Source organism: Lacinutrix sp. YIN62, assembly GCF_057219185.1.
Genome location: NZ_JBXVVH010000014.1, coordinates 57,672 through 111,236, shown reverse-complemented (window position 1 = coordinate 111,236; position 53,565 = coordinate 57,672). Strand labels below are relative to the sequence as shown.

Genomic DNA, 53,565 nt, shown 5'->3' with positions numbered 1-53,565 from the left:
AGGGATTGACGCTTCAAGGATTTCTGGATTAGGTAAAGGAGAGAATGAACCAGCAGTAGACTGCGGAAGAGCCTGTACCGACGAACAGCACCAGTTAAACCGCCGTTCTGAATTCTTGATTGTAAGCGGTGGACCACAGCAAAACCAATAATTAAAATACTAAGTATTACACAGTATTAAATAAAAACCCAGCTTAATTTTTTTTAAGCTGGGTTTTTATGGGTTAAAATTCATAGTTTACACCAAGACCAAATATTTGTTTGGTTTGAAAACCTTTAAAAGCATTATCATCATAGATGGTCTGAAATGCTAAATTGGCAGATAAAACGTTGTTAATAGACATTACTAAATTCAAACTATAGTCTATATCTATATTTTGTGGGTCTTCTAAATAATTAGAATAGAAGTTTAAAATATTTTCCATAGATACATTTTTCATTAGCTTTAGTTTATAATAAGTGCTAAGAGAAAAACCTAATTCAAAACGGAAGGTTTCATTAGCATCGACTCCAAAGTAGCCTCCACTGTTATTAAAATCAGCTTCAGTTCCAGGTGCAACGGTTGTGAACTCTTTATGCACAAAAATCATTTTGGATGTTACAGGTGCGATATTAACTTTTAGGTTGTCACTTTTTTTCCATAACATCCCTGGTCCAACTTGTAAATATGCCGGTGAAAAAAAATGGGAAGTTTTTTCTTCAATATCAGTCTCATCATCTGTCTCGAAACCAGAATCCATTTGCGTTTTAAAATTTAAAAAGAATGAGTAAAACCAATTTTTACTAGCCTTCTTTCCTGCTAAAGAAGTGAATTCTAGTCGGTCATCTGTTTTTTGCCTTTCTTCATCTTCAATTTTAGTGACACCATACGAAGCAATAAATTTGTTATCCCAAACAAAATCATCTTTAGTATAATTAAAATCATAGTTTAAACCAAAAGTAGCAGAGAGGTTATTCATGCCTCCAGCAGTCCAATTTTCAAAAGAGGATTGATTGAATAGAAATGAGATTTTACCTGTTTTATTCCAGCCTTGTTTCGTTGTATCTATTGTGAAGGCGTGTTGAGCATGTATTGAAGCTATTCCTATAAAAAAAGCAGAAAGTAAAAGAATTTTTTTCATATTCATTAAAGTTAGTTCTTGCAAAAATAGTTTCCTTTCTTCTTTTAAAAAAGAAGAAGAAAAGAATTTTTATTTAAATACTGTATGATTATAAATGTATTATAAGGAAAAGAGAAAATTGAACTAATGGAATAATGTGTTGGTTTATAGTTTTATAAGCAATTGTTTTGAGCGATGGACTTGAAATTAAAACCTGATTTGAAGGGGTATTTGAGGTTAGTTATTTAATGTGGTTATTTGTTTGATATATAGTTTGTTATTGGGTTTTTTTGCTTTTGTATAAAGGGACGAAAGAACAGGCTTCCCCATACATTATAGATTTTGCAATGGGTTTTAGTTTTTTTGAAAGCATTAAATATGCATTTGTAGGAACTGGCTTTTTAGAACAACCTTTAATAATAATAGGTTTGTCTTTAAAAGGTTCAAGATCTAAGGCGTTTATTATATTTTGATATATGGTGGTTTCTAGAGTTTCTAAATCCCCTAATATTGTCTGTTTAGTATAGGATTCTAAATGAATATTAATAAGCATATAGGCCCAGGCAGGAACAATAGCATCCGTGCTACAGTTAATGGCAACATACTGTCCAATATGTTTTGACCAATCATATTGTTTTACGTGTTCTCTAAACTCTTTTTCTCGTAAAACAAAACCTTTATAAAGCCAATTTTTTATGTCGAAAATAATGCGCTTACCTTCAGGGTAATAGTCCTCTAGGTCTAGAGTAATTAATTTACTATTCGCTACGCGATTTATTATTTCGTCTGCCATAATTTTTAATAGCGTGGTTATAGAGTAGTTATAGTTTTTTACTATAACATACCTAATTCTAGTTTCGCTTCTTCACTCATTAAATCTTGCGTCCAAGGTGGGTCGAAAGTAATTTCTACTTCGGCATCTTTAACAGCTTTCAGTGATTTTACTTTTTCTTCAACTTCTAAAGGTAGTGTTTCAGCTACAGGACAATTAGGAGTTGTTAACGTCATTAGAACCTTTACATCGTAATCTTCATTAACGAAAACATCGTAAATTAACCCTAGCTCATATATGTCTACTGGTATTTCAGGGTCATAAATAGTTTTTAAGACTTTTACTATTTTTTCACCTAATTCTGCTGTGTCTATTGTTGTTGTATTGTCCATTTAAAGATTTATTTCTTGATATTATTTAAGCTAAAACGTTTCATTAGGCTTAATCCTATCTTGTCTAGTGTTTGAAAGTTAACTAAGCTGTGTTTGGTATGCAATAGCATACATTTTAAGTTGTTTGATCATACTAACTAAGCCATTTGCTCTTGTTGGAGACAAATGTTCTTTCAATCCGATTTTGTCTATAAAATCGGTATCTGCATTTATAATGTCGTTGGGGTGCTGATTGGAAAATACACGTATTAAAATAGCGATAATTCCTTTAGTTATAATAGCATCACTATCTGCTGTGAAGGTAACTTTATCATTATCCATTTCTGCATGTACCCAAACCTTGCTTTGGCAGCCTTTTATTATGTTATTTTCAGTTTTGTATTGAGTTGCAATCAATGGTAAATCTTTACCGAGATCTATCATGTATTGGTAACGCTCCTCCCAGTCTTCGAACATTGAGAATTCCTCTATGATTTCATCTTGTATATTGTCTATAGTTTGCATTTCAATTGAGTTTAACAATGCAAAAATAAGCATTTCAATTGATGAAGGCTATGATTTGTCCTTTGCAATAGCTAACATTTTGTTAATTAATTCAGCGAGTTTCTTATTAGGGTTTCCTGCATCAAAGGTAGGTACTTTGAAGATTTTACCTTCTTTAGTTATTTGTAATTCTCCAATGGCAGCACCATCATAAAAGCGCGCTTCGCTTGGTGCCTTCATATTTATCATATCTTTTAAATCTATAGTATTCACTATATCTATTAAGGCTTTCCAGCTGTTTGCATCAATATTTGTAATATTAGGTTTGCTTTCTGGGCTGGTTTGTGTGGCTATTTTTTTTCCATTTATTTTTAGTACATAATAGTTACCACGAGTAATTGCAGAATATTCTAAAGTTATCTGTTCTGTGGTTTGGGTTTTAGCTTCTTGAGTTGTATTAGTGGTAGAAGTAACTTCTTTAGCACCTCCACAGGCATTTAGAATAAGGGTTAATAGTATTAAAGTAATTGTTTTCATTGTGATAATGATTATGGTTAATAATATAATAATACAAAAAAGACACCACAAAATTGACGTCTTTAAAGTTTTAATTTAAACGATCTTCTTAATTGAGCATACTCTCTAGGTCAGCTTTCAGCTAAATAGTATACATCCTATTTGTTTATTTGAAATATATAGATAGAACTATCATAAGCATAATCCATTGAGCTGTAATATTAATTTGAGAGGCCTTTTTTTGATTAAAGACGAAGAAAACTTATTTGTAAAGAATAAAAAAAGGGATTATGATAACATCATTTTTGCTTTTTTTATGCCTTCAACTAAAAGGTCAATTTCTGCTTTGGTGTTGTAGAATGCAAAAGAAGCTCTAACCGTACCAGGAATATTATAAAAAGCCATTATTGGCTGTGCGCAGTGATGACCAGTACGAACTGCTATTCCTAATTTATCTAAAATACTACCTATATCATAAGGGTGAATGCCTTCTAAATTAAACGAAATTACAGCCGTTTTTTCTTTAGGTGTTCCGTATATTTTTAAGCCTTCTATTTCAGATAATTTTTTGGTCCCGTAATTTAATAGCTCGGCCTCATAATTTGCTATAGAATCAAAACCAATGGCATTCATATAATCTAAAGCAGCACCAAAAGCAATGCCTCCACAAATATTTGGAGTCCCTGCTTCAAATTTATGGGGAAGCCCTGCGTAAGTTGTTTTCTCAAAGGTCACTTCTGCAATCATTTCTCCTCCTCCTTGATACGGTGGAAGTTTATGTAGCCATTCTTCTGTTCCATATAATATCCCTACTCCTGTAGGGCCACAGATTTTATGAGCAGAAGCAACGTAAAAGTCTGCTTTTAAATTTTGTAAATCCGGTTTTATATGGGGACATGCTTGAGCGCCATCTATTAAAATAGCTGCTTCATATTCATGCGCTTTTTTTATAATATATTCAATAGGGTTTATAACCCCTAGCGCATTAGAGACATGATTTACAAAGACTAATTGGGTCTGTTCAGAAAGTAATGCATCATAAGCTTCCATATTCAACGTTCCATTTTGGTTCATTGGAATAACTTTTAAAACAGCACCTGTACGTTCGCATAGCATTTGCCAAGGGACGATATTACTATGATGTTCTAATGCCGAAACAATAATTTCATCCCCTTTTTTTAATAATGTTGTAAAGCCGTTTGCGACTAAGTTTATACTATGGGTAGTTCCCGATGTGTAGATGATTTCATGAGCATATTTAGCATTGAAGTGCTTTTGAATAGTCTGTCGTGCTTGCTCGTATTTATCTGTCGCCTCTTGGCTTAATGCGTGTACGCCTCGATGTATGTTTGCATTGTAATGGGTGTAGTAATCTACAATAACATCTATAACATGTTGTGGCGTTTGTGACGTAGCAGCATTATCAAAATACACTAGAGGTTTACCGTTTACCGTACGTTGAAGTATGGGAAAGTCTTTTCTTATGTTCTCAATGTCTAGCATAGTTTGTTTTGCCGCTACAGTTTATAATAAATTTGATTAAAAAAATAGTGTTGATTTCTTTACTTCTAAGAAGTGATATTTATAAATCAAAACCAATATTAACACCTAATTTTTTAGCAATTAGCTTTGTAATACGTTGTTTTAGTTCTGGAATTTTTACAGAGCTTAATACATTGTTACTAAAGGCATACATTAAAAGCGCTTTTGCTTCTTTTTTGGGGATTCCTCTAGAGCGCATATAAAACATCGCGCTTTCGTCTAATTGGCCAATAGTACATCCGTGAGAACATTTTACATCATCTGCAAATATTTCCAATTGTGGTTTTGTGTTAATTGTAGCTTTATCACTTATTAATATATTATTATTGGCTTGAAATGCATTTGTTTTCTGCGCTTCTTTTTCCACAACTACTTTACCGTTAAAAACACCAGTAGCACTATCTGCGAATATACCTTTATAGTCTTGATGACTTTCACAATTCGGTTCTATGTGATGTACAAGCGTATTGTGATCTACGTGTTGTTTATCTCCAATAATTGTAATCCCTTTCATGGTAGAATCAATGTGTTCTCCATTTTGATAAAAGTTAAGATTGTTTCGCGTTAACTTTCCACCAAAAGAAAAGGTGTGTACTAAGCAATGGCTTTGACCTTTTTGGTCTACAAAGGTGTTATCTATTAAAGATGCATTAGAGTTGTCATTTTGGATTTTATAATAATCTACAATGGCATTTTTATCTGCAAAAATTTCGGTAACACTATTGGTTAAGACTGGGTTGTCGGTTAAACTTTGGTGACGTTCTATGATTTGAACTTGTGCGTTTTCATCTACAACAACGAGATTACGAGGTTGAAGCATTAATGCGGCTTCATTTCCTGTAGAGAAGTGTATGATCTGAATTGGTTTTTCAGCCAATTTGTTTTTTGAAATATGTATGTAAGCACCTTCATTTGAAAAAGCAGTATTCAAAGAGGTTAAGCTGTCCTTCGCCGCTATTTTGTTAAAGTGTTTCTCAATAACATTGTTATATTTAGGCTTGCTTAAAGCCGAAGACATTAAGCAAACATCTATATTCTCATGTGTTGTTTGCGATAGATGAGAAGAGTACTTACCATCGATGAATATAATTTTATACGTATCTATATCGTGGATAAAGTATTTTTTTATTTCCTTATAATCTAAAGCATTTTCCTGTTTTGGGAATACGCTATAGTCTTCCTTTAAAATACTCTTAAGTGAAGTGTATTTCCAAGCTTCTTCTTTTTTTGAAGGAAACCCTGCCATTTCAAATGCTTTAATAGCTTCGCTTCTAATATCGTGAATGGGAGAATCTATATCAACACGATTTTCAAATGCCAGAAAGGACGATACTAATTTTTCTTTTAAATCCATTTTTTAAGTCTTCAGTTTTCAGTTTGGGCTTACTTTAAAAGTCTGCTTTTTCTGAACCCTTTTAATATTTTTAGGATAATACTACTAAATAATAATTATTTAATAGTACCGCTAATTCTTTAACTTTAAAGTATAAATGTTACTTTTTATTACGTTATTATAAGTAATAAACGGATTAAGCATTAACTTCTTCTTTTATCCAGTCGTAACCTTTTTCTTCTAATTCGTGAGCCAATTCTTTTCCTCCAGATTTTACAATTCTACCATTATACAAAACGTGTACAAAATCTGGAACAATATAATCTAATAAACGTTGGTAATGTGTAATAACCACTACAGCGTTATCTTTAGATTTTAATTTGTTTACGCCGTTTGCTACAATTCTTAAGGCGTCAATATCCAAACCAGAATCAGTTTCATCTAATATGGCTAATTTAGGCTCTAACATAGCCATTTGAAAAATCTCGTTTCGTTTTTTCTCTCCTCCTGAAAAGCCTTCGTTTAAAGAACGTGAAAGAAATTTGCGATCTATTTCTAAAAGTTCAGATTTTTCACGAATCATCTTAAGCATGTCTTTTGCAGGCATGTCTTCTAGGCCTTTTGCTTTACGATTTTCGTTAATCGATGTCTTCATAAAATTGGTTACAGAAACGCCAGGGATTTCCACAGGATACTGAAAAGATAGAAAAATGCCCTTGTGAGCACGTTCTTCTGCGGCCAGTTCACTTAGATCTTCGTTTTCTAGAATAATCTCACCCTTTTCAACTTCATAGTCTTCTTTTCCAGCGATAACAGAAGCTAAGGTGCTTTTTCCAGAACCATTTGGTCCCATTATTGCATGTACTTCACCAGCCTTTACTTCTAGGTTAATTCCCTTTAAAATCGACTTATCTTCAACACTCGCGTGTAAGTTATTTATTTTTAACATTGTCTTATTGTCCTATTTTAATGACTTCGTTTGCTTTTTTATCCAGTGCATTTACACTTATTATTTCTTTGACCTCTACTTTAAATGGCCAACCTTCTTCCCCTTTAGGTTTAGATGTTATTTTTCCACGAATTTGAATAGCTATACCATCTGTAGGTTCTTTTCTAAACGCTTCGCCCATATCGTTTAGTTCTTTTGCTTTTTCGTCTACAACAACTCCATAAACAGTGCTTCCTACCTGCAATACTGCTGCATCTGCATAATATATGAACTCACCTGAGAGTAATGTTAAACCGTCTTTTTGCTTAGCCGTTTTTTCTAAGGTGCTAGGTTCGGTTGTAGATTCTTCAGGCTTAATATCGTTTTTACAACTGCTAAATACGGAAAGCGATAAAAGTAAGATGAAAATTTTCTTCATAATTAATGTAAATATTTAGTGTCTATTGATTTGATTTGTAGCGTATTGTTTTTTATATAAGGTTTTTTTAACCGACAGATCCTTCTAAACTTATTTCTAATAATTTCTGAGCTTCAACCGCAAATTCCATTGGCAATTTGTTTAATACTTCTTTACTAAATCCATTTACAATTAATGCAATAGCTTTTTCAGTATCTATACCTCGTTGATTACAATAAAAAATTTGATCTTCCCCAATTTTACTGGTCGTTGCTTCATGTTCTATTTGAGCGGTTTTATTCTTTGCTTCTATATAAGGAAAGGTATGTGCACCACATTCATTACCCATTAATAGACTATCACATTGCGAGAAATTACGAGCATTATCTGCACGAGAACTTATTTGAACCAATCCGCGATAGCTATTTTGTGATTTTCCTGCTGAAATTCCTTTAGAAATAATAGTTGATTTGGTGTTTTTTCCCAAATGAATCATTTTGGTACCTGTATCTGCCTGTTGAAAGTTGTTTGTTACAGCTATGGAATAAAATTCTCCAACTGAATAATCGCCTTTTAATATGCATGAAGGGTACTTCCAAGTAACAGCACTTCCTGTTTCTACTTGTGTCCAAGAAATTTTCGCGTTTTTTTCGCATAAACCTCTCTTGGTAACAAAATTAAAAACACCACCTTTTCCTTCTGCATTTCCTGGATACCAGTTTTGAACTGTAGAGTATTTGATTTCAGAATCCTCTAAAGCTATTAATTCTACAACAGCAGCGTGTAATTGGTTTTCATCACGGCTTGGTGCTGTACAGCCTTCTAAATAGGAGACATAGCTACCTTCGTCTGCGATGACAAGAGTTCTTTCAAACTGTCCTGTTCCTGCTTGGTTGATTCTAAAATAAGTAGATAATTCCATAGGGCAGCGTACGCCTTTAGGAATATAACAAAAAGAACCATCACTAAATACAGCAGAGTTTAATGCTGCGTAAAAATTGTCTTTTTGAGGAACCACCGTTCCTATATATTTTCTTACAAGTTCCGGGTGCTCTTTTATCGCCTCAGAAATGCTCATGAAAATTATTCCTTTTTCACCTAAGGTTTTTTTAAAGGTAGTTGCAACAGAAACGGAGTCTACAACAACATCCATAGCTACACCGGATAATTTTTTTTGTTCGTCTAAAGAAATACCTAGTTTTTCGAATGTCGCTAATAATTCTGGGTCTACTTCATCAAGACTTTCGTATTTAGGCTTGCTATTAGGGGCAGAATAATACGATATAGCTTGAAAATCTGGTTTAGGGTAATTAACATTTGCCCATTCAGGTTCTTCCATTTCTTTCCAGATTTTAAAAGCTTCCAGCCTCCATTCTGTCATCCATTCAGGCTCTTCTTTCTTCTTAGAAATGGCACGAACGATATCTTCGTTTAAACCAATAGGGAACGTTTCAGATTCTATGTCTGTATAAAACCCATATTCGTATTCTTTGGTTTTAAGTTCTTCCCTTAAATCGTCTTCAGTATATTTGTTCATTGTCTTAAAATTATAAGGAGAAACTTTCTCCGCAACCGCAAGTTCGGTTCGCATTTGGGTTGTTAAAAACGAATCCTGTTCCGTTTAATCCACCTGAATATTCTAATGTTGTTCCGATAAGATATAGCAAGCTTTTTTTGTCAACTATAATTTTTATGTCGTTGTCTTCAAATATTTTATCTCCTTCTTCTTGTGCTTTGTCAAACTTTAAGTCATAAGACAAACCAGAACAGCCGCCACTCTTAACACCAACACGCACATAGTCTGTATTGGCATTAAAACCGTCATCCTGCATTAGTTCAATGACTTTCTTTTTAGCTGTTTCAGAAACCTTTATCATAGATTTTTAATTAGAATTTAGTCTAAATAGTGTGCAAATATACAATATAAGTCGCTTTTAACCATATAACATAACATTATATTAATAAATGGTTTTATAACAAAAAACTATTGATTTGTGAAGTTGGGGTTGCTTATGAACGAAGGGTCTGATAAAGAAAGTAAGAATGCTTTTAGGTCCGATTTTTCTTGATTAGAAAGTGATACACCACCTTCATTTACTTTTTTCATTAAAGGATCTATTGTGGGAGAGTCTTGTAGACCTTCGCTGTAATGATTTATAACTTCGTCTAAGGTGTTAAAGCGTCCATCGTGCATATACGGCGCTGTGTAGGCTAAATTACGAAGCGATGGGGATTTGAATTTGCCGTTATCGGCAGGGTCACCAGTTACATTACCTAGTCCCAAATCGGTAAACGTTGCATCTAGACCATTATTGTGAAAAATATTGTCTGTCCACAGCGGGTTATTAGGGTTTCCATGACAATGAAAACAATCACCTTTAGCTTCGTCCATAAATACATTAAGGCCGTTTTGTTCTTGTTGTGTTAGTGAGACTTGATTTAGTAAATACTTATCGAATTTTGAGTTTGAAGAAATTAGTGTGCGCTCAAATTGAGCTAAGGCGTTTGCAGTGAGTTCTTTAGTGATGTTTTGCGTTTTAAACGCTTTTTTGAAAAGTTCAGGATACTCTGAGTGAACAGATAGTTTATTAACTACATCGTCCCAATTGCTATGCATTTCTATAGGGTTTTGAACAGGTTCTAAAGCTTGACGCTCTAAACTTAATTGTTTACCATCCCAAGTAAACCGATCATTGTAATTCCAAGCTAGATTAAATAGAGGCATTGCATTTCTTGTTCCAAAATTACCATCTATACCATCACTAAAAGCTCTGTTGTCTGAAAATGCGTTTTGTGGAGCATGACAAGTTGCGCAAGATTGTGTGTTGTTCCCTGATAGAATTTTGTCAAAAAATAATTTTTTTCCTAAAGCAACCCCTTCTTTAGTTTGCGGATTTTTACTGGGAATTATGGGGGCAAGTATATTTTGTTGAAAAAGCAAGGGGATTTCTAGTGGCTGTGGGGTTGGTTCATATTCTTGTATTGTTTGGCTATCTTCGTCTGAGCAAGAAACTAAAGAGGCAAGGAACAAGTATGTAATATAAAAAAACCGCTTTTTCATTGTTTATTGAGTAATAGTAGCTTCTCCTAAACTAAAGACGTTTTGTCCATTTTGATTCATCATTATTTGGGCTGTTGCATTAGGCATTAAAACAGTATTTAATACATTTAAATCCCAGGTATTAGGGTTTTTAAACCATTCTGCGATATTCATTTCTACATTAAAAGTAGTGTCTGTGGTAATTGTGGTTGGACCTAAGTCAACATTTATATAAGTATCTTGGATAGGAAAAGATGGGGCCATTCCTGGTGTTACAGTTACAGCTCTTATATTATGGAAGTTGAAAGGCTGATCTGTATTATATTTTCCATCGAATTGCATATAATGATATCCACCACCAAGCATCGTAGGAACGTTAAAGTTTGCTGAGTTTAAATCTGGATAAATACCATCAGTGTTTTTTTCATTCTTCAGTCCATATGTAAATGAAACATTGGTGTAAGTGCCTGTAGGGATCTCAATTTCTGGAGCGTACATAAGGTCGTTATTGGTAACATCTACTAACTTATGTCCATCAATAATAACGTTTTCTCCATTGGTCTTGGTAAAGGTTACATCCGAAATTATGTAGCGCAACCTAGTAATGGTTAGAATTTCTCCATTTGCAGTTGTGTATTCTGTGTTATCAAAATCGCTGCTAGAAACATTAATGCCATTCCAATTATTTGAAAAATTAAAAATTATTTTGGCAGAAGTATCAGTGTTGTCATCATTGTCTTCTCCACAAGAGATAAGACCTGTGCTAATGAATAAGACTAGTAGGGGTAATATTTTTTTCATCTTTTTATTTTATTTTTATAATTAGCAGGTCGGTGAAGCCTTTGTTTTCTGTTAAATCGCCATCATTACTAGAGGTTTCTCCTACTGCAACAATTGTTTTGTTGTTTAATTCTATGACATCGTATCCAAAGTCAATATTGCTGCCTCCAGCGGTTGTTTGCCACTGTAATTCTCCTGTATTGTCCACTTTTAAAACCCATGCATCATTATGACCATGGTTAGTGGTTAAATCGCCGTTATCACTACGGGAATTACCAGCAAGAAGAAATCCATTATCTTGAGTTTTTGATATGGAACGAGCGACGTCGAAATGACTACCTCCTATGGTTTTTTCCCAAAGTAAGTCTCCTGTTGGAGCTATTTTAATTACCCATAAATCGGCATCTCCAGCATTGTTAGAAATATCTATGTCATTACTTCTTGTGTCTCCTACGATAAGGTAATTCCCGTCATTCGATTTAACGATGCCTCTGGCTTCATCTATTTCAGATCCGCCAAATGATTTTTCCCAAACAAGATTTCCTGTAGAAGAGATCTTAATGACCCAAAAATCGTAAGAGCCTTTATTTCCTGTTATGTCGGTATCCTGACTATCTGATCTCCCAGCAATAATAAAACCATTATCCTCAGTTTGAACAACATCTTCAGGAGTGTCTGTAAAGTTTCCGCCAAAATACTTACTCCATTGTAAATCTCCAGTAGTATTTAGTTTGATAGCCCAGTAATCTCCTCCTGCATGACGCGCTATGTTGTTTTTTTCGGTATTCCCATCTCCTCCTGAAGCGGTAACGTCTAGAATGCCTGTAATTAAATAACCAGAATCATTCGATTGTATGAGTGAAATCCCGGAGTCTGATCCCGAATACCCAAAAGACTTCTGCCAGGAGACGTTTCCAGAAGGGTCTAATTTTGCGATCCAATAATCTTTGGCACCAGAATTCCCTGAGACATCTTGATCGTTACTAGAACTAGTTCCTAAAATTGCATAGCCTCCGTCTTGTGTTTGTATAATGTCATTTCCTCTATCATCATCACTTCCTCCATAGGTTTTATTCCATTGAAGTTCGTCTGAAGCATTAAATTTTAAAAGCCAATAGTCGTAACTTTCATTAAACTTATCTGTAACATCCCCATTCATACTTTGTGTAAATCCTAATATAGCATACCCTCCATCTGTTGTATTGATTACAGATTTTGCACTTTCGTTTTTGGTGCCTCCATAGGTTTTTATGTAATCTATGTTTCCTGTGGCTACTGGAATTGGAGTCGGTACTACAGGGGTGTTTGTAGGATTATCATCCTTAGAGCAGCCAAATGCTAATAGGAACGTAAAAGAATATATTGCGAAAATGTTTTTTTTTAAAGTCATTAATATTTACTGCTTTTTTATGTGCCACTTTTTTTTATAATAAATAAGCCGCCTTCTATATCACTAATAATAATATTCCCGCTAGCAAAAAAAGGATAAAGGCTCCAAACGCCATTAAAGCTTGCGTTATTGTTGCTGGGATAAGTGTCGAAATACCCAGTTTCTGTCATCGGGTTAGATTGTGCTTCTATATTGGTGATGTCCAGAACTCTAATTCCTGCACTATAATTGGATAGAAAGAATTCATTTCCTTTTATATAACCATTGTGATCTATTGCTGGGCTTGTTCCAGTATGAGTGGATGATAATGTAGGGTTGTCCAAATCATTAAAATTAAAGATTAGTGTTTTTGTATTAAAGCCAAACTCTTGTTCATCAATTTCATCTCCAAGGATAAAGTAACGATGGTCTTCTGTAAACCAGCCTTGATGTGCATAAGCTGTTTGTGGGTATGTGAATTCACTAATGGGAATTACATTGTTTTTATCTGTTACATCTAAAACAACTATTTTGTCTGTATTGCCATTGCTTCCAACATAAATTTCCTTACCAATATAATTACTGTCTGGGCCGTTGTAGGTAACTACCTGTGCATCATGAGAGTATCCTCCAATGCTATAGTCGCCTAATAGGACTGGGGCTAATGGATTTGAAATGTCAATAAATATAGGGCCGCCTCCATTGGTAGAGCTGCATCCTACTAGATAGGCAACGGCTTCACTTTCATTAATTACAATATTGTGGCAACTTCCAACGCCTGTGTAAATAGCGTCAGCTGTAAAGTTTTCTGGAGTATTGCTTATACTCCTCAAACGGGTGAGATCAAAAATTTGCATACCATGTTCTCCAACGCCATCTGCAACAATAAATGCATGGTTATTGTATACTTTTACATCTCTCCAGGCGTTGGATCCGGCAGAAGAGTTTAATCGTCCTAAAAAAATAGGAGCTGTAGGGTTTGTTATATTAACAAAAGCAGTACTGTTGCTTAGTGCGACTAATGCATATTCATTTCCGTTAAAAGAATCTGTCCAACCCCAGATGTCGCTACCTTTAGTTTCAGGATGGCCTCCTAAGGTTTCTACATTAATTTGCCCCATTAAATCGTAGCCGTTACAAGGGTATGGTCCAGCGTTACCGTTTTTGCAAACATATAAAGGCGTGTTTTTAATTTCATTTTGAGTATTATTAGAATCGTCTGAGCAACTCAAAAGAATTGAAAATAAAACACAAGAAAATGAAAGTGTCTGTGTTAACTTTATGGTGTTTAGAAAAGGTTGCATTAGAGTTTTATTTTAGCACTAATTTTTTCGTTGTAGTGTTGTTTATTTTTATGAGATAAACTCCTTTAGGGTAATTTTCTAAAGGTAAGGTAAATTCTATTTTGTTAATATTATTTTTAGTAAATATTTTTTGTCCTAGAATATTATGAATACTAATTGTATTTAGTTTTTTGTTAAGAGATTTTATAGTTGCTGTAGAAGTTGTAGGGTTAGGGAATAATGAAAAAGAGTTCTTTTTTTTAAGTTCTGGTGTGCTAAGAGTGTTACTTTCTCTAACAATGATTAAGCCGCTTTCTATATCGCTAATTATTATATTGCCGCTGTCAAAATAAGGGTAAATACTCCAGGCTCCATGAAAGCTAGCTGAGTTGCTACTAGGATAAGTGTCGAAATATCCAATTTCAGAATTCGAGTTGTTGGAAGATATGAGCGAAGGGATGTCTAAGACTCTTAATCCTGCGCTATAATTAGCTAAAAAGAATTTGTTTCCTTTCACATAACCATTGTGGTCGATAGATCGCTCTGGGCCAAAATAAGTTTTTAATAAAGCTGGATTGGAAAAATCGGCATCTAAATCAACAAAATCGAAAATCATGGTTTTAGTATTGAAGCCAGAGCTTTGTTCATCAATTTCATCTCCTAAAATAAAATAGCGCTGATCTTCGGTGAACCAGCCTTGATGTGCATAGGCTATTTGTGGGTATGTAAACTCGTTAATTGGAATAATATTGTTTTTATCTGTAACGTCTAAAATAACAACTTTGTCTGAATTTCCATTGCTTCCTATGTATATTTGTTTTCCTGTATAATCAATATCAGGACCATTATATGTTACAACTTGAGCATCGTGAGTGTATCCTCCAGCGGTATAATCTCCTAATGCTCTAGGGTTAGAGGGATTGCTGATGTCTAAGAAAATAGGGCCGCCTCCATTAGCAGAAACGCAACCTACTAAATAAGCTACACCTTCAGCTTCATTTATTACTATATTGTGGCAGCTTCCAATTACCAAGTCTCCAATGCCTCCGTCTCCAACATATTTTAATACTTGAGCACCATCATAGGTTAAATCTGGGTCTACTCCGTTTCTAAGTATGGTTAAATCAAAAACTTGAACACCATGTGGGCCTGCGCTATCAGCAACAATAAACGCATGGTTATTAAAAACTTTAACGTCTCTCCAGAAGCTTGAGCCAGCAGCTGTTTCTATTCTACCTAAGAAAATAGGGTTTACAGGGTCTGAAACGTCAACAAAGGCAGTGCTATTAGTTAAACAAATAATAGCGTATTCTTTATTGCTTAAAGGGTCAGTCCATCCCCAAATATCACTTCCTTCAGGGTTTCCAACTGTGGTTGCTAGCGTAGAAATAGGGATTTGTCCCATTAAATCATAATTATTACAAGGATATATACCAGCCATTCCTGTTGAGGTGTTGCATGGGGTTTGGGAATAACTCAATTGAAATAATAATGATAGAATAATAATAAAATGGTAATTTTTCAACATTTGATTGAATTTTTATAAGTGGGTTTTTGCAAAATAACGATAAAATACTTGTTTTAGGTGTTAAACTACATATTTGTGATACGTGAAAATAGTAGTGATTGGTTTTTTGTCTAAATCATATTTGTAAATTGTAGTTATGTCTATCTTATGAACAATTAAAAATGTGATTACCCTACTTTTTTAACTTAACTCCTTATTTTTGCATTATGATAGAAGATAAAAATCAACAACGTACTCAGTTAAGTGACCTAGGAGAATTTGGTTTAATAGAGCATTTAACGAAGAATTTAAGTATAAAACATAAATCAACAATTAAAGGTGTTGGTGATGATGCAGCTGTTTTGGAATCTGAAAAAAAGCAAATAGTAGTTACTACAGATTTATTGGTAGAAGGCGTGCATTTCGATCTAAGTTATGTGCCATTAAAACATCTGGGATATAAATCTGTAGTGGTAAACTTATCGGATGTATATGCTATGAATGCAGACGCTAAACAGATAACTGTTTCTATAGCTGTTTCTAATCGGTTTCCTTTGGAGGCTTTAGAAGAATTATATGCGGGTATAGAAACGGCTTCTAAAATATATGATATCGATGTTATTGGGGGAGATACAACTTCTTCAACTTCTGGGTTGTTAATTTCTGTTACTGCAATAGGGGAGGTTAATGCCGATGATGTTGTTTATAGGAGTGGTGCTAAGCCTAATGATTTATTGGTGGTTACTGGTGATTTAGGAGGGGCTTATATGGGGTTGCAAATTTTAGAGCGTGAAAAAGAGGTTTTTAAAGTTAATCCTAACAATCAGCCGGATTTAGATGCGTATACTTATATAATGGAGCGTCAGCTTAAGCCAGAGGCGAGAAAGGATATTGTTAAATTATTAAAGGATTTAGAAGTTAAACCTACAGCAATGATAGATGTTAGTGATGGGTTGTCTTCAGAAATTTTACATATATGTAAATCAAGTGCGGTGGGTTGTGATCTGTATGAAGAAAAGATACCTTTAGATCCTCAAGTAATTTCTACCTGTGAAGAGTTTGATATCGATAGTACTACAATAGCTCTAAATGGAGGCGAAGATTATGAGCTGTTAATGACGATTTCTCAAGAAGATTATCCTAAGATTAAAGCAAATCCAAATCTAACGGTTATTGGTTTTATAACAGAAAAAAGCAGCGGAGCGCATCTAGTGACTCGAGGAGAAACTAAAGTTGCACTACAGGCACAAGGGTGGAAAAACTTTAAGGGTTAAGAGGTTAATTTATATGGTGTTTGCAAATTTTCTTTGTTAAGTTTAGATTGACGTTTAGTGTGAATGTGGGCTAGAATTGAGTTAATCTCTTTGTATTTAGGGGTTAATAAGGTCAAGTTGCCTTGGCCATTAGTGGTTAGTTCTTTACTGCAATGAGAACATTTGTATTCTTTTACATGGTAGGTTACGTGTTTTGATACTTTAAAATTGTGACCAAATAAATTGCATATTAATCGCATAATTTTAAGGGTTTTTATTATGTTTTTGGTTTAAAGGCAGTTAAACATAAATAAAAAAAACAAGCTTTAGATAAAAAGTTGTGTTTATTCGATGAAATGCATTATTTCTTTTAGGTACTCATTTTTGTTTTCAATGTGTGACATATGACCTTCAGATAAAAGAAGTGTTTTAATATTTTGTTTTTGCGTAAATTGAATGATGTTTTTAGTATTTAGAACAGTGTCTTTCTTTCCTAATAGAATGAGTTTTTTAAAGGGAGCTTCAGAAAAAAACACAGAAAAATCTTGACGTAATTTCATGCCTTCTTGACCAGCCATATATCCTTGAAGCGATGTTTTAAGTGCTGTTTGTAGCGCTAATTCGTATTCCTCTTTGTGTGTGGTTTTGCTATGGTTACTAAATAAATTAGAAAAAGATATGCGAACCATATTCTTAAAATTACTTTGTGCCATTTTGTTAGCGCGTGTTCTCTGTAAGATTCTTTCATTGGTATCAGCTTCATAAGTTGAATTTAATAAGCATAATCCTTTTATTTCTTTGCGGTATAATTTAGCATAGGCTAATGATACATAGCCCCCCATTGAATGTCCGATAAGGAAATATGATCTTAATTTTAAGTGATCTATTATAGCTCTTACCGCATAAGCCATTTGTTCCATTGTATGTATGTAACCTATACAGCCTGTTTTTCCGTGGCCTAGTAAATCTATAGTAATCATGCGGTACTTTTTAGATAATACCAAGACGGTGTCATTCCACATTGAATTGTCTTCTAGAAACCCATGTAATAAAATGATGGGATCTCCCGTGCCAACATCATTATAAAAAATATTAATTCCTTTGTATTCTAAAATCATTTTTGAAGTATCTTGGGCAAAGATAATTAAGAGGTAGAATTTTAACCAAAAAGATTGTGAATGAAGTGTCTTTTGAAGAAATAAAAAATACTAATTAGTAATAAATGCAAAAAAGAAAAAAGTTGTTTGTAACAAGTTTTGCCTTGTTTTCTATGTTTTTTGGAGCTGGAAACTTATTGTTGCCGCCCCTTTTAGGGTACAATGCAGGAAAAGATTGGTCTTTGGTAACTGTTGGATTTATGATTACTGCTGTAATAATTCCTATTTTAGGAATATTGGCTCACGCTAAGTTGCAGGGTACTATGTTTGATTTTGGAAAGAAAGTGTCTCCTCTTTTTAGTTCTATATATTGTGTTATTGTCTATATTATTTCAATAGCAATACCATCTCCGCGAACTGCATCTGCAACGCATGAAATGACAATTTATCCAAGCTTTGGTACGGGCTCGCTGTTAACAAGTTTTGTGTATTTCTCTTTGGTGTTGGTGTTCGTTTTGAATCGTTCTAGAATCTTAAATTTAATTGGCAAATTTCTAACGCCATTAATAGTTGTTACACTTTTATTAGTTATAGGAATAGGTTTATTTTCGAGTGATATGCAAGTGGGCGTTTCTGTTTTTGACACTCCGATTGTTAAAGGTGTTTTAGAAGGGTATCAAACTTTTGATGCGATTGGAGCAGTGGTCGTAGGCGCTGTAATTATAGTGTCTTTAAATTTTAAAACCAATGCTTCTTTTGAGGAAAAGAAGGGGCTTCTTAGAAAATCAGGATTTCTGGCTGGTCTTGGATTATTTGTTATTTACGCAGGCTTAATATCTGTAGGTGCATTTTACGGCTCAGAAATTGATGTCGATTTGGATCAGAGTAACGATATGCAAAGAGCAACATTATTAAGAGGTATTAGTTTTGCTGCTTTAGGAGCTTTTGGGAATGCTGTATTGAGTGTTTTGATTTCTATGGCCTGTTTTACAACTGCTGTGGGTATTATAGCGGGAACGGCAGATTATTTTAAAGCCTTGTTTAATAATTCTCAGATAGGCTATGTTGTGACGGCAGTTGTGTCTTGTATTGTAGGAATTGTAGTGGGGCAATTGGATTTTCATTCTATAATAGTAATTGCGTTACCTGTATTAATGTTTATTTATCCAATCACCATTATTTTAATTTTATTGAATGTTCTGCCAGATCTTTATGTTTCAAAAACAGTATTTCGTGGTGTTGTAATTGTAACTTTTTTGTTTAGTGTGCCAGACTTTTTAAGTTTTACTCCTTTAAAAACCGATTTGGATGTTGTAGTAAACTTAATTCCTTTGGCAAAATATCGTTTTGGTTGGGTAATACCAGCTTTGGTTGTATTTTTAATATTAAATTTAAAAAAAATCACGACTAAGGTGGGATCTATTAAATAATAAATTAATGGCAGTTCAAGATATAAAAACGTATGCATTCAAGGATGTTTTCTCTTTAAGTGTTGTGCAGTTTGAAAAGGCGTGTGTGGTTAATAAACCAGAACAAATAGATGCTTATAGTATTTATTGGATTAAAGCAGGAAGCGGGACCTATAATATCGATTTTAAAAGTTATTCTTTTAATGAAAATGTGTTGTTTTTTTTGTCTCCAGGGCAAGTGTTTTCTGTAGACTCTGAGAAAATAAAACAAGCCTATAAAATAACCTTTGTTCGTGATTTTTACTGCATACAAACACACGATAAATCTGTAGCTTGTAACGGGGTCTTATTTAACAATGTTTATGAAACGCCGTTTGTAAAGCCCTGTGAAAATGATACTAAAAAATTAAATTTTATTATCGAAAGCCTCGTCGATGAGTTCAAAAGTTCTGATACAGCACAATATGATATGTTACAGGCTTACTTAAAACAGTTTATTATACATTCTGTTCGTATTAAAAAGGAAAAGCATCCTATAAAGAACGATATGGAGAGTAAATTATTTAAAGATTTTAGCGTGTTGGTTGAGCAAAATTATAAAACATTACACACAGTAACAGACTATGCTAATAGATTGGGGGTTTCTCCAAAGTCATTAACTAAGAATTTTCAAAAAGTTGGTGTACAAACCCCTAGTGACTTTATTAAAAGTAGAATAGTATTAGAAGCAAAGCGTCAATTAATATATACAAGTACATCTGTTAAGCAAATCGCATATGATTTAGGATTTAACGATTCTGCTTATTTTACTCGGTTTTTTACTAAAGCAACTTCTAAATCGCCACTACAGTTTAAAAAGGAGTATTAAATAAGTTTTCCGTTTTTTACATTTCGTTTTTAGATTAAACATATAGGTGTTGTTTTGCTTACTTTTTTATTAAAAAAGTAAGCGTTATTTCTTTCCATCTCTAAAAAAACACCGCTAAAATCAAATAAGTCCAATTATAAGGAACTTTTGTCCATTTTTTAATGCGCTTGTCTGTTGCATCTTTGCAGTGTATTTAAACATAACCATTTAAAACACGACAAAAATGAAAGCAACAGAAAATTATCAATGTCCGAATTGTTGGGGTTATCAAATTTATGGTGAAAAACAATCTCAACAAGAATTGTGTCAATGTGCAGAACAAAACGAACAGCTGTAGTATATAATGTAATATGCTGTTTGTGAATATTTAAACAAGCGCTTAGAAGGCGTGAAAACAAAATCAATAAGGTTCTTAGTTAAACTAAGAGATAAAAAAATAAAATTATGAGTACAAGGATTGAAACTTTAAACCCAGAAACAACAACAGGAAAGTCTAAAGAGTTATTTAACGCTGTGCAAAGCAAATTAGGATTTATTCCAAATTTAATAAAGGTATTTGGTAATTCACCAGCAACTTTACAAACGTATTTAAGTTTGGGGGAATTAACAACAAGTGGTAATTTCTCAAATAAGTACAGAGAACAATTGGCATTAGCTATTGCAGAAACAAATGAATGTAATTATTGTTTATCGGCACATACAGCGATAGGTAAAATGAATGGATTGACTGCTGAGCAAACGGTGCAAAGTAGACAAGGTGTGGCGGACGAAGCGAAAGCTCAAGCTGGTTTAGAATTTGCTCAAGCAGTAACTAAAAATAGAGGTCAAGTTTCTACAGAAGCGATTGAGAAAGTTAAAGCGGCTGGTTTTAATGATGGTGATGTTTTAGAATTGGTGTTAAATGTAGTGTCTAATACATTAACAAACTATGTAAATCACATTGCAGAAACTGAAATAGACTTCCCGTCTGTTGAAGCAGGGAAGTACTAATACATATATTAATTTAAGGAAAATAAAGGCTATGGAAAATCAAATAGAAAAAAACCTGAAACAGGTTCATGAATTATTGGCTCAAGGAAAATTCATCGAGGCTATGGAAACTTACTTACACGATGATGTTGAATTAAGAGAGGCCAATGATGCTCCTAAAAAAGGAAAGAAATTTAATATAGATTTCGAGCATGATTTTATAAATAACCAATTGGAAGAATTTATACGTTATGATGTTAAGGATGTTGCAGTACAAGGTAATACCTCTTTTTATACAGCTGAAATGGAGCTTAAATTAAAAGATGGCAGTGTAATGCTTTCGGAGCAGGCAGTAGCTAGTCAATGGAAAGACGGTAAAATATACAGAGAGCGTTACTATCACGCATAAGAAATATAAGAATATAATAAACAAACAAAAACAATAGATTAAAAGATTATGAAAAATGTATTAGCAGGATTATTTTTAGTAGTATTTACACTAACTGCAACAGCACAAGGGCATAAAAAAGGGAGTCAAGATGTAAAAACGGTGTCTTTAGAGCAAACTGATGGTGAGTTTACGCAAAAGGCGGTTACATTATCTGAGGGCACTTATGTATTCGAAATTGCAAATGTAGGTGTGGATCATGAAGTAGGATTTGTATTAGCTCCAAAAGGAAAAACAGATGCTAAAAATCATATTAAAAACGCTTATGTTACAAAAGCGGTAAAAACTAATACTAAAGGACATTCAAAAGAAGTGACGCTCAAAAAGGGTGAGTACGTTTACTTCTGTCCTTTAAACCCTACGCCACAATATACATTGGTTGTGGAGTAGTCATTTTTGTGTAGTGATTGAAAAGCGAGCTCTTAGTAGTTCGCTTTTTTTGTTTGTATTAATTATATAAATTATGAATAGTTTTTAGTTTAATTTCTTGATTGTTGAAAAGGCCTTGTCTACAATATGATCTTCAACTAAGACTGTGAATTCGTTGGTTGTAGAGATTACTTCATATAAAGAAATGCCTTCCCAAGCAAACCGTTTAAATATCTGATAATAAAGGCCTGCTATTTTAGAGTTGTCCTTGGGAAGACGAATGCTTATTGCGGAAAGGTGTTCTTTTAGTTCAATCATTGATTCGTTTTTAAAATTATCTAATACTTTTTGTTTTTCAGAATTTGAAATAACGATATTACTTTCATATAAGCCTTTTGTAAACCCGTAGAACACTTTGTTGCTTATCTTTTCTAGAATTTTAACATGGCTATTTATTAGTGTTTTTGAATTTTGAAATGTAAAATCTATTAAGTTAGAGCGTACTGTAATATCTCCTAGGTTTTTTAATACAATTTTCAATTGCTTTGAGTGCCTTAAATGTTTAGGGGGATTATAGCGTCGTAAAGCCATTATTATGGCTCCTGTTTTAATAGGTTTTCTTAGCATGGCTGCGATTGGAGTTTGTAACTCTTCGGCTAATGCAGAGAAATTAATGATATTTCTAGATAAGGCTTCTTCTAGGAAAGGTTGGGTTACTAGAATTTCTTCAACGCAAGATGCTATTGTTTTCACAGTGTTAAATATTTAACATTAAGTGTAAAAATAGACTATTTTTTCAATTTTCATTCATAAGAAGACTGTTAAATGTACCTTGGTTTTAATTAAAGGAAAATAAAAATGCAAGTATTAAAGTTTGGAGGAACGTCTGTTGGGTCTATAGAGAATATGACTAATGTTAAAAATATTATTAAAAGTAGTGATAAAAAAGTGGTTGTTTTATCTGCTGTGTCTGGTACAACAAATGCATTAGTTGAAATATCTGAATGTATTCGTTTGGGCAACGTAGCTAAAGCTTTAGTAAGTATAGTGACATTGAATACCACTTACGATTCCATAATTTGTGGTTTGCTTAATCATACTATTTTAAAGGCTGAGGTGCAAAGTTATATAAATTCTGTATTTGCTGTTTTAAGGGATTCTGTAGATATGCCTCATAGTTTGGTTTTGCATAATAAGATTGTTGCGCAAGGGGAATTATTGTCTACTTTTATGTTTAGTCGTTTTTTAATTCAAGAAGGGGTTGATGTGGTACTTTTATCTGCGTTAGATTTTATGCATGTCGATAAAAATAGTGACCCAGATAATATTTACATTAAAAGAAGCTTAAGCCAATTAATAGCTACCGTACCAAAAGCAGATGTTTATTTAACGCAAGGTTTTATTGCTCTTGATAAAAACGGAAATATTGCGAATTTAGGACGTGGCGGTAGTGATTATACGGCAACTATTATTGGGGCGGTATTAAAGGCTAATGAAGTACAAATATGGACGGATATTGATGGTGTTCATAATAACGACCCTAGATTTGTGAGTGACACAGTGGCGATTTCAAACTTATCTTTTAATGAAGCGGCAGAACTGGCTTACTTTGGGGCTAAAGTTTTGCATCCTCAAACTGTTTTGCCTGTTATGGAATTAGGGATTCCTATTCGTTTAAAAAATACAATGTCTCCAAAGTCAAAAGGAACACTCATTACAGATCGTTCTTGTGGGGAAGGTATTAAGGCTATTGCGGCAAAAGATAATATTATTGCTATTAAGATAAAGTCTGTAAGAATGTTATTCGCTTATGGTTTTTTAAAAAAAGTATTTGAGATTTTTGAAAAATATAAGACTGCTATAGATATGGTTACAACATCGGAGATTGCAATATCTTTAACTATAGATGATGATACTTATTTGGAGGCTATATTAAATGAATTAAAAATGTTTGCTAAAGTAGAAGTAGATGGTTTTATGACTATCGTTTGTTTGGTCGGGAATGGGATTATATATCACCCAGATACACCGTGTCTTTTTAAGGTGTTGCAAGATGTAAACGTGCGAATGATTGCTTATGGAGGGAGTAATAACAATATATCATTGTTGGTAAGTACAGATGATAAATTAGAGACGTTGCAAAGACTACATTGTTATGCATTTGAGTCCTGTTTAACCTCTGTATAAAATAGGATGTTTTTTAAGACACGTAACCAAGAATTTTGTTTAGTTTATTCTGTGTTTAAAAATGGAAACAGGAGCTTAAGGCTCCTGTTTTTTTATTTGATTGCTGCTGCTTTTATTGGTTCATCAATGATTCGATTTCATCAGCTTCAATTGGGATGTTTCTCATCAAGTTAAAAGGAGTGCCTTTTTCTTGGATTACAACATCATCTTCTAGTCGGATACCAAACCCTTCTTCTGGGATATAAATTCCTGGTTCTACTGTAAAGACCATGTTAGCTTGCATTGGCTCAGTTAAAATACCATAATCATGCGTGTCTAGCCCCATATGGTGTGAGGTGCCATGCATAAAGTATTTTTTATAGGCTGGCCAATCTGGATTTTCGTTTTGCACATCGGCTTTGTCTATTAATCCTAGATCTAGTAATTCGCTAGTCATTAATTTTCCAACTTCGACGTGGTAATCTGCCCAAATTGTTCCTGGTGTTAACAGTTTTGTTGCCTCATTTTTCACTCTATTTACTGCGTTGTATACTGTTTTTTGACGATCAGTGAACTTTCCGGAAACAGGAATTGTACGAGACATATCACTTGAGTAATTTGCGTATTCGGCACCCACATCTAACAATATTAAATCACCAGCCTTACATTGTTGGTTGTTTTCTATATAATGTAATACGTTTGCGTTTTTTCCCGAAGCTACGATAGGGGTATACGCGAATTTTTTTGAGCGATTTCTTAAGAATTCATGTATAAATTCAGCTTCTATTTCAAATTCCCATACATTGGGTTTAACAAAATTTAAAACCCGGCGAAACCCTTTTTCAGTAATATCGCAAGCTGTTTGAATTAAGTCAAGTTCAGTTTGATTTTTTATAGCGCGTAAACGTTGTAGAATAGGATTGCTTTTTGCAACGCGATGTGCAGGGTATTTGTCTTTTATCCATTTAGTAAAGCGGTCTTCTCTTGTTTGCGTCTCGACATTTGCTCTGTAGTGTTCATTTGTATTTATGTATACTGTTTCGCTTTGAGACATAATCTCAGCCATTACTTTGTGTAAATCTTGTAGCCAGTATACTGTTTTAATTCCGCTAGTAGTATAAGCTGCATCTTTAGTTAGTTTTTCACCTTCCCAAACGGCAATATGCTCATTCGTTTCTTTTAAAAAAAGAATTTCACGGTTTTTAGGGTTTGGACAATCTGGGAACAGTACTAAAATGCTTTCTTCTTGATCAACGCCACTTAAATAAAAGATGTCGCGGTGTTGCTCAAAAGGCAGTGTACTATCTGCACTTACCGGATATATGTCGTTTGAATTAAAAATAGCAAGGCTTTTTGGTTGCATCTGGTTAGCAAAATTCTTACGATTTTTTATAAAGAGGCTGTGGTCTATTTTGTGGTATTTCATTTGAAAAAAAAATTTTGTTTCCCTAAAAGAGGAAACTCATTAATAAATGCTGTTTCAAAAATAATTAAACCTTTTTTTAAATCAAGTAGCCATATGGCGTTATTTTATATTTTTACGTATTCTACTCATGTGTCTTGATGAAATTCCTAGAAAGGACGCTAAGTAATGTAGAGGAACTTCTTTTAATAATTCAGGATCGTTGGTTAATAGTTTTTTATAGCGTTCTTCGGGTGCTAATGTTAATAAGTCAATACGGTAATCGTCTATTAAAAAGATTTGATTTTCAATTAAATTATAGTAAAAGTTATTGAATGCTTTGTTGTTTTTAATTAAATGGCTAAAGGTTTTAAATGGTATGACCCATAATTTACAGTCGCTTAATGCTTTAATTTTTTTGCGTGAAGGGACTCTGTTTTTAAAACTGTTTAATGCAGAAGTAAACGAATCACGTAGTGCTAAATAGGTTGTTTTTTCTTCTCCTAATACTTGTATGGAATGTTGTAATATGCCGTTTTCAATGTAGCAAAAGTAGGAGCAAATATGGCCTTCTTCTACCAAAAATGTGTTTTTCTTAAGTTCTAAAAAAGAGAAGTGCTCTAGTATAGCGGGGATTTGTTTTGTTAGTGAGGTATCATTTATTGTGTTTTCTATATGTGTCTTTAAATTACTTTTTGCTGTGTCCATTGTTTTTGAGTTTCAAAATACAAAAGGTTAATTTTCTAGTATGAGAAATGGGTTGAGTGATTTATAGCTAGATGTTGAGGTGTGTGTTGTATAAAGGGTAAATGTACTGTAATTTAGTGATTTAAATGTTTAATTATGTGTGTAATTTGAGTTTTTGTGACTTAGATGAAGGTTTCTTGTGTTTATCCTAGCTTTTTAAAACAGAGATATTTGTATCCTTATTAAGTTTAGTTATCTTGAGCGTGTAAAAATTATCATTATGAAGGTTAAATATATTTTCTATGCATTATCGTTCTCTCTAGTTGTTTTTAGTGTAAGGGCACAACGTCTTAGCTCTAGTGTCGATGTTGTTAAAAAAGCATTGCAGCTTAAGGCAGAAATGCAAAACAATTCATTAGTAAAAAATGTGCCGTTTAAAAATATCGGGCCTACTGTAATGAGTGGGCGTGTTACAGATTTAGCAGTTAATCCAAAAGATCCTACAGAGTTTTATGTTGGTTATGCTTCTGGAGGAGTTTGGCATACCGTAAATAATGGAACAACATTTAATCCGATTCTTGACAGTTCTCAAACACAGAATGTAGGGGATATTGCCGTGGATTGGACTACCCGTACTATTTGGGTGGGTACTGGAGAAAATAATAGTTCACGCTCATCATATGCAGGAATCGGACTCTTAAAGTCTGTAGATAATGGAGAGGCTTGGGAGCGTATGGGGTTGGAAGATTCACATCATATAGGCCGTATTTTAATCAATCCTAATAATTCTAATGAATTAGTGGTTGGTGTAACGGGGCATTTGTATTCTCCAAATAAGGAACGTGGGATATATAAAACTACAGACGGTGGAAAGACATGGAAACACACACTGTTTGTAGATGATGTTAGTGGGATTATAGATGTTCAATATGTGCCAAATAATTATAATATAATGTTTGCGGCTTCTTGGACAAAGGATAGAAAGTCGTGGAATTTTAATGGTAGTGGAAAAAACTCTGCGATTTTTAAAAGTATAGATGCGGGGGCAACATGGACTCGAATCTCAACTAAAAAAAGTGGTTTCCCCATCGGGGAAGGCGTAGGGAGAATCGGCCTCGCTGTTTATGATGAAAATACAGTTTATGCCATTCACGATAGTCAATTTAGAAGAGCCTTTGATGAAAATAAGGTTGTAAGCGGTTTGACTAAAGATGATTTTAAAAGAATGAATGTTGATGCTTTTTTGGAATTAGACGATAAGAAACTGAATGGTTTTTTGAAAACGAACGGTTTTCAGGAAAAATATAGGGCAGAAAACGTTAAGCAAATGGTTAGAAGTGGAAACGTTAAACCTGTAGATCTAGCAAATTACCTTGAAGATGCTAATTCTATGTTGTTTGATACACCGGTGATAGGTGCAGAAATATACAAAACAACTAACGGAGGTAAAACATGGAAAAAAACGCATAAGGATTATCTAGATGGATTATACTATAGTTATGGTTATTATTTTGGGCATATTTATGTAGCACCAAATAATAAGGATAATTTATATGTTTATGGAGTGCCTATTTTAAAATCTAAAGACGGTGGTGAAACATTTTCTTCAATAAGTAAAGAAAATGTTCATGCCGATCATCATGCATTATGGATAAACCCTGAAAATCCGAATCATTTGATAAATGGTAATGATGGAGGGGTTAATATTTCTTATGATGATGGAGAACATTGGATTAAAAATAATTCACCTGCCGTCGGTCAATTTTATGCTATAAATGTAGATAATGAAAGGCCTTATAATGTGTATGGCGGTTTGCAAGATAATGGGGTTTGGGTAGGACCGCATAACGCTGTGGAAAATAAAAGTTGGCATCAAAATGGTCAATACCCTTGGAAAAGTATAATGGGAGGTGATGGTATGCAGATTGAGATAGATAAAAGAGAGGCGAGTTTGGTGTATACTGGGTATCAGTTTGGTAATTATTTTAGAATAAATCGTAAAACAGGAGATCGGAAATATATTCAACCAAAACATGAATTGGGTGAAAATCCATATCGATTTAATTGGCAAACACCTATTCGTTTGTCATCACACAATCAAGACATTTTGTATTTAGGAGGCAATAAATTGTTGCGTTCTATGAATAAAGGAGATGATTGGAGTGCGATTTCAGGAGATTTGACTAAAGGTGGAAAAAAAGGGAATGTTGCTTTTGGTACCATTACAACTATTAGTGAATCTCCTTTTGCATTTGGAGTGATTTATGTTGGTACCGATGACGGGCTTATTCAAATCACCAGAAATGGAGGTGTGACTTGGGATAATATATCCAATGGCCTACCAAAAGATCTTTGGGTGAGTAGGGTTGTCGCTTCAAAACATGATAAAGCACGTGTTTATGTAACGCTTAATGGATATAGATGGGATGATTTTAATACTTATGTTTATTATAGTGACGATTATGGTGTTAATTGGATTCGTGTGGGAGATGATTTACCAAATTCGCCAGTAAATGTAATTCGAGAAGACCCTGTTAATAAATCTGTTTTGTATTTAGGAACCGATAATGGTGCTTATGTTTCATTTGATACTGGCAAGCATTGGGAAGCTTTTTCTAAAGGGTTACCTGCTGTTGCGGTACATGATATGGTTATTCAAGAAGATAAAAACGATTTGCTAATTGCAACACATGGACGAAGTATTTATAGTGTGAATGTAAAGCCTTTACAAGAAATCAATATAGCTGAAATAAATACACCTATAACTTTCTTTGGGGTTAATGAAATCCGATATTCCTCACGTTGGGGAAATTCATGGAGTAAATGGCTAAAAGCATATCAGCCTTTGAAAACCATTAAATTTTATTCCGTTAATTCAGGTAAAAAAACAATTGAAATTTATTCCATACATAATGTGCTACTAAATACGATTAAATTAGAGGTTGTAAAAGGGTTTAATTATGTTGATTACGATTTAACAATTTCAGAAAAAGGCGCGAAACACCTTTTAAAGCAAATTAAAGATATTGATCTTAATAAAGCTAAAGACGGGAAATATTATCTTCCTAAAGGAAAATACATTATACAGATTGGTGCGCAGGAAACAACTTTAATCGTTAAATAAGCTGTTTTATATTTAATTGTTATTAAAAAATAAAAGCAATGAGAAATTTAAAAATTATAGTGATAATATTAACTACGGTGTTTGTGTCGTGTGTAGTGGATAATGATGAACCTGTAAATGAATTGATTCGGCAGCCTCCAGCAAACCTTGTTATTAAGTTTCAATTAGATTCTACGCAAGCGCGTTTGGATAATCAAGGGCAGTTGGCAGTTGTTCCTTCAGGGCATGCTGCGCAATCTCCAAGTATAACTAAGCTTAGTGCTAATTATATAGAGTTCTTGCCAAATTCAACGACACCATTGGGAGATGGTAATGTCGTTTTTTCAGGAGTAGAGACAGTGGTTGATGGCGTGACAGCTATAGATTTTCAGAATGCTGTTTTTGTTGAAAATGAAGGGGTTTTTATAACTATTCCTCTAAGTGAATTAGCCGTTGGTAGTTATGAATGGGCTAGAGTGTCTATAGCCTATCAAGAAGGTGGAATCACGCTTTTGGGAGCAGATGGTAATGATCATGAAGCAACATTAGCTAGTTTTATAGGGTATAATAATTATATTACATTATTGAATTTAGGAGATGAAGTGATTGATGTAAACAGTAATAAATTGCAAGGCTTTTGGGTGGTGAATACCGAAGCAGGGCTATTGCAAGGTCAGACGCCAGAAGGCGCAACTACAGTTCCAAATCCTTTGTTTGATTCTTCTCCAATTCCAGAGGGATCTAGTGTTATTACTGGGCAATTTGAAAACGGATTTACTATAACAGGAGAAGAAACGGAAGATATAGAGATGACGTTGTCTTTTTCTGTAAATAATAGTTTTGAATGGGTTGAAGTTATTGAAGATGGAAAATATGAGCCTACTGCAGGAGAGCAAATCATAGATATGGGCATTAGGGGAGTTGTGCCAATGGTTACCAGTGAGTAATTTTTGTTAGTTGGTTTTAAGAATTGAAATTGTGTTAGTTGTCGATTGTATGTGCTATGTAATTGTGATTTAGTTTTGCGCTTGTAATTCGAATTTTAACAAAAATTTAAATTGAAGATTTGTTGTTAACTTATACCGATTCTAAATAGCGCTCAAAACCATAGTATATATTTGTGATACTAACTAGTGAGCATTATCTTTGTGGGACAATATTTTAACTACAAAAATAATGAGCGGAATTTTAAATTCTTCAATAGGAAGAAAGTTTGCTATGGCACTTTCAGCATTCTTTCTAATGTTTTTCTTACTTCAGCATTTTGCAATTAATATCCTTTCGGTCTTTAACCCAGATACTTTTAATGAGGTTTCTCATTTTATGGGCACATTTCCTTTGGTACAATATGTGTTGCAACCTGTTCTTATTTTCGGTGTGATTTTTCACTTTATAATGGGATTTGTTTTAGAAGTAAAGAATAATAAAGCAAGGCAAATAAGCTATGCTAAAAACAATGGAGGCGCAAATTCCTCTTGGATGAGTCGTAACATGATTTGGAGTGGATTAGCCATTTTAGCGTTCATTTTACTTCATTTTTATGATTTCTGGCTGCCAGAGATTAATACCAAATTTATTGAAGGTGATTTGTCAGGGCTTCTCGATCCAAATAATGTGGACAGCGGTTACAGATATTATGAAGAGCTTCAACATAAATTTGTAGACATGTGGAGAGTTGTATTGTATGTCATTGCATTTGCTTTTTTAGCATTGCACTTATTACATGGGTTTAATTCTGCATTCCAATCAGTTGGAGCAAACAATAAATATACTAAAGGATTAATAGGGTTTAGTAGAATATATGCAATAGGCATTCCGTTGGGATTCATTTTTATTGCATTATTCCATCACTTTAACCACTAATAATAGAAATATATGGCTTTAGATTCAAAAATACCAAAAGGTCCAATAGCAGATAAATGGACTAATTATAAAAATAAAATTGATCTTGTAAATCCAGCAAACAAAAGAAATATAGATGTTATTGTTGTTGGGACAGGATTGGCAGGCGGTTCTGCCGCAGCTACATTAGCAGAATTAGGCTATAACGTGAAAGCCTTTTGCTTTCAAGATTCTCCTAGACGTGCACATTCTATTGCCGCGCAAGGCGGTATTAATGCTGCGAAAAATTATCAAGGAGATGGAGATTCTACTTATAGATTGTTTTACGATACTGTAAAAGGAGGAGATTACCGTTCGCGAGAAGCTAATGTGTATCGTTTGGCAGAAGTATCTGCTAATATTATCGATCAATGTGTCGCTCAAGGTGTTCCTTTTGCTCGTGAATATGGAGGACTATTAGATAACCGTTCCTTTGGAGGGGTTTTAGTTTCTAGGACATTTTATGCCGCTGGACAAACCGGTCAACAATTGTTGTTAGGGGCTTATTCTGCTATGAATCGCCAAATTGGTCGCGGTAAAATAAAAATGTATAACCGTCATGAAATGCTAGATGTTGTTAAGGTGGACGGCAAAGCGCGTGGTATTATAACGCGTAATTTAGTGACCGGAGAAATAGAAAGACATTCTGCACATGCTGTAGTTCTTGGAACTGGTGGTTATGGTAATGTATTCTTTTTATCGACCAATGCTATGGGCAGTAATGTAACAGCAGCATGGAAAGCTCATAAACGTGGGGCTTATTTTGCAAACCCATGTTATACGCAAATACATCCAACATGTATTCCTGTTTCTGGAGATCATCAATCTAAATTAACATTGATGTCTGAATCTCTTAGAAATGATGGTCGTATATGGGTGCCCAAAAATAAAAAAGATGTTGAGGCTATTCGTAATAAAACATTAAAGCCAATAGATATTGCAGAAGAGAATCGAGATTATTACTTAGAACGTCGTTATCCTGCATTTGGTAATCTAGTGCCTCGTGATGTTGCCTCTCGTGCAGCAAAAGAACGATGTGATGCTGGTTTTGGAGTAAATGCTACAGGTGAAGCCGTGTATTTAGATTTTGCTTCAGCAATACAACGTTATGGTAAAGAACAAGCTCAAATAAAACATTTGGATTTAAACGATGCTGCTTTAGTAAAAAAATTAGGGCAAGAAGTTGTTAAGAATAAATATGGAAATTTATTCCAGATGTATGAGAAAATTGTTGATGAAAATCCATACGAAACACCAATGATGATCTACCCTGCTGTACATTATACAATGGGTGGTGTTTGGGTCGATTATAATCTAATGACAACGGTTCCTGGCTTATATTGTATAGGAGAAGCTAATTTTTCAGATCATGGTGCAAATAGATTAGGTGCTTCAGCTTTAATGCAAGGTTTAGCCGATGGTTATTTTGTGTTGCCTTACACTATAGGGGATTACCTTTCTGATGATATCCGAACAGGGCCAATTTCTACTGAAACAAAGGAATTTGAAGATGCGGAGAAAGAAGTAAGAGCTAAAATTGATTTCTTTATAACTAATAAAGGATCGTATTCTGTAGATTATTTCCACAAAAAACTAGGTAAGATTATGTGGAATAAAGTAGGGATGTCTAGAAATGTAAAAGGGTTAACAGAAGCAATCCAGGAAATTAAAGCATTAAGAGAACAATTCTGGAAAGAAGTTAAAGTGCCAGGATCTAGTGACGAATTAAATGAAGAGTTAGCAAAAGCAGGGCGTGTAGCAGACTTTTTAGAGTTAGGCGAATTGTTCGCTAAAGATGCTTTAAATCGAGAAGAATCCTGTGGAGGGCACTTTAGAGAAGATTCTGTAGAATTAGATGGAGAGCAAAAAGGAGAGGCATTACGAAACGATAAAGAGTTTGCTTATGTTTCTGCTTGGGAATATAAAGGCGAACCAAGTGATGCTATTTTACACAAGGAAGAATTAGAGTTCAAGGACATTGAATTAAAACAAAGAAGTTATAAATAAAAGGAAGACTATGAATTTAACCTTAAAAATATGGCGTCAAAAAAACGCCAATGAAAAAGGAAAACTAGTGGATTATAAGATTAGTGATGTATCTCCAGATATGTCTTTCCTTGAAATGTTGGACGTATTGAACGAACAACTTATAAATAATGGGGATGAACCTGTTGCTTTTGATCATGATTGTCGAGAGGGAATTTGTGGTATGTGTTCTTTATATATTAATGGTGAAGCACATGGGCCAGATAGAAGAGTTACGACATGTCAATTACATATGCGTATGTTTAAAGATGGTGATACTATATTTATAGAGCCGTTTAGAGCTAAGGCATTTCCTGTAATTAAGGATTTAGTAGTCGATAGAAGCGCTTTCGATCGTGTACAGCATGCAGGAGGTTTTATATCTGTAAATACATCTGGGAATACTATTGATGCGAATGCAATACCTGTTAATAAGGAAGATGCAGATAAGGCATTTGAGGCTGCTACTTGTATTGGTTGCGGCGCATGTGTTGCTAGTTGTAAAAACTCTAGTGCAATGTTATTTGTAGGTGCAAAAGTATCTCAATTTGCGTTATTACCACAGGGTAAGGTCGAGGCGACAGACCGTGTAATGAATATGGTAAAACAGATGGATGAAGAAGGTTTCGGTAACTGTACAAATACAGGTGCTTGTGAAGTTGAATGCCCTAAAGGAATATCCTTAGAGAATATAGCAAGAATGAATCGTGAATACTTAAAAGCATCTTTAAAAGGCTAATTAGTTAGGCGAAAGAAATAATAAAACAAAAGGCGATAAAAATTAATTTTTATCGCCTTTTGTTTATTCAAATTCATGCAATTACGCTGTGTAAAGGCGTCTCTTTATTAATTTAAATAATATATATAGCCAAAATTAAACCAAACCAACCAATCGTTGTTTCTATTTGAAGAGGATTCGTGGTTTAATCCATCTACCCAATCACTAAAGTAATATTGAAACCTTAGGTTAAACATTATATCTGCTAGAGGCGCTATTTTGTATCTAACACCAACACTTGATACTATAGACCAGGTGTCCCCAGAGTCATCACTAACTGATCCGGCAGGCCAGCCAGAAAAGAAATTATCAGAATCATTTATATTACCAACAACATTATTACCCGTAGGTGATATATAAGCGGTGCTTACTTTAGGGCTAAAAGACGTGTAGTGTACTCCTAAACTTAAAAAAGGAGCAAATTTATAGCCGTATGCTTGAAAAGAGCGAATGCTAAGTGGGTAAAATTCTAATTCTGTACCGATGTCTATATTGTTAGCCTCTCCTGAGTGTGCTCTTAATCGATTAGAATCATCTGAAGTTTTTCCTTCTTCAACCCATTTTCCGAAATGGTTTAATTTGGTTTTATTCCATGATAATTCTGTTCTTAATTTGAAATGGTCATTAAAGTAGGTGTCTGTTGTGTAGCAGTTGCAATCCGCAGTATAGGCAAAATTCATATAATGAACCAACCCGATACCTATTCCCACGTTTCCTCTATCTGAAGAAAAATCATTCCGTTCACCAAAATCAGACTGAAATGCTATAGGTCCAGTAACAATACCGATTTCGTGGGAGAAGCCAGATTGAGAAAAAGCAGATTGAGAGGCAAAAAATAGTGAGAATAATAACGCTAATTGTTTTGCTTTAAGTATAGTATGGTTCAAAATTTTGAGGCTTATAATTAGGCAAATATATAAAAACCCGATTAACCAACAAATTTTATAGATAAAATGCAGTTGGCTGCACGTTTCTATTTTGGGATAAAGGGGCTAAATTTACTTTTGCGAATTTAAAAAAAATTAAACGTAATTTTTAAAGATAACGTATATTTGTAGTGAATAAGATATAACGTATTTGTAATTATACAAGCAAATGAAAAATAAAATAGAAGCATTTTTAGACCTTGTAAAAGAAAGAAATGGTAATGAGCCAGAGTTCTTACAAGCTGTGCATGAAGTAGCAGAAACTGTAATACCATTTATTGAAGAGAATCCTCAATATCAAAACAAGATGTTATTGGAGCGAATGGTTGAACCAGAACGAACAATAATTTTTAGAGTGCCTTGGATTGACGATAATGGGAATACGCAAGTCAATAGGGCTTTTAGAGTAGAGTTTAACTCTGCGATTGGGCCTTATAAAGGAGGATTACGATTCCATCCATCGGTAAACTTGAGTATCCTTAAGTTTTTAGGATTCGAACAAGTCTTTAAAAACAGCTTGACAACTTTACCTATGGGTGGAGGTAAAGGAGGTAGTGACTTTAACCCTAAAGGTAAAAGTGATAATGAAGTAATGCGTTTTTGCCAATCTTTTATGAGCGAGCTGTATAGACATATTGGCGCTAACACCGATGTTCCTGCTGGCGATATAGGAGTTGGTGGTCGTGAGATCGGGTATATGTTTGGGCAATATAAAAGATTAAGAAACGAATTTACAGGAGTTTTAACAGGTAAAGGTGCTTCTTATGGAGGGTCATTAATTAGACCTGAAGCAACAGGATACGGCTGTGTGTATTTTGCAAAGAATATGTTAGCAACAAAGAAGGATTCTTTTGAAGGAAAAACAGTTGTAATATCTGGATCTGGAAATGTAGCACAGTATGCTTGTGAAAAAGTAACAGAATTAGGCGGTAAAGTGGTAACCTTATCTGATTCTTCAGGATATATTTATGATAAAGATGGAATAGATGCTGATAAATTAGCCTTTGTTATGAATCTTAAAAATATTAAAAGAGGAAGAATCAATGAGTATGTAGCGGCATATCCTAATGCTGTCTTTTATAAAGGGGAAAGACCTTGGAGTGTTGATTGTGATGTTGCATTGCCTTGTGCAACTCAGAATGAATTAAACAAAGAAGAAGCGGAAGCTTTAGTTAAAAACAATGTTCTTGCTGTTGCGGAAGGAGCGAATATGCCAACAACCCCAGAAGCTATTGAGGTCTTGCAAAAAGCAAAAGTTTTATTTGCACCAGGAAAAGCATCTAATGCTGGTGGGGTTGCTACTTCTGGTTTAGAAATGAGTCAGAACTCATTAAGATACAATTGGACAAGAGAAGAGGTGGATGCTAAATTGCATCAAATTATGAACGATATTCACGAGTCTTGTATTGCTTATGGTACGCAAGACGATGGCAGTGTAGATTATGTAAAAGGTGCAAATATCGCAGGTTTTGTTAAAGTTGCAGATGCTATGCTTGCCCAAGGTGTGGTTTAATATACACTAAGATAATTTAAAAAAGCTTTCCAATATGGAGAGCTTTTTTAGTTTTTGTATATATTTTTGCAATTTAAGACGTTATTAGCTCAGTGTCCCATTTAAATTAAAGTTATGAAAATAAGACTCTTATTAATAATAGTATTTTTAGTACCAAAATTCTTCTACTCACAAGATTTTTCTGATTTATGGAAAGGACATTTTTCCTATCTGGATATTAGTGATGTATCTGAAGGGGGTACTAAAGTATATGGCGCTTCAGAAAATGCGATTTTTACCTATGATTTTCAAACTAAAGCTATAGAAAAACTATCGACTATACATGGTCTGTCAGGGGAAACTATTTCTGCTATCCAATATGTTGAAGAAAATGGACTATTACTTATAGGTTTTGAAAATGGCCTAATGCAAGTTTATATAGAATCGAGTGAGGAGTTTATCACTGTAGTTGATATTTTAGATAAACCAACAATTCCCCCCAATAATAAACGACTCAATCATTTTTATATTTATAACGGATTTGCATACATCTCTACAGGTTACGGCATTTCATTGTATGATATTAATGCTTTAGAATTTGGAGACACTTATTTTATAGGAGTTAATGGCGCTCAAATAAATGTTAATCAAGCAACGGTTTTAGACGATTATATTTACGTAGCGACATCTGCTGGAATTAGAAAAGCACTGGTTGGGAGTTCTAATTTAATTGATTATGAACAATGGCAACAAATAGATGCTGCAGACTGGATAGGTATAGAATCTATAAATGATAAAATTTATGTAGCAAGCTCAAACAAATCTGTTTATGAATTAATCGCTAATAATGTTGTGTTAAAGGCAACTTATACATATAATATTAAAGATTTTCGTAATGTAGCGGATAGGCTAATTGTTGTGACTCAAAAGGAAGTGTATTTGTATGATGTTATGACAGGTTTTGTTGTAGCATCATCCGTTGTGAATGTTCCCGAATTTAATACCGATTTTTCTTCAGCAACATTGAGTGTTAATAATGAGTTATTTATAGGCTCATTAGGGGATTTTGCAGTTGGGAGATCAGGATTCGGAATTTTAAAAACTTCGTTAGAAGATTCTTCTAATTTTGAAGAAGTTCATCCAGATTCCCCATTGTCTAATAAAGTGTTTTCTATAAAAGCATTTACTGAAAATTTATGGGCTACCTATGGAGATTATTCTGTTTCTTTCAATCCTTATCCACTAAAAAAAAGAGGAATTAGCCACTTGCGAGGCGAGAAATGGGTTAATATTCCCTATGATAGCGTTTTAGGAGCTATTAATTTAAATACGATTAATGTAAACCCATTAAATACTAATCAAATATTTATAAGTTCATTTTTTAGTGGGGTATTAGAAGTTAATAATGATATTCCTACGACCTTGTATGGGGAAGGGAATAGTACTTTTGTGGGGATTAATCAGCCAGCTGGCTTAGATATAAGAAATGCAGCATCTACAATAGATAGAAATGGTGTTTTGTGGGCTACCAATGCAAGAACTATAAATCTTTTAAAATCTTTTGATATAGCCTCTGGCGTATGGAAAAGTTATGATTTTAGCGCCATACTAGTTAATGAAAATAGTGAATTTGGTATTGATGATATGGATGTTAGCTCTGATGATATCAAGTGGTTAGGAGGTCTTCGGCTTGGAATTATTGGTTATGATAGTACTAACAATCAATTGAAATATATTAATGGAGAAGAAAATAATATGCCATCAGGGGCAGTTAAAGCTGTTTGCGTTGATAAAAGTAATGCGGTCTGGATAGGAACAATTGCAGGATTAAGAGTAATATATAATACCTCTGAGTTTTTTAGTAATCCTAATTTTAGAGCTTCAGAGATTATTACTTTAGATAATGGAGAGGCTAGTGAACTTTTATTTCAGCAATACATTACAGATATAGAGGTCGATGGGGCAAATAATAAATGGGTAGGAACCTTAGCTACTGGATTGTATTATTTTTCAGAAGATGGGCAAGAAACCATATATCATTTTACAAAAGACAACTCTCCACTACCAACAAATGAAATAACAGACGTTTCTTTAGATGAGGCTAATGGAGTAGTTTATGTCGCGACAAATAAGGGAATGGTCTCTTTTAAATCAGGCACCTCTAGCGCTGGTGAAACGCTTAATGATGTTTACGTTTATCCAAACCCAGTAAGACCTACATTTAATATAATAGAAGATAAAGTTAAAATTAAAGGGCTAACAGATAATGTGAATATTAAAATTACAGACATTGAAGGCAACCTTGTAACAGAGGCTGAGTCTAGAACGAACCCTAGATTTAGAGGTTATAATCTTGAAATAGATGGTGGTACAGCATTATGGAATGGGAAAAATCTAGCTAACAGAGTGGTGGCATCTGGCGTATATCTAGTTCTAATATCTGATTTAGATTCTTTAGAAACGAAAGTGTTAAAAGTAATGGTTGTTAGGTAATGTTTATTACAACTAAAGCTATAGTGCTTTCTAAAATAAGATATAGAGATAATGATATAATAGTAAAATGTTATACGCAAGAGAATGGTATTGTAAGCTTTTTATTAAAAGGCGCTTATAAAGCTAAAAAAGGCGTTTCTAAAATTGCTTATTTTCAATTGTTGTCACAATTACAGTTGGTTATCGATTATAAAGAAAAGCGTTCACTTCAATATATAAAAGAGGTTAAGAATAACTATTTATATGGTAGTTTACACACCAATATTTTAAAAAGTGCTATCGTCATGTTCTTAGCAGAAATCCTGTCTATAGCTCTTCAAGAAGAAGAACAAAATGATTCGCTTTATAGTTTCTTGGAAACTACTTTACTATGGTTAGATGCTAATAATCATTTTGCAAATTTTCATTTACTTTTTTTATTAGACTTATCTAAATATCTTGGTTTTTATCCAGATACAGAGAACATAGATGCGCCTTATTTTAATTTGAAATCAGGAGCGTTTGAACTCTTAAATGATACTAAGTATTCTGTTTTAGGAGAGAATTTAACATTGTTAAAAACACTGTTAGGCACAACATTTGATGATTTAGAAAAAGTGAAGATGAACTCAAAACGAAGACAGTCCTTTTTAAGTTTAATTTTACTTTATTTTGAGTTACATTTGGGCAGTTTTAAAAACCCTAAATCTCTACAAATATTCAATGAAGTTTTTAATTAATAATAAAACGTGTTTTTTTAGTCTTTGGTTGTGTTTGTTTACAGTGATATTAGTGCAAGCTCAAACTATTAAAATTGTAAATAAAATAACTAAAGAGCCTGTAGTTGGTGTTGCAATATTTAATAATGAGCAATCAAAAAGTGTTGTTAGCGATATTGAAGGAAATGCAATTATTGATGTTTTTAGCCCTAAAGAGCGTATTTATTTTCAACATATTTCCTATCAATTAAAAATAATTACTAAATCTAAAATAAATAAGGAGCTTGTTTATTTAGATTTAACTACTCAAGGTTTAAACGAAGTTGTTATTTCTGCATCCAAATTTGAAGAAAATAAACGAGACATTCCTAAAAAAATACTAAGTGTAAATGCTAAAAGTATAGCGTTTGCAAACCCTCAAACTAGTGCCGATTTATTAGAATCGACAGGTCAAGTTTTTATTCAAAAAAGCCAATTAGGTGGTGGAAGTCCCATTATTAGAGGTTTTTCAACAAATAGACTTTTAATAACTGTAGATGGTGTAAGAATGAATAATGCTATATTTAGAGGCGGTAATCTTCAAAATGTGATATCTGTCGACCCCTTTTCTGTTCAGAATACTGAAGTTATACTTGGTGCAAGCTCAGTTATTTATGGTAGTGATGCAATTGGTGGTGTTATGAGTTTTTATACACAACCTGCTCAATTATCGTACTCAGATTCGACTTATCTAAAAACTAAAAGCGTCTTGAGATATGCTACTGCAAATGAAGAAAAAACAGCACATTTAGATTTTAATTATGGGCTTAAGAAATGGGCTTTTTTAAGTAGTGTAAGTTATACCTCATTCAATGATTTAAGGATGGGAAAAAACGGGCCTGAAGAATATTTGAGACCAGAATTTGTAGTGACTAATAATGGAGCGGATAGTATTGTGAAAAATAATGATCCATTAATTCAAAAAGAATCGGGTTACAATCAAATTAACCTAATGCAAAAAGTGCGCTATGAACCTCAAGAAAATCTTAGTTTCGATTTAGGGGTGTTTTATACAGCAACATCAGATACACCGAGGTACGATAGGTTAATTCTGTACAAGGATGATGTTTTGAAATCCGCAGAGTGGTATTATGGGCCACAGAAATGGTTTATGGTTAATTTAAATGTGACAAAATTAAGTAGTAATTCTAATTTGTATGATAAAATAAAAGTAACTACAGCTTATCAAAATTTTAAGGAGAGTAGGATTAATAGAAATTTCCAATCTGAAAATCGAGCAAATAGAAAAGAAATGGTTGATGCCTTTTCATTCAATCTTGACCTAGAAAAAGCACTTAGTTTAAAGACTAAATTGTTTTATGGATTAGAATTTGTTTATAATTATGTTACGTCTCAAGGGCGTGAGCAGAATATTATTACTGGTGCATCTAATGATTTAGTAACGCGATACCCTAATGGATCCACATGGGAATCTACAGCAGTTTATACTAATATAAAATATAAACCAAATCCCAAATTAATTTTTCAATCAGGATTACGTTTTAATACGGTTCATTCTAAATCTGATTTCACCGAGAACAATAGGTTCTTAAACTTGCCTTTTGAGACTTCAAATAATAGTTCAGGAGCCTTAACGGGAACTGCTGGGCTTAGTTGGTTGCCAAATAAAGTACTACAATGGAGGTTGAATTTTTCTACGGCGTTTAGAGCTCCAAATATTGATGATATAGGTAAGGTTTTCGATTCAGAGCCAGGAGCTGTTGTTGTTCCTAATGAAGATCTAAAGCATGAATATGCTTATGGAGGAGAATTAGGAATGCTTTTAAATTTTAATGATAAGATTGTTCTCGATACAGCAACATATTATACTTATTTAAACAATGCATTAGTGAGAAGGGATGGTAGTTTAAATGGTGAAACTAGTATCATTTATGATGGTGAGTTGAGTAGCATTCAATCAATCCAAAATGCATCTGAATCTAGAATTTATGGCTTAGAATTAGGAATGAAAATTAATTTTTCAAAAGCCCTAAAGCTCACATCTCAATATAATATTATTGGCGGAACAGAGAATGATCAAGGCATTGACGTGCCTGTGAGACATATAACTCCTAATTTTGGAAACACACATTTAATATTTGAAAGCAATAGGTTTAAAACAGATGCTTATATTAATTATAGTGAGGCGTTATCGTTTTATCAATTATCTCCTGTTGAAATAGAAAAAGCATATATCTACGCTATAGATGAAAATGGAAACCCTTACTCTCCGTCTTGGCATACTTTTAATTTGAGAACGCAATACCAGCTTAACGAATATGCATCATTAACTGCAAGTGTAGAAAATATTACAGACCAACGTTACAGAACCTATTCTTCAGGAATAGTAGCACCGGGGCGGAATTTAATATTATCAATAAAATATAGTCTTTAAAATAGGTTATCTGCTTTTCATTTACAAAGCTTAAGGACATTCGAAAAAAACAATGTAATGCATTTAAATAGTAAGACGTATACGGTGCAAGAAGCAACAAGGAAATTAGAACGTTACTGTGTTTATCAAGAGCGTTGCCACAAAGAGGTAAATGATAAATTGAAAGGTATGAATATGATACCAGAAGCAATTAATGTTATAATCGTTCATCTTTTGGAGCATAATTTTTTAAATGAAGAAAGATTTGCAAAAGCTTATGTTCGCGGTAAGTTTAGTACTAAGAAATGGGGGAAAAGAAGATTAACAATAGAACTTAAAAAGAGAGCAATTTCTAATGCTAATTTAAAAATAGCCTTAAATGAGATCGCTGATACAGATTATATAAAGACTTTCAATAGGTTGGCTGAGAAAAAGGCGAATACAATACTAGAAGGTGATTTACAAAAGAAAAGAAAAAAGCTTATGGACTATCTATTGTACAGAGGGTGGGAGTCTCATTTGGTCTATGATAAGGCAAATGAATTAATTAAGTAAGACTCAAGATCTTTTATTTGTTCTAATAATGGCTTGTTTATTTTTCCAATCAATCCATCTTTGCCCTCCTATACGGCGCATAATGTTATCTATGTTTCTCATAATTAAAATATTATAAACGGCTTTGCTTAATGTTTTGGGATGCCTAGCAATAGCGCGAAGACTCATTGAAAAACCAGGAGTTATATATTTTATATAATGCCAATAACCTTCGGGAATGTATAATACTTCTCCATGGTTTAATTTACAGGTCCAACCTTTGGTCTGTTTTAAGGCTGGCCATTTTTTAAAATCGGGATTTGAAAAATCAATATCTTCACGCACAATTAAAGAATGTGGTATTTTATAGAGGTATTTACTTTGGTTTTGATCAAATAGAATACATTGTTTTTGACCTTCAAAATGAAAATGGAAGATGTTTGCTAAATCTATATCATAATGCATAAAGGTATGCGAATCCCTTCCTCCAAAAAATAACATTGGCAGGCTTTTCATTAAGCGCAACCCAAAGTCTGGAAATGAAAAGTCGTTTTGAAGCCTTGGGATCTCTTTTAATATATTCCAAAGAAAAATACGATACTTAGTAGGTTCTCTTTTTAATAAGTCAACATACGCGCTCATTTTCATTGTAGTATGTGGTTCGTTAAAAGCATCATTAAAATTTACAGGCCTATCATCATATAGGGGGACAATTTTGTCCCCCGCAATAGCTTTCATATATTCTAGATCCCATTTGGAATAGGCTGGCCAATCTTCTATACATTGCTCTATCACCACAGGTTTTTGTGGCTTGAAATAATGTGTTATAAAATCCTTTTTATTTAAGTTTTTAACACGCGGGATATCTTGAAGGTTTAGTTTCAAAAGATAAAAATTTAGCGTATAAAATTAAAAAAACGCAACGAATTTAAAAAAACACCCCTTCTTTTTTGAATTCTATTTAACAGTCTTGGCTTTTTGTTTTGCCTCTTCGTTTCTTTGTATAGTATGTTCTGGTCTTGTCCATTTTGGTTTCTCTCCAAGGGATTGGAATTCCGAATCTGATGCTTCTACTGTTTGTGGCTGAGTTTTTTTTGTAAATGGTTTTTGCGGGTTTAAACCAAGGAGTTCAAACATTTTCATATCCTCATTCACATCAGGATTTGGAGTTGTTAAAAGCTTGTCTCCTGCAAAAATAGAGTTGGCTCCAGCAAAGAAGCACATGGCTTGTCCCTCTCGACTCATTTGAGTACGACCAGCACTTAAACGGACTTGTGTTTCTGGCATCACAATACGTGTGGTAGCTACCATACGAACCATTTCCCAAATAGAAACAGGTTTTTGCTCCTCTAGGGGTGTGCCTTCAACTGCTACAAGTGCATTTATCGGTGTCGATTCTGGTTGTGGATCTAAAGTAGATAGTGCGACTAGCATACCTGCTCGATCTTCTATTTTTTCTCCCATTCCGATAATTCCACCAGAACAAACGGTTACATTTGTTTTACGTACATTGTCTATAGTATTTAAGCGATCCTCATAACCACGAGTGGAAATGACTTCTTTGTAATATTCTTCGGAAGAATCTAAATTGTGATTGTAAGCATATAAACCTGCTTCTGCTAAGCGCTGTGCCTGATTTTCAGTAATCATACCTAATGTACAACAGACTTCCATGTCTAATTTGTTAATGGTGCGAACCATTTCCAAAACCTGATCAAATTCCTCACCATCTTTAACATTACGCCATGCAGCGCCCATACACACGCGTGAACTTCCTGATGATTTTGCACGTAAGGCTTGTGCTTTTACTTGTTGTACGTTCATTAGGTCATTGCCTTCTATGTCTGTGTGGTAACGAGCAGCTTGTGGGCAATACCCGCAATCTTCTGGGCAACCCCCTGTTTTAATAGATAATAGTGTGCTTACTTGAACAGTATTTGGATCATGATGTAAACGATGTATTGTCGCTGCTTCATATAATAGATCCATTAAAGGCTTATTGTAAATATCAAGAATTTGTTCCTTAGTCCAGTCGTGTCTTATCTCGTTCATAAAAGAAATGTTATTTGAAGCAAAAATAACTATAAGGATTTAGATAAGATATTTAAAATGTGAAAATTTATATATAAACAAAATTTAATAAAGTCTTGATTTTTAACAAGCTATAGTAAGTGGTTTTTTTTGAGGTTGTTTTTTAAAAAAACCACCTTAATGTTTTGCGTTAAAAAGTGTAGTTTTGGCGAAATTATTAAATCAATTATTTAAATGAAAAAAGTATTAGGATTATCTGTTGCTGTATTGTTTTTAGCAACAAGTTGTGGAACTGTAGGAGTAGTATCAACACCTTCAAATTATGTTTCTGCAGGAAAAGACGTTAGTGTTGTTAAGAAGAAAACTAACATTCTTGGATTAACAGCAATGGATGCTCAAAAAGAAGCTACATCTGGATTAAAAGAATTAGAGAAAAAATGTTCTCAAGGTGTAACAAATGTAACGACTACTGTGTCTGTAAAATCACTTTTGATTCTAGGATTTGAAAAATTAGAAATATCAGGAAATTGTAAATAATTTCTTAATTATTCAAGAAGTGGCTTTAACATTTGTTTTAGCCATTTTTTGTTTTTATTGAGTCTTAAAAAACTAATATTCTGTAAGGGCTTTAAAGCGTTTTACTATATGTTATAAATAGGAGAATAGAAGATATGCTTTACCTAGTATTCATTTAACATTGTTAAATAAATTGAGAATCGTTATTTCCAACTATGACCTTTTAGCTTCATTGCTGCTTTTAAGATATCTTTTTGACTTATTAGCCCAATTAATTTTCCACCTTCAACGATAGGAAAACGGCGTCGTTTGGAATTAAGAAATTTACTTGCAGCATCAAAAATATTCAAATTTCTATCTATAGTTTCAACATTAGTAACCATAAATTTTTTAATGCTATCTCTATCTATTGGCATATTGTAATAACGACAATCACTTATTTGTTTAATGCAATCACCTTCGGAAATAATCCCTATTAACTCGTTATTTTCATTAACAACAGGGCCTCCAGAAATACGATTATTAATTAAAATGTCTATAACCTCTATAACCGATTGGTCTGGGTTAAATGTTATTAGATCTCTGGTCATATAATCACTAACTTTTAGTGGTATATTGTCTGTTGTTTGCTGCTGTCCTTTTCTGGCTCCTTGAAAACTTTTTATACCCATAACTCTGTATTTTATACTTCAATTTAAAGTTACTCATTTTTAATGACTTGACCTAAATGCTAAATTGAATCTCTTTCTTAAATTTATTGAGTGTTACTAAATAGTAGTGCATGCCAAAATCAAAAATAATTTGAAGCTAAATTTGTATGCTTTGAGTAATACGATACTAATTAAGCAGCTTTTTGTTATTTAATTAGTATTGTTTTATGAGTTTTACTGCATATTTTTTATAGTTTTGAATGATTATAAAAAAAACAAATGAAACAACTAGTATTAGTAGCGCTTTTAACAAGTGGATATTTGGTGAACGCTCAGAGTGATTCTGAATTAGAAAAACATTATCAAGCGTATTATAAGCAAATGAAATCGCAAGGCGATGCTCAAGGGGTAATAAATGCGTTAACGCACTTAAATGTTTTATCGCCTTCCCAAGCGAGAAGAGATACTTTGGCTTATATTTATTTAAATGAAGGGAGACATTTACAGGCGTTAAATACTATAGGTATTGATGTTGATCCCTCTAATTCGGATCTGGGATTAGAAGTTAAAGCTGTTTCCTTAAAAGCTTTAAGAAAACCTAAATTAGCAATTCCGCATTTTGAAGCTTTGTATAAGCGTAATTCCAACCCTATTGTCGCTTATGAATTAGCAGAATTGTATTTACAACTTAATGATATTGCAGAGGCAAAAAAGTATGCTATTTCTGGTATTTCTAATGTTAAAGATGATACAATGATGTCTTTTTATGAGACACAACAACCTTATCAAGTGCCGCTAAAAGCTGCATTTATATATTTAAACGCTTTAATAAAATTTAATGAAGATAAAGCCGCTAACCTTGATGTTGCAGTTTTAATATTAGATGATGCTTTAAAATTAGCTCCTAATTTTAATTTGGCTCAAATAAGTAAAAATGCAATACTGTCTCTAAAAACAAAGCCTGAAGGTGAACAAAAAGAATAACGGTTAGTATAAATAATGATTGTTTAAAAGCTTTTACTCTAATTTGGTAAAAGCTTTTTTTATGTGATAAACTATAAAAAAAAATATAAGAGTTGTTCGTTTTTTATAGAAATATTCTTTGAGTCACAGTAAAGTAGGATAAGTTTGCAAAAAAAACTTTAAAAAGTTGTATCTTTTGATATAAGGATAAAGACTTCAATATATGAACAAAAGCAAGAGTACTATGTTTTTTTTTGATGACATTCATACGGTAGAGAATAATTTTATAAAGCTAAATCCAGAAACCTTAATAAATTTATTTGGAACCAAAGCTGTTACTTCATTATGGCTTGCAGATATGGATTTTACTGTAGCCGAGCCAATTACTAAAGAAATAAAGCGTATTGCCGATAGAGCTATTTACGCTTATGAATTTGAAACGGATACGGTATATGATGCCATAATCGGGTGGAATGAAAGAAGGCACCAATTAGCGCTTTGTAAGTCTAATTTTTTACAAGTTCCCGGAGTGTTATCTGCGATTTCTATTATTATACAGGAATTAACCTGTTCTAATGATGGTGTACTCATACAAACTCCGGTATACCATCAATTTGCTCAAATTATTAAAAAAAATAACAGGCGAGTTGTGAAAAATCCATTACAAATTAAAGACGGCGTCTATCAAATGGATTTTGATGATTTAGAGCAAAAATTAAAAGAGGATAATGTGAAAATGATTCTATTATGTAATCCTCACAATCCTGTAGGGAGGGTATGGAAGCGGGTTGAGCTTGAAAGGTTATTAAAATTAGCAAAACACTATAATGTTAAAATAGTAAGTGATGAAATTCATTCGGATATAATTTATAAAACACATTGCTTTAATAGTATTTTGTCTCTTGAAGCGTCTGAGCATATTGCTTTATTGGGGTCGCCTGCAAAAACTTTTGGGATGCAAAGCATATCTAGTGGTTATATTTATACTTTAGATAATAGCATTAAAAATAAATTAAATCATAAAATAGAATCCTTATTCTTACAGCATGGTAATGCGCTAAGTAATTATGCCACAATTGCCGCTTATACTTATGGCGATGATTGGCTTGATGGTTTGTTGTTATATTTAGATAAAACAATTTCTTGGATACGAGAATTTATAAAGGAAGAAATACCAGAGATAAATATTATTTGTCCCGAAGGGACCTATCAGGTTTGGCTAGATTTTAGAAAGTTAAATTTAACTAAACCTGAATTAGAGGACTTAATTATCAATAAAGCAAAACTTGGATTGGCTATGGGAACTTGGTTTGGAAGCGAAGGTTTTGGTTTCGCTAGAATGAATATAGCTTCTCCTAAACTAAAAATAGAAGGCGCATTTAAAAATTTAAAAATAGCGATAAAAGGTTAGTTTTATTGAGCTATGAATGATGTTATTTAATAAATATAAACAAATAGTAAGTTTTTATAAAGTAGATAAATATGAAAACATATGATGTTATTATAATTGGAGGAGGACAAGCAGGATTGTCGCTTGCTTTTTTTTTAAAAAGAAGCTCGTTAAGCTATCTTATTTTAGATAATCAAAACGAAGCCGGTGGGGCTTGGTTAAAAACTTGGGATAGTTTAAAATTATTTTCTCCAACAGAATACAGTTCCTTATCAGGCTGGGCAATGCCAAAAAGTAAAGCAGAATATCCAACGAAAGGTGAGTTTTTGAGTTATCTAGACGCTTATGAAAAACGTTATGGTTTCCCCGTTTTAAGAGCAACACAAGTAATTAAAGTAGTTAAAGAAAATAACCTTTTTAAAATAGAAACCAATCAAGGTATTTTTTATGCTAAAGCACTGATAAGTGCTACGGGAACTTCTAGTAAACCATTTATACCTCAAAATTATAATAATCAAGATTTTAAAGGCGATCAAATACATTCTGTAGATTATAAGAATTCAAATGCGTATAAAGGAAAAAAAGTACTCATAATTGGAGGCGGTAATTCTGGTGCACAAATTTTAGCAGAAGTATCTAAGTTTGCTCAAACTAAATGGGTGACTTTAGAGGCTCCCGTTTTTTTACCTGATGATGTAGATGGGCGCTATTTATTTAATGAGGCGAATGATTTTTTTTTAAATAATCCACAAACCCGTGAAGCACAAAAAACATCACTCTCTAATATTGTTATGATTAACACAGTAAAAGAAGCGAGAACAAGAGGGGTTTTAAGTGCCGTGAGACCATTTAAATCTTTTTATAGTGATGGTGTTGTTTGGGGAAATGATAGTAAAGAAAAATTTGATGCTGTGATATGGTGTACGGGATTTAGAGCAAATCTTGATCATTTACAATCGTTGAATGTGATTGAAAATAATTATATTAAAACGAATAATACACGTGCTTTAAAAGAACCTAACCTTTGGCTTGTTGGTTATGGTAACTGGACTGGATTTGCATCAGCAACAATTTACGGTGTTGGTAAAACGGCGCGTGAAACAATAAAGGAAGTGGTGTTAGCTCTTGAAAAATAAAGAGACCTAATTTTGTTAAAGAAGTGGTGTTTAAAAAAAATAGAGATGTTACGGTTTCTGCTTTATTTTTTTGTAAAACGTATTGGGTTTTAGGTTTTATTTAGAGAGTAAAATACTAACTGCATTTCCTCCAAAACCTACCGCATTTACTAAAATGTTTTGTAGTTTTTTAGGAGGTTTTTCATTTAAATAAGGGGTTGGAATAAAGGTTTGGTGTTGTAATATTAAAACAGCCATTTCAATACTTAACATCCCTGAAGCACCTAAAGTATGTCCCAGTTTCCATTTATTGGTCGTTAATGCTGGTGTATTGTTGCTAAAAACAGCATGTATTGCATTTATTTCTGAGCGATCTCCTTTAATTGTACCAGGTGTGTGTGTTATAATAACGTCTATATCTTCAGGAGTAATAGTGCCTAAGGCCATAGTCATCGATTTTATAAAGCAATCTCCATTCGTAGATAGTGAGACATTGTGTTTTAAGGGTTCTGTAGCATAGCCTATACCTTTTATAATAGCAAGTGCATTTGCTGTAATGCCAGGTTCCAAACAAGCCATAGCTGCTCCTTCACCTAAAACCATAGTGTTTTGGAGTTTTTTTAAATCTAAAGCACGACAAGGGTAGTCTGTTTTGTGTTTAGCATAGATTTTTAAAGCTTGCATTTGTGCAATAGTAAAAGGCGTTAATGCTGCTTCACTACCTCCAACCAAAAAGGTCTCGCATAAACCAGATTGTATCCAGGCGATCCCGTTTAGTAAGGCATGTAGTGCCGTAGAGCATGTTATCGAATGAGAAATCTCTGGTCCTTCTGTTTGTAAATCGTTAGCCACCCAAGAAGAAATATTTCCTAATGTTGTTGTTGGTGAACTTAATGTATCCGCTTTGTTTCTGCTTAAAAAATTAGTGTAATAGGTCTCAAATAACTGTGTAGCACCACGGGAGGATCCAATGTTTATTCCAAAGTTTTTTGAGGTTTTCCAATTTGCTTTTTCTATAGCCTTTCTTGCTGAATAAATAGCATAAAGCACAGCATTATCCAAAGCCTTGAATTTTATGTCTGAAGCTTTTAGGTTTGCAATTTCAGTTTTTGAACCTTGAGATAATTCTGAAATGAATTGACCTTCTCTTAAAGTTATAAAATGCGAATGATTCTTATAAGAATTCCACGTTTCGTTTGTAGAGTTCCCTAGAGGAGAAATAGATGAAATGGCTGTTATGGAAATTGGTTTTAGCACTAGAATAAATTTTGAAGCAAAAATACGAGTTCTCCGTATTTTCTAAATTAATAATACTGTTATTTAACTTGAAAATGTAACAAAATGAGTTTTATAGTTACCTATACTCTGTAAAATACTAATCTAAATCATTTTTTTTGCCTTATTAGAAAACAGAGATAAAGAAATAGCACCTTATAAAATTAAAAATGAAGCCATAAAAGCATTGAATAATGGTGGGCGTATTTATAATGTTTTTACTAAAGCAGAGGATGGTGTTATTAAGAGATTCAAGAATGATGATAAGGAGATTTAATTTTTTAGAGGTTCTGTATTATAGTGAAGGATTATAGCGGTGAAGATTGGCGTTAATTGATTTTTAATAATGAATAACAAATAAAACATAGATTTTAAATGGAAGAAACAAGAGGGAAAAGTTGGTTTGCACGGCATTGGGGATGGATTTTAGGTGGAGGTTGTTTAGTAACAATAGTGGTATTCATAATTGTTATTATTGGTGCTGTTTGGGGAGTCGCCAGTGCTATAGGAGAATCTGAGCCCTATAATTATGCTTATGAAAAAGCGATTCAAAATAAAGTAGTTATAGAAGCTTTAGGTGCGCCAATAGAAAAGGGTTTTATGGGATCTAATACAAAATATGCTTATAGTAATGGCGAAGCTAGTGTAGAAATGACAATACCTATTAATGGCCCGTTAAATGAGGCGCTAATTTATTTAAAAGGAGTTAAGGAAGATGATGAGTGGACTTATACGAAGCTTTTTGTAGATGTTAAGGATGTCGATGAAGATATAGATTTACTAATCGAAGAGGTCGAGAAACATAAAGGCACTTTAGAATTCTAAAGCGCCTTTGTTTTATTACTTTCGAGATTCAAGTTTTTCTAATCGCGATTGTAATTCAATCCATTTGTTATTAACTGATTTTAGCTTTAAAATTTCCTTTTCTTGTTGAATCGTATAAAGTGTTAATTCTTCAATTTTTTGAAGGAGTTTTATGTTCATTTCAGCTAGATGAATTCCTTCTCTTTTCATTTCTTCAGCAGAAGCTATTTCTGGTAAATGCTTGTTTTTAGTAATGAAAAGTTCAATTTCTTTTAAAGAGGGGAGTTTATAATTATTGTCAAAAACAAAATCGGCACCACCAGCAATAGCTGTGACTTTTACTTCTTGAGAGTGTATTTTTCCTGCAACTGTTAGCTTAGAGTCAGGGAATGTTGTGCCAATCCCGACATCACCATTCGATTCTATAACCATACGTGTTTCGCTAGTACCATTAAAACCATTTCTTGTACCAAATGCTAATCCATAATTAGAGTTTTTGGTTTCAATCCCAAAATCTATGAAGGCTTGTGTAGTACCGTCAATAACCTTTTGGAGTCTAAGAGTTGTGTTGACCCAGTTTATTCCGTTGTTATTTCTTTTATTTAAGATTTGAAATTTAGAATCATTACCTACAACATCTGTTTCAAAATTAGCTATAACAGATTTATTTCCTGTTGTTTGTCCTAGAGGCCCTGTTTTTACATGAAACGTGTTTTGTGGAGATGTTGTTCCAATTCCAACATTACCATTTCTCAGCATTACAAATTGAGAACTATTTAAATCTCCTCCTGCGTTTAAGCTAAAAGCACCAGAATTGGATCTGTCAATTCCCATTGAGAACCATGAAAGACCTTGGTCGTGAAATGTTTGCCAAGTATCATCACTAGTATTACCTTTTTCTATAAGTAAAGCTCTCCCATTTGGATTTACAAGCCTTGTTTCCCCAGTAATATGGTCTATTTGTGCATTTGTTTTAGAAATGATTCCAATTAATGCAATTAGTACAAATTTTATTTTCATATTTTATGATTTAGTTTGTAAATATAACCGAATTGTGTAGTACTGGAAAAACTAAAAAAAACAATTTTTATAATGAGAATATGTTATGAAGATAATAAAAGTGTTTTTTTTAAAGTATCTTGAAATTATTATAAACATATGTTTTGTAATGCATTAGGTGCCAATATTAGTATTTTAAAACCTGAGTTCGACGTAAGAAGAGTAAGTTTTTAGTGTATAAAAAGCAGAATATTTAGAAAGCGTTCTGTCTTATGCTTTCTAAAGATAAAATCACAAAAACATTCTGTTCTATTGATGATTTCTGTCTTGTTTTTTCCTGCTTTACAAAAACGACAATTTTCTACAGGAAAAAAGAGTAGAAAATACAAATTCATAATATCTACCAATGAGATAGTAACCATCACTGTTTTATTCCATTTAAGTGGTATAAGAGCCTTTAAACATTTCTATATTCATTATGTCCAAGAGCAGCTTAAACAAGTGTTTCCAAACACGGTTTCATATAATCGTTTTGTAGAGCTTAAGTAAGCCCATATACATATATTACCATTATGTATATGAAAACCTGCTGTCTAGGTCAATGTACTGGAATATCATTTATAGATTCTACCTCAATTCGAGCACGGATTTCTCAAAACAAAGTGTTTAAAAATATTGCTAGCATAGTAAGTCTACAAAGGGTCGCTTTTATGGATTCAAACTTCATATTATTATAAACGATAAAGGCGAACTTCTTGATTTTATTATTACTCAAGCTAATGTAGATTACAGAACACCTTTAAAAAACAGATAACTTCTTAAAGAAAATATTTGGAAAATTATATGCGGACAAAGGGTATATATCTAAGTAACTCTCAGCAGTATTATTTGATCACGGATTACATCTAGTAATAGGTATTAGAAACAATATGAAAAACGTAATGATGACTATGAAAGATAAAATATTACTTAGAAAACGTTCCGTTATAGAAACTATAAATGACCGACTAAAGAACATAGTGCAAGCAGAACATTCTAGACATAGAAGCTTTGGGAATTTTATTACCAATTCAGTAACGTTTTATTGCTTATTCTTTCCAAGAAAAGAAACCTAGAATTAAATTTGTAACAGAAAACACAGCACAATTAGCTTTGTTTTTATAAATCCTTATGTCGAACTCAGGTTGTTAGTAAAGAGATGTGTAGCTATATATATCAAAAAGCTATGGGATTGACCATAAGTAAAAGAAGGGATTCTAAATATGATTATAATTAAAGTTAGATTCTACTATATTATTAAGCGAACACCGCCTAATTCTTCTATTTTATAGGGAGATCTACTACTAGGG

Annotated in this window: 50 protein-coding genes and 1 pseudogene (1 of these 51 cut by a window edge); 23 read left to right on the top strand and 28 right to left on the bottom strand. The window is 33.3% G+C overall.

Going from position 1 to position 53,565, the window contains the following annotated elements:
• Positions 1–223: 223 nt before the first annotated feature.
• The 16 genes from AC2D8I_RS10895 to AC2D8I_RS10820 form a co-directional block, all read right to left on the bottom strand.
• Complete coding sequence (locus AC2D8I_RS10895; RefSeq protein ID WP_484706040.1) at positions 224–1,120, bottom strand: DUF3078 domain-containing protein; 897 nt, start codon at positions 1,118–1,120, stop codon at positions 224–226.
• Between the two features lie 256 nt (positions 1,121–1,376).
• Positions 1,377–1,892 (bottom strand): DUF2480 family protein, encoded by a 516-nt coding sequence (locus AC2D8I_RS10890; protein WP_484706039.1) that lies wholly within the window; start codon positions 1,890–1,892, stop codon positions 1,377–1,379.
• 41 nt (positions 1,893–1,933) lie between these two features.
• Positions 1,934–2,263 (bottom strand): SUF system Fe-S cluster assembly protein, encoded by a 330-nt coding sequence (locus tag AC2D8I_RS10885; RefSeq protein WP_484706038.1) that lies wholly within the window; start codon positions 2,261–2,263, stop codon positions 1,934–1,936.
• A 78-nt stretch (positions 2,264–2,341) separates the two neighbouring features.
• On the bottom strand, positions 2,342–2,767 hold the full coding sequence (locus AC2D8I_RS10880; protein WP_484706037.1) for a SufE family protein: 426 nt from the start codon (positions 2,765–2,767) through the stop codon (positions 2,342–2,344).
• 48 nt (positions 2,768–2,815) lie between these two features.
• Complete coding sequence (locus AC2D8I_RS10875; protein WP_484706036.1) at positions 2,816–3,283, bottom strand: hypothetical protein; 468 nt, start codon at positions 3,281–3,283, stop codon at positions 2,816–2,818.
• 267 nt (positions 3,284–3,550) lie between these two features.
• Positions 3,551–4,765 (bottom strand): aminotransferase class V-fold PLP-dependent enzyme, encoded by a 1,215-nt coding sequence (locus AC2D8I_RS10870; RefSeq protein ID WP_484706035.1) that lies wholly within the window; start codon positions 4,763–4,765, stop codon positions 3,551–3,553.
• Positions 4,766–4,844: 79 nt separating this feature from the next.
• Positions 4,845–6,158 (bottom strand): Fe-S cluster assembly protein SufD, encoded by a 1,314-nt coding sequence (sufD, locus tag AC2D8I_RS10865; RefSeq protein ID WP_484706034.1) that lies wholly within the window; start codon positions 6,156–6,158, stop codon positions 4,845–4,847.
• 175 nt (positions 6,159–6,333) lie between these two features.
• Positions 6,334–7,086, bottom strand: a complete 753-nt coding sequence (gene sufC, locus AC2D8I_RS10860) for a Fe-S cluster assembly ATPase SufC (protein ID WP_484706033.1) — start codon at positions 7,084–7,086, stop codon at positions 6,334–6,336.
• A 4-nt stretch (positions 7,087–7,090) separates the two neighbouring features.
• Positions 7,091–7,504 carry a hypothetical protein gene (locus tag AC2D8I_RS10855; RefSeq protein WP_484706032.1) on the bottom strand — a complete coding sequence of 138 codons (414 nt, stop codon included), beginning with the start codon at positions 7,502–7,504 and terminating at the stop codon, positions 7,091–7,093.
• 67 nt (positions 7,505–7,571) lie between these two features.
• Positions 7,572–9,020 carry a Fe-S cluster assembly protein SufB gene (sufB, locus tag AC2D8I_RS10850; protein WP_484706031.1) on the bottom strand — a complete coding sequence of 483 codons (1,449 nt, stop codon included), beginning with the start codon at positions 9,018–9,020 and terminating at the stop codon, positions 7,572–7,574.
• Between the two features lie 10 nt (positions 9,021–9,030).
• Positions 9,031–9,360 carry a HesB/IscA family protein gene (locus AC2D8I_RS10845; RefSeq protein WP_484706030.1) on the bottom strand — a complete coding sequence of 110 codons (330 nt, stop codon included), beginning with the start codon at positions 9,358–9,360 and terminating at the stop codon, positions 9,031–9,033.
• A 107-nt stretch (positions 9,361–9,467) separates the two neighbouring features.
• Positions 9,468–10,544 (bottom strand): cytochrome-c peroxidase, encoded by a 1,077-nt coding sequence (locus tag AC2D8I_RS10840; protein WP_484706029.1) that lies wholly within the window; start codon positions 10,542–10,544, stop codon positions 9,468–9,470.
• Between the two features lie 3 nt (positions 10,545–10,547).
• On the bottom strand, positions 10,548–11,324 hold the full coding sequence (locus AC2D8I_RS10835) for an MbnP family protein (RefSeq protein ID WP_484706028.1): 777 nt from the start codon (positions 11,322–11,324) through the stop codon (positions 10,548–10,550).
• Positions 11,325–11,328: 4 nt separating this feature from the next.
• On the bottom strand, positions 11,329–12,693 hold the full coding sequence (locus AC2D8I_RS10830) for a hypothetical protein (RefSeq protein ID WP_484706027.1): 1,365 nt from the start codon (positions 12,691–12,693) through the stop codon (positions 11,329–11,331).
• A 17-nt stretch (positions 12,694–12,710) separates the two neighbouring features.
• Entirely contained in the window at positions 12,711–13,976 is a 1,266-nt protein-coding gene (locus AC2D8I_RS10825; RefSeq protein WP_484706026.1) for a choice-of-anchor B family protein, read from the bottom strand.
• Positions 13,977–13,983: 7 nt separating this feature from the next.
• Positions 13,984–15,483, bottom strand: coding sequence for a choice-of-anchor B family protein (locus AC2D8I_RS10820; protein WP_484706025.1), 1,500 nt, complete (start codon positions 15,481–15,483; stop codon positions 13,984–13,986).
• A gap of 206 nt (positions 15,484–15,689) precedes the next feature.
• On the opposite strand from AC2D8I_RS10820, the gene thiL reads away from it, so the two are divergent.
• Complete coding sequence (gene thiL, locus AC2D8I_RS10815) at positions 15,690–16,736, top strand: thiamine-phosphate kinase (RefSeq protein ID WP_484706024.1); 1,047 nt, start codon at positions 15,690–15,692, stop codon at positions 16,734–16,736.
• Here thiL and AC2D8I_RS10810 read toward each other — a convergent pair.
• On the bottom strand, positions 16,733–16,975 hold the full coding sequence (locus tag AC2D8I_RS10810; protein ID WP_484706023.1) for a DUF1660 family phage protein: 243 nt from the start codon (positions 16,973–16,975) through the stop codon (positions 16,733–16,735). The two genes, thiL and AC2D8I_RS10810, sit on opposite strands and share 4 nt — an antisense overlap.
• Positions 16,976–17,059: 84 nt before the next feature.
• Positions 17,060–17,833: an alpha/beta fold hydrolase gene (locus AC2D8I_RS10805; RefSeq protein ID WP_484706022.1), complete on the bottom strand. Its 774-nt coding sequence runs from the start codon at positions 17,831–17,833 to the stop codon at positions 17,060–17,062.
• A gap of 104 nt (positions 17,834–17,937) precedes the next feature.
• Between AC2D8I_RS10805 and brnQ the strand changes: the two genes are divergently transcribed.
• The 5 genes from brnQ to AC2D8I_RS10780 all read left to right on the top strand — a co-directional run bounded on the left by brnQ (position 17,938) and on the right by AC2D8I_RS10780 (position 21,896).
• Positions 17,938–19,242: a branched-chain amino acid transport system II carrier protein gene (brnQ, locus tag AC2D8I_RS10800; protein ID WP_484706021.1), complete on the top strand. Its 1,305-nt coding sequence runs from the start codon at positions 17,938–17,940 to the stop codon at positions 19,240–19,242.
• A 7-nt stretch (positions 19,243–19,249) separates the two neighbouring features.
• Positions 19,250–20,089 carry a helix-turn-helix domain-containing protein gene (locus AC2D8I_RS10795; protein WP_484706020.1) on the top strand — a complete coding sequence of 280 codons (840 nt, stop codon included), beginning with the start codon at positions 19,250–19,252 and terminating at the stop codon, positions 20,087–20,089.
• Positions 20,090–20,533: 444 nt separating this feature from the next.
• A complete protein-coding gene (locus AC2D8I_RS10790) occupies positions 20,534–21,079 on the top strand; it encodes a carboxymuconolactone decarboxylase family protein (protein ID WP_484706019.1) in 546 nt (181 codons plus the stop codon).
• Between the two features lie 31 nt (positions 21,080–21,110).
• Complete coding sequence (locus tag AC2D8I_RS10785) at positions 21,111–21,467, top strand: hypothetical protein (RefSeq protein ID WP_484706018.1); 357 nt, start codon at positions 21,111–21,113, stop codon at positions 21,465–21,467.
• A gap of 48 nt (positions 21,468–21,515) precedes the next feature.
• The gene (locus AC2D8I_RS10780; RefSeq protein WP_484706017.1) at positions 21,516–21,896 is read left to right on the top strand and encodes a plastocyanin/azurin family copper-binding protein; all 381 of its coding nucleotides are present in this window, start codon (positions 21,516–21,518) and stop codon (positions 21,894–21,896) included.
• 84 nt (positions 21,897–21,980) lie between these two features.
• Here AC2D8I_RS10780 and AC2D8I_RS10775 read toward each other — a convergent pair whose 3' ends face one another.
• Complete coding sequence (locus tag AC2D8I_RS10775; RefSeq protein WP_484706016.1) at positions 21,981–22,628, bottom strand: hypothetical protein; 648 nt, start codon at positions 22,626–22,628, stop codon at positions 21,981–21,983.
• A gap of 105 nt (positions 22,629–22,733) precedes the next feature.
• On the opposite strand from AC2D8I_RS10775, the gene AC2D8I_RS10770 reads away from it, so the two are divergent.
• Entirely contained in the window at positions 22,734–24,062 is a 1,329-nt protein-coding gene (locus AC2D8I_RS10770) for an aspartate kinase (RefSeq protein WP_484706015.1), read from the top strand.
• A gap of 112 nt (positions 24,063–24,174) precedes the next feature.
• On the opposite strand, the gene AC2D8I_RS10765 is transcribed toward AC2D8I_RS10770, so the two are convergent.
• Positions 24,175–25,467 carry an aminopeptidase P family protein gene (locus AC2D8I_RS10765; RefSeq protein WP_484706014.1) on the bottom strand — a complete coding sequence of 431 codons (1,293 nt, stop codon included), beginning with the start codon at positions 25,465–25,467 and terminating at the stop codon, positions 24,175–24,177.
• 99 nt (positions 25,468–25,566) lie between these two features.
• The gene (locus AC2D8I_RS10760) at positions 25,567–26,151 is read right to left on the bottom strand and encodes a Crp/Fnr family transcriptional regulator (RefSeq protein ID WP_484706013.1); all 585 of its coding nucleotides are present in this window, start codon (positions 26,149–26,151) and stop codon (positions 25,567–25,569) included.
• A 259-nt stretch (positions 26,152–26,410) separates the two neighbouring features.
• Between AC2D8I_RS10760 and AC2D8I_RS10755 the strand changes: the two genes are divergently transcribed.
• From AC2D8I_RS10755 to AC2D8I_RS10735, 5 genes are all read left to right on the top strand, one after another.
• Positions 26,411–29,254, top strand: a complete 2,844-nt coding sequence (locus AC2D8I_RS10755) for a WD40/YVTN/BNR-like repeat-containing protein (RefSeq protein WP_484706012.1) — start codon at positions 26,411–26,413, stop codon at positions 29,252–29,254.
• Positions 29,255–29,292: 38 nt separating this feature from the next.
• Positions 29,293–30,180 (top strand): hypothetical protein, encoded by an 888-nt coding sequence (locus tag AC2D8I_RS10750; protein ID WP_484706011.1) that lies wholly within the window; start codon positions 29,293–29,295, stop codon positions 30,178–30,180.
• A gap of 229 nt (positions 30,181–30,409) precedes the next feature.
• A complete protein-coding gene (locus AC2D8I_RS10745; RefSeq protein WP_484706010.1) occupies positions 30,410–31,096 on the top strand; it encodes a succinate dehydrogenase cytochrome b subunit in 687 nt (228 codons plus the stop codon).
• Positions 31,097–31,108: 12 nt separating this feature from the next.
• A complete protein-coding gene (locus AC2D8I_RS10740) occupies positions 31,109–33,121 on the top strand; it encodes a fumarate reductase/succinate dehydrogenase flavoprotein subunit (protein WP_484706009.1) in 2,013 nt (670 codons plus the stop codon).
• Between the two features lie 10 nt (positions 33,122–33,131).
• Positions 33,132–33,878, top strand: a complete 747-nt coding sequence (locus AC2D8I_RS10735) for a succinate dehydrogenase/fumarate reductase iron-sulfur subunit (protein ID WP_484706008.1) — start codon at positions 33,132–33,134, stop codon at positions 33,876–33,878.
• Positions 33,879–33,985: 107 nt separating this feature from the next.
• Here AC2D8I_RS10735 and AC2D8I_RS10730 read toward each other — a convergent pair whose 3' ends face one another.
• Positions 33,986–34,792, bottom strand: a complete 807-nt coding sequence (locus AC2D8I_RS10730) for a THC0290_0291 family protein (protein ID WP_484706042.1) — start codon at positions 34,790–34,792, stop codon at positions 33,986–33,988.
• Between the two features lie 220 nt (positions 34,793–35,012).
• Here AC2D8I_RS10730 and gdhA point away from each other — a divergent pair, with 220 nt between their 5' ends.
• From gdhA to AC2D8I_RS10705, 5 genes are all read left to right on the top strand, one after another.
• Complete coding sequence (gene gdhA / locus AC2D8I_RS10725; RefSeq protein ID WP_484706007.1) at positions 35,013–36,356, top strand: NADP-specific glutamate dehydrogenase; 1,344 nt, start codon at positions 35,013–35,015, stop codon at positions 36,354–36,356.
• Between the two features lie 114 nt (positions 36,357–36,470).
• Positions 36,471–38,828 (top strand): type IX secretion system anionic LPS delivery protein PorZ, encoded by a 2,358-nt coding sequence (gene porZ, locus AC2D8I_RS10720; protein ID WP_484706006.1) that lies wholly within the window; start codon positions 36,471–36,473, stop codon positions 38,826–38,828.
• Positions 38,828–39,547: a DNA repair protein RecO gene (recO, locus tag AC2D8I_RS10715; RefSeq protein WP_484706005.1), complete on the top strand. Its 720-nt coding sequence runs from the start codon at positions 38,828–38,830 to the stop codon at positions 39,545–39,547. The genes porZ and recO overlap by 1 nt, the downstream gene beginning before the upstream one ends.
• Positions 39,531–41,960, top strand: coding sequence for a TonB-dependent receptor (locus AC2D8I_RS10710; RefSeq protein WP_484706004.1), 2,430 nt, complete (start codon positions 39,531–39,533; stop codon positions 41,958–41,960). Before recO ends, AC2D8I_RS10710 begins: the two co-directional genes overlap by 17 nt.
• Positions 41,961–42,017: 57 nt before the next feature.
• Positions 42,018–42,494 carry a regulatory protein RecX gene (locus AC2D8I_RS10705; protein ID WP_484706003.1) on the top strand — a complete coding sequence of 159 codons (477 nt, stop codon included), beginning with the start codon at positions 42,018–42,020 and terminating at the stop codon, positions 42,492–42,494.
• Between the two features lie 3 nt (positions 42,495–42,497).
• On the opposite strand, the gene AC2D8I_RS10700 is transcribed toward AC2D8I_RS10705, so the two are convergent.
• The gene (locus tag AC2D8I_RS10700; protein ID WP_484706002.1) at positions 42,498–43,358 is read right to left on the bottom strand and encodes a cupin-like domain-containing protein; all 861 of its coding nucleotides are present in this window, start codon (positions 43,356–43,358) and stop codon (positions 42,498–42,500) included.
• A gap of 72 nt (positions 43,359–43,430) precedes the next feature.
• Positions 43,431–44,525 (bottom strand): biotin synthase BioB, encoded by a 1,095-nt coding sequence (gene bioB, locus AC2D8I_RS10695; RefSeq protein ID WP_484706001.1) that lies wholly within the window; start codon positions 44,523–44,525, stop codon positions 43,431–43,433.
• 213 nt (positions 44,526–44,738) lie between these two features.
• Between bioB and AC2D8I_RS10690 the strand changes: the two genes are divergently transcribed.
• Entirely contained in the window at positions 44,739–45,041 is a 303-nt protein-coding gene (locus AC2D8I_RS10690) for a hypothetical protein (RefSeq protein ID WP_484706000.1), read from the top strand.
• A 182-nt stretch (positions 45,042–45,223) separates the two neighbouring features.
• On the opposite strand, the gene AC2D8I_RS10685 is transcribed toward AC2D8I_RS10690, so the two are convergent.
• The gene (locus tag AC2D8I_RS10685) at positions 45,224–45,691 is read right to left on the bottom strand and encodes a CBS domain-containing protein (RefSeq protein ID WP_484705999.1); all 468 of its coding nucleotides are present in this window, start codon (positions 45,689–45,691) and stop codon (positions 45,224–45,226) included.
• Between the two features lie 258 nt (positions 45,692–45,949).
• Between AC2D8I_RS10685 and AC2D8I_RS10680 the strand changes: the two genes are divergently transcribed.
• The 3 genes from AC2D8I_RS10680 to AC2D8I_RS10670 all read left to right on the top strand — a co-directional run bounded on the left by AC2D8I_RS10680 (position 45,950) and on the right by AC2D8I_RS10670 (position 49,159).
• Positions 45,950–46,654, top strand: coding sequence for a tetratricopeptide repeat protein (locus AC2D8I_RS10680; protein WP_484705998.1), 705 nt, complete (start codon positions 45,950–45,952; stop codon positions 46,652–46,654).
• Between the two features lie 202 nt (positions 46,655–46,856).
• Positions 46,857–48,044 carry a MalY/PatB family protein gene (locus AC2D8I_RS10675; RefSeq protein WP_484705997.1) on the top strand — a complete coding sequence of 396 codons (1,188 nt, stop codon included), beginning with the start codon at positions 46,857–46,859 and terminating at the stop codon, positions 48,042–48,044.
• 71 nt (positions 48,045–48,115) lie between these two features.
• Positions 48,116–49,159 carry an ArsO family NAD(P)H-dependent flavin-containing monooxygenase gene (locus tag AC2D8I_RS10670; RefSeq protein ID WP_484705996.1) on the top strand — a complete coding sequence of 348 codons (1,044 nt, stop codon included), beginning with the start codon at positions 48,116–48,118 and terminating at the stop codon, positions 49,157–49,159.
• A gap of 96 nt (positions 49,160–49,255) precedes the next feature.
• Here AC2D8I_RS10670 and AC2D8I_RS10665 read toward each other — a convergent pair whose 3' ends face one another.
• The gene (locus tag AC2D8I_RS10665) at positions 49,256–50,395 is read right to left on the bottom strand and encodes a beta-ketoacyl synthase N-terminal-like domain-containing protein (protein WP_484705995.1); all 1,140 of its coding nucleotides are present in this window, start codon (positions 50,393–50,395) and stop codon (positions 49,256–49,258) included.
• A gap of 393 nt (positions 50,396–50,788) precedes the next feature.
• On the opposite strand from AC2D8I_RS10665, the gene AC2D8I_RS10660 reads away from it, so the two are divergent.
• Positions 50,789–51,238, top strand: coding sequence for a cytochrome c oxidase assembly factor Coa1 family protein (locus tag AC2D8I_RS10660; protein WP_484705994.1), 450 nt, complete (start codon positions 50,789–50,791; stop codon positions 51,236–51,238).
• Positions 51,239–51,253: 15 nt separating this feature from the next.
• Here the strand turns inward: AC2D8I_RS10660 and AC2D8I_RS10655 are convergent, their stop codons facing one another.
• Positions 51,254–52,237 carry a hypothetical protein gene (locus AC2D8I_RS10655; RefSeq protein ID WP_484705993.1) on the bottom strand — a complete coding sequence of 328 codons (984 nt, stop codon included), beginning with the start codon at positions 52,235–52,237 and terminating at the stop codon, positions 51,254–51,256.
• A gap of 251 nt (positions 52,238–52,488) precedes the next feature.
• Between AC2D8I_RS10655 and AC2D8I_RS10650 the strand changes: the two are divergent.
• Positions 52,489–53,380, top strand: a pseudogene (locus AC2D8I_RS10650) (IS982 family transposase).
• Between the two features lie 124 nt (positions 53,381–53,504).
• Here AC2D8I_RS10650 and AC2D8I_RS10645 read toward each other — a convergent pair.
• On the bottom strand, positions 53,505–53,565 hold the 3' portion of the coding sequence (locus tag AC2D8I_RS10645; protein WP_484705992.1) for an APC family permease. Its footprint extends 1,697 nt past the window's final position; 61 of the gene's 1,758 nt are visible here — the last part of the coding sequence; its start codon lies off the right edge, out of view; its stop codon occupies positions 53,505–53,507.

Coding starts and splice junctions, on each gene's coding strand:
- sufB (WP_484706031.1), bottom strand. CDS start 9,020: ATGAACAAATATACTGAAGACGATTTAAGGGAAGAACTTAAAACCAAA.
- AC2D8I_RS10765 (WP_484706014.1), bottom strand. CDS start 25,467: ATGAAATACCACAAAATAGACCACAGCCTCTTTATAAAAAATCGTAAG.
- AC2D8I_RS10880 (WP_484706037.1), bottom strand. CDS start 2,767: ATGCAAACTATAGACAATATACAAGATGAAATCATAGAGGAATTCTCA.
- AC2D8I_RS10760 (WP_484706013.1), bottom strand. CDS start 26,151: ATGGACACAGCAAAAAGTAATTTAAAGACACATATAGAAAACACAATA.
- AC2D8I_RS10675 (WP_484705997.1), top strand. CDS start 46,857: ATGAACAAAAGCAAGAGTACTATGTTTTTTTTTGATGACATTCATACG.
- recO (WP_484706005.1), top strand. CDS start 38,828: ATGTTTATTACAACTAAAGCTATAGTGCTTTCTAAAATAAGATATAGA.
- AC2D8I_RS10755 (WP_484706012.1), top strand. CDS start 26,411: ATGAAGGTTAAATATATTTTCTATGCATTATCGTTCTCTCTAGTTGTT.
- thiL (WP_484706024.1), top strand. CDS start 15,690: ATGATAGAAGATAAAAATCAACAACGTACTCAGTTAAGTGACCTAGGA.
- porZ (WP_484706006.1), top strand. CDS start 36,471: ATGAAAATAAGACTCTTATTAATAATAGTATTTTTAGTACCAAAATTC.
- AC2D8I_RS10770 (WP_484706015.1), top strand. CDS start 22,734: ATGCAAGTATTAAAGTTTGGAGGAACGTCTGTTGGGTCTATAGAGAAT.
- AC2D8I_RS10855 (WP_484706032.1), bottom strand. CDS start 7,504: ATGAAGAAAATTTTCATCTTACTTTTATCGCTTTCCGTATTTAGCAGT.
- AC2D8I_RS10890 (WP_484706039.1), bottom strand. CDS start 1,892: ATGGCAGACGAAATAATAAATCGCGTAGCGAATAGTAAATTAATTACT.
- AC2D8I_RS10810 (WP_484706023.1), bottom strand. CDS start 16,975: ATGCGATTAATATGCAATTTATTTGGTCACAATTTTAAAGTATCAAAA.
- AC2D8I_RS10885 (WP_484706038.1), bottom strand. CDS start 2,263: ATGGACAATACAACAACAATAGACACAGCAGAATTAGGTGAAAAAATA.
- AC2D8I_RS10660 (WP_484705994.1), top strand. CDS start 50,789: ATGGAAGAAACAAGAGGGAAAAGTTGGTTTGCACGGCATTGGGGATGG.
- AC2D8I_RS10745 (WP_484706010.1), top strand. CDS start 30,410: ATGAGCGGAATTTTAAATTCTTCAATAGGAAGAAAGTTTGCTATGGCA.
- AC2D8I_RS10870 (WP_484706035.1), bottom strand. CDS start 4,765: ATGCTAGACATTGAGAACATAAGAAAAGACTTTCCCATACTTCAACGT.
- AC2D8I_RS10710 (WP_484706004.1), top strand. CDS start 39,531: ATGAAGTTTTTAATTAATAATAAAACGTGTTTTTTTAGTCTTTGGTTG.
- AC2D8I_RS10705 (WP_484706003.1), top strand. CDS start 42,018: ATGCATTTAAATAGTAAGACGTATACGGTGCAAGAAGCAACAAGGAAA.
- bioB (WP_484706001.1), bottom strand. CDS start 44,525: ATGAACGAGATAAGACACGACTGGACTAAGGAACAAATTCTTGATATT.
- AC2D8I_RS10845 (WP_484706030.1), bottom strand. CDS start 9,360: ATGATAAAGGTTTCTGAAACAGCTAAAAAGAAAGTCATTGAACTAATG.
- AC2D8I_RS10780 (WP_484706017.1), top strand. CDS start 21,516: ATGAAAAATGTATTAGCAGGATTATTTTTAGTAGTATTTACACTAACT.
- AC2D8I_RS10875 (WP_484706036.1), bottom strand. CDS start 3,283: ATGAAAACAATTACTTTAATACTATTAACCCTTATTCTAAATGCCTGT.
- AC2D8I_RS10690 (WP_484706000.1), top strand. CDS start 44,739: ATGAAAAAAGTATTAGGATTATCTGTTGCTGTATTGTTTTTAGCAACA.
- sufD (WP_484706034.1), bottom strand. CDS start 6,158: ATGGATTTAAAAGAAAAATTAGTATCGTCCTTTCTGGCATTTGAAAAT.
- AC2D8I_RS10685 (WP_484705999.1), bottom strand. CDS start 45,691: ATGGGTATAAAAAGTTTTCAAGGAGCCAGAAAAGGACAGCAGCAAACA.
- sufC (WP_484706033.1), bottom strand. CDS start 7,086: ATGTTAAAAATAAATAACTTACACGCGAGTGTTGAAGATAAGTCGATT.
- AC2D8I_RS10790 (WP_484706019.1), top strand. CDS start 20,534: ATGAGTACAAGGATTGAAACTTTAAACCCAGAAACAACAACAGGAAAG.
- brnQ (WP_484706021.1), top strand. CDS start 17,938: ATGCAAAAAAGAAAAAAGTTGTTTGTAACAAGTTTTGCCTTGTTTTCT.
- AC2D8I_RS10735 (WP_484706008.1), top strand. CDS start 33,132: ATGAATTTAACCTTAAAAATATGGCGTCAAAAAAACGCCAATGAAAAA.
- AC2D8I_RS10835 (WP_484706028.1), bottom strand. CDS start 11,324: ATGAAAAAAATATTACCCCTACTAGTCTTATTCATTAGCACAGGTCTT.
- AC2D8I_RS10840 (WP_484706029.1), bottom strand. CDS start 10,544: ATGAAAAAGCGGTTTTTTTATATTACATACTTGTTCCTTGCCTCTTTA.
- AC2D8I_RS10895 (WP_484706040.1), bottom strand. CDS start 1,120: ATGAAAAAAATTCTTTTACTTTCTGCTTTTTTTATAGGAATAGCTTCA.
- AC2D8I_RS10670 (WP_484705996.1), top strand. CDS start 48,116: ATGAAAACATATGATGTTATTATAATTGGAGGAGGACAAGCAGGATTG.
- AC2D8I_RS10655 (WP_484705993.1), bottom strand. CDS start 52,237: ATGAAAATAAAATTTGTACTAATTGCATTAATTGGAATCATTTCTAAA.
- gdhA (WP_484706007.1), top strand. CDS start 35,013: ATGAAAAATAAAATAGAAGCATTTTTAGACCTTGTAAAAGAAAGAAAT.
- AC2D8I_RS10805 (WP_484706022.1), bottom strand. CDS start 17,833: ATGATTTTAGAATACAAAGGAATTAATATTTTTTATAATGATGTTGGC.
- AC2D8I_RS10825 (WP_484706026.1), bottom strand. CDS start 13,976: ATGCAACCTTTTCTAAACACCATAAAGTTAACACAGACACTTTCATTT.
- AC2D8I_RS10785 (WP_484706018.1), top strand. CDS start 21,111: ATGGAAAATCAAATAGAAAAAAACCTGAAACAGGTTCATGAATTATTG.
- AC2D8I_RS10680 (WP_484705998.1), top strand. CDS start 45,950: ATGAAACAACTAGTATTAGTAGCGCTTTTAACAAGTGGATATTTGGTG.
- AC2D8I_RS10740 (WP_484706009.1), top strand. CDS start 31,109: ATGGCTTTAGATTCAAAAATACCAAAAGGTCCAATAGCAGATAAATGG.
- AC2D8I_RS10795 (WP_484706020.1), top strand. CDS start 19,250: ATGGCAGTTCAAGATATAAAAACGTATGCATTCAAGGATGTTTTCTCT.
- AC2D8I_RS10830 (WP_484706027.1), bottom strand. CDS start 12,693: ATGACTTTAAAAAAAAACATTTTCGCAATATATTCTTTTACGTTCCTA.
- AC2D8I_RS10750 (WP_484706011.1), top strand. CDS start 29,293: ATGAGAAATTTAAAAATTATAGTGATAATATTAACTACGGTGTTTGTG.
- AC2D8I_RS10820 (WP_484706025.1), bottom strand. CDS start 15,483: ATGTTGAAAAATTACCATTTTATTATTATTCTATCATTATTATTTCAA.